Here is a 54,995-nt window from a genome sequence, read left to right as displayed (position 1 = left end):
GTCGTGCTGTTGGCGTGGTTGGGCACCCAGGCGTAGACGTCGTAGCCGCCGGCCGCGGGCAGGTCCGGCCGCCAGGTGGCCGTCGCCGTCGTGACGTTGCTGGTCCGGGTGCTGGAGCGCAGCCAGCCCGGCACGCTCGATCCGGTCCACGTCCCCTGCTCGCTGTACTGAGGGTCGGTGACGCCGACGAGGCTCATCGGGAGCGGGGTGACGGAGACGGCGGCCGGCGGCGACTCGTGGCCGGACAGGTCGACCGCGCGGATCTCCAGCCGCACCGCCTCGCCGTTGGCCAGCTCCTCGACCGGGAAGCCCAGCCGGGTGAAGCCCGGGTCGGCGATGTGCCCGACCGGTCCCTTCGGGTTCACCAGCGCGCCGTCGGCGTAGACGTTGTAGCCGAGCAGGTCGACCTCGGTGTTCTGCGACCAGTACAGGATGGCGCGTCCGTTCGCCGCCTCACCGGTCAGCCCGGTGGGCGCGGCGGGCGCCTGGGTGTCGACCGGGACGCGGACCGGTGCCGGGCGGGACGGCGCCGACTCGCGCCCGGCGCTGTCGACGGCGGTCACCGTGATCTGGTGGCGCTGGCCGGCCCGCATCTCCCGCATGCGGAACGACGGACGCACCACCGGCTGCCAGCTCACGCGCTGCCCGTCGAGGTAGACGTGGTAGCCGGCGACGTCCGTCTGGCCGGACGGGCGCCACTGCCAGGTGAGCACGGCGTCGCCCGTGGCCGGGGTCGCGTCGACGGTCCCGTGAACCCCGGTCGGTGCCTGCGGCGGCGCCGCGTCGGGCCCCGTCGGCGCTGGGACGAACTTCACCGCGTCGGCGCGCATGAAGCCGGTGACGCCGAAGTCCTTGCCCAGCTCGACGTAGCCGGCGCCGGCCTCGAAGGAGTACCGGCCCAGGTGCGTCCACCGGTCCTCGACGCCGTCCGACGGCACGACCGTGCTGCCGCCGGCGTGCGCGACGGTGAACCGGGCGCCGTCGGTGTTCAGCGCGTCGGCGGGGGTCCACGCGTAGACGTCGTACGCGCCGCCCGAGGGCAGGTCGGGGGTCCAGCGCGCGGTCGAGCTCGACCCGCTGGCGTAGCGGGTGCCGCTGCCGCCCCAGCCGGTCACCGCCGACGACCCGGCCCACGTCCCCGCCTCGGAGTAGCCGGAGCCGGCGTCGTCCACCACGATCGCCGGGGTGAACCTGGCGGCGTCGGCGCGCAGCGTGCCCGCACCGGACGGGTCGCCGGCCAGCCGCACGCCGTGGCCCGCGCCCGGCGTCAGGTCGTACGAGCCGAGGCTCACCCAGCGCTGGCCGGCGGTCTTCTGGTCGACGACGACGTCGGTGCTGCCGCCCGCATGCATGACGGTGTACCGCGCGGCCGTGTGCCCGGTGGCGAGGAAGCTGGGGTTCCAGACGTACACCTCGTACTCGCCGGCGTCGTCGAGCGCCGGCGTCCAGGTGGCCGTCGAGTCCGCGCCGGTCGAGCGGCGGGTCTCGCGGTCCTGGAACCCGAACGCCTCGCCGGTGTTCTCCCAGCCGCCCGACTCCGCGTAGCCGGCCTCGCCGTTGTCGACGACGACGCTGCCCGGCGTGGTGCCGTTCCCGTCGTCGGCAGGCGCGTAGTAGCGGAAGTAGTCCCAGGTGGTAACGCCCGGCAGGTTCGTCTCGTCGACCGGCGCGGTGTAGCCCAGCGTCGTCAGCCAGATGCTCTGCAGCCCGTGCGGGCCCGAGTACGGCTGCACCCGTGCGAGCACGCCGTCGACGTACCAGCGGATCTCGTTCGGCAGCCACTCGAAGCCGTACGTGTGGTAGCCGTCGGAGCTGTCCGGCCCGGTGTAGACGCCGCCCTGGTTGCCGATGTGCGCGGGCACGAACCAGTGCGAGTGGTGCTGGACCTTGTCCGGCGCGTGCGAGTCGATCTCGAACCCGTCGATCTCGTTGATGCGGTTGTTCGGCCCCTTGTACTCCGGGGTGTCCGGCATGGCGTCCGACAGTCCGGTCGTCCACATCGCCGAGTGGAAGCCCTGGTCGCCCCAGAGCTGCGCGCGGGTCTCGTAGTAGCCGTAGCCGAACCACTCCTTGCTGATCACGCCGCCGCAGGTGTACTCCATGCCGTTGCGGTCCTCGCGCTTCAGCGCGATGTGCAGCAGGCCGTCCGCGACCGTCACGTTGTCCGGCGAGTTGGAGCAGACCGCCTTCTCGCTCTCGCGGTAGTACCAGTCGTCGGTGGCCAGCCCGGTGCCGTCGGGCTCGGTGCCGTCGAACTCGTCGGCCCAGGCCAACTCATAGCCGGGCAACGGCGACACGGGCTCGGCGGCGGCCGGCTCCGCGACGGGCTCGGCGGCGGCGGGCTCGACCGCGGGTGCGACCGACAGCGTCGCCGCGCTCAGGCCGGCGACGACCGTCAATGCGAGCGTGGACCGGACGCGGGTACGCCGGGCGGGGACGATCACGTGATGACCTCCTGGACGAGCGGGGGCGGGGATCACTGGCGGACGAACTTGACGGCGTCGGCGCGGATGCAGCCGGCGCCGGTCCGGGCGACGCGGACGGTGTACGGGCGGTCCTCGGTCAGCGACAACGTGCCGCCGACGGGCACCCAGGCGTTCCCCGTGGTGCTGAAGTTCACCGGGGCGGTCGCGAGCGTGGTGCCGCCGTCGGCCACGGTCACAGGGGCGTCGGCCTGCCCGCCGGTGCCGCCGACCCGGTAGAAGTAGGCGCGGTACGTGCCGGTGGCGGGCGGCCGGACCGTCCAGTGCGCAGAGGTGCCCGGGTCGCAGGTGAAGCGGTTGGTCAACCGCCCGAACGCGGGCAGGGACGAGTCGGCCCAGCCGGTGCCGGACTCGGCGTACCCGCCGGTGGGCGTGTTGTTGTCGCCGTAGGCGTCGCGTTCGTAGAAGCGGACGTAGTCGAACTGCACGCGGCCGGGCAGCGCGCTGTCGTCGACGCCGGGGCTGTCGTTGAGGTCGATGGCGATCGCGGTGAGCCAGACGTTGGGGAAGTCGTGCGCATAGGTGCCCGCTGCGTACGGCGTGCTCCATTTCAGCGTGCCGTCGACGTAGAACCGGAGGGAGTCCTCGGTCCACTCGTAGCCGTAGACGTGCCAGTCCGCCGAGCTGTCGAAGCCGACGCCATAGATCTTGCTGGTGAGCGTGCCGCCGTGGTCCCAGGCGATGACGTTGTGGCGGATCTGGTCCGGGACGTGCGAGTCGATCTCGAAGCCGTCGATCTCGGTGCGCGGCCCGGTGCCGCCCTGTCGCGCCGACCAGAACGCGGTGTGCCAGCCGCTGCCCACATTGGTGCGCGCCCGGACCTCGTAGTAGCCGTAGCGAGGCCGATCCTTGCTGATCAGCCCGCCGCCGGTGTAGAGCGTCGTGGCGAAGGTCTGCGTGCAGCCCGGGCCGGACCGGCCGACGGGACACAGATGCACGGTCATCGCGCCGCCGCCGACGGTGACGTTCTCGGGCCGCTGCGTGCTCCAGGCGTTCCAGGGCGTGTTCGTGCGGAAGCTCCAGCGGGTGGTGTCGACGGAGGTCGTGTTGAACTCGTCGGCCCAGCTCAGTGCGTAGTCCGGTGGTGCCGCGAGGACCTCGGCCTCGGCCAGCGCGGGCAGGCCTCCGATGATCGGCGGCAGCGACCCGGCCAGAACCAGAGTGATGAACGCACGGACCCGCATGGCGACCTCCTCGTCACCGAGGAGCCTAAGACCATGCGGGTCCGGTGTCTACAATGTGAATCAGCCATCTACGGCTGAGCTACTGGCCGATCTGCCGGTTGCGGCGGTTGCGAAGCTTGCGCCGCTGGGACGGGTCGAGCATGAGGTAACCGGCGACCGGGACGCCGATCACGACGATCAGGAAGAGCCACCAGGGCAGCAGCCAGAGCGCGAGGATCACCGCGGCCGCTCCTCCGACGATCCAGGTGGTGTTCTTGCCCATGGCGTGTCCTTTCTCGGGGATGTTGCACTTCCATTGTCCCCGGTGAACCGTGTTTCGTCTCCATCCACGGGAGGGCTCTTCCCCTACGGGACCGACCAACACGTGGCGAGCCCCTGTCGATCACCCGTAGTCGGCGGGTAACGTCTGCGGGCGATGAAGGTCGTCGTCGTTGCCGAGACCCGTGACCACGAACGCCGGGTGGCGCTTGTCCCTGACCTTGTCGGCCGACTGACCAGTGCCGGCCTCGAGGTCGCCGTCGAATCCGGGGCCGGTCGGGGCGCGCTGCATCCCGACGAGGCGTACGAGGCGGCCGGCGCGACCATCGCAAGCGGCGACGTGCTCGCCGGCGCCGACGTCGTGCTCTCTGTGCAGCCGCTGCCGCCGGACCGGCTCGCGGCGCTGCGCGGCGGCGCCGTCACCGTCTCGCTGCTGCCCGCGACGCAGGAGCTGGACGTCGTCCGCGCCGCCCGCGACGCCGGCGTGACGGCGTTCTCGCTGGAGCTGGTGCCGCGCATCTCGCGGGCGCAGTCGATGGACGCGCTCACGTCGCAGGCGCTGGTCGGCGGGTACCGCGCGGTGCTGGTCGCGGCGGAGAAGCTGCCCCGGTTCTTCCCGCTCTCGATGACCGCCGCCGGGACGATCCCGCCGGCCGAGGTGCTGGTCCTCGGCGCCGGCGTGGCCGGGCTACAGGCCATCGCGACGGCGCGCCGGCTCGGCGCCCGGGTGCAGGCCTACGACGTCCGCGCGGCGTCGGCCGACGAGGTCCGCAGCCTCGGCGCGAAGTTCGTCGAGCTGGACCTGCCGAGCCTCGAGGGCGCCGGCGGCTATGCCCGGGAGATGACCGAGGAGCGCGCCCAGCTGCAGCGCGACCTGCTGGCGCCGCACGTGTCCGCGTCCGACGTGCTGATCACGACGGCGGCCGTGCCGGGCCGGTCCGCGCCGCTGCTGGTGGAGCGGCCCGCGGTCGAGGCGATGCGGCCCGGCAGCGTCGTCGTCGACCTCGCGGCGGAGTCCGGCGGCAACGTCGAGGGCAGCGTCGCCGGCGCGGAGATCGTCGTCGGCGGCGCCTTGCTGTGGGGCGGGCTCAACGTGCCCAGCCAGCTGCCCGTGCACGCGAGCCGGCTGCTCGCCGCCAACATCGTGAACCTCGTCCTGCTGATGACGGCCGACGGCAAGGTCACGCCAGACTTCGCCGACGAGATCGTCGACGGCGCCGCCGTCACCCACGACGGCGTCGTCCGGCACACCCCGACCCGCGAGCTGCTGGAGGCCGAGTGACCGAGGGCGTCGCGCTGCTGACGGTGTTCGTGCTGGCGGTGTTCGTGGGGTTCGAGGTCGTGTCGAAGGTCTCGTCCACGCTGCACACGCCCCTGATGTCCGGCGCCAACGCGATCCACGGCGTCATCCTCGTCGGCGCCGTCATCGTGGCCGGGACGGCGGACGAGGCCGGCGTGCTGGTGGTCGCGCTGATCGCCGTCGTGCTGGCGACCCTGAACCTGGTCGGCGGGTTCGTCGTCACCGACCGGATGCTGGAGATGTTCGGCGGGAAACCGCGTCAGGTTCCCGACGAGGAGGGCGGCGCGTGATCCCCGTCTGGGCCCAGGTCTGCTACGTCGTCGCCGCCGTCTGCTTCATCCTCGCCCTCAAGGGCCTCTCGTCGCCGAAGAACGCCCGGCGCGGCAACCTGGTCGGCGCGTTCGGCGCGCTGCTCGCCGTCGTCGTCACGTTCATCGCCTACGACATCGACAACCTCGGCTGGATCCTGCTGGCCGTCGCGGTCGGTGCGGTCGGCGGCGCGTGGGGCGCCCGGCGCGTGGCGATGACCGCGATGCCGCAGCTCGTCGCGCTGTTCAACGGCGTCGGCGGCGGCGCTGCCTCGCTGGTCGCGCTGCTGGAGCTGCGCCACTCCGATCTGCTGTCCGACGGCGCCGTCCTGGCGTCGGCGTTCACGATCCTGATCGGCGCCGTCTCGTTCTCCGGGTCCGTCATCACGTTCCTCAAGCTGCAGGAGCTGATGACCGGCCGCCCGATCACCTTCCCCGGCGGCCCGTTCGTGTTCGGCGGCGTGCTGGTGGCGTCGCTCGGCCTCGGCGTCTGGATGGCCGCGACCGGCAGCGTGACGCTGGCGATCGTCCTGGCGCTGGTCGGGCTGCTGGCCGGCGTGCTGCTGGTGCTCCCGGTCGGCGGCGCCGACGTGCCGATCGTCATCTCGCTGCTCAACGCGTTCACCGGCCTGGCCGTGGCCGCGGGCGGGTACGTGCTGGAGAACGCGCTGCTGCTGGTCGCCGGCACGCTGGTCGGCGCGAGCGGCACGATCCTCACCCGGGCGATGGCCCGGGCGATGGGCCGCTCGGTGTCGTCGATCCTGTTCGGCGCCTTCAAGGGCGGCTCGACCGCGGGCGGCGGCACGGTGTCGGACCGCCCGGTCCGCTCGGCCGGCGCCGACGACGTCGCGATCATGCTCGCGTACGCGCGGCGGGTCATCGTCGTGCCGGGGTACGGGCTGGCGGTCGCGCAGGCGCAGCACACCATCCGCGAGCTGGTCGACCTGCTGGAGAAGCGCGGCGTCGAGGTCGGCTACGCGATCCACCCGGTGGCCGGTCGCATGCCCGGGCACATGAACGTGCTGCTCGCCGAGGCGAACGTGCCGTACGAGCAGCTGCTGGAGATGGACACCGCCAACGGCCAGCTGCGCACGGCCGACGTCGCCCTGATCGTCGGCGCCAACGACGTCGTCAACCCGGCCGCGCGGACGTCGCCGGGGTCGCCGATCTACGGCATGCCGATCCTCGACGCCGACCACGCCGGTGCCATCGTCTTCCTCAAGCGTTCGATGCGGCCCGGGTTCGCCGGCATCGAGAACGAGCTGCTCTTCGACCCGAAGACGACGCTGCTGTTCGGCGACGCGAAGGCGTCACTGACGGCGCTCGTGACGGCGCTGAAGTCGCTCTAGTCGACCACGCCGTAGAGGCGGTCGCCGGCGTCGCCCAGGCCGGGCACGATGTAGCCCTTCTCGTTCAGCCGCTCGTCGACGGCTGCCGTGACGACGGTGACCGGCACGCCCAGCTCGCTGGTCTCGCGCTCGAGGTACTCGACGCCCTCGGGTGAGGCGAGCAGGCAGACGGCGGTGATGTCGTCGGCGCCGCGGTCGACCAGGAACCGGATGGCCGCGGCCAGGGTGCCGCCGGTGGCCAGCATCGGGTCGAGGACGTAGCACTGCCGACCGGTGAGGTCGTCGGGCAGCCGGGTGGCGTACGTGGTCGCCTGGAGGGTGTCCTCGTCGCGGATCATGCCGAGGAAGCCGACCTCGGCCGTCGGCACCAGCCGGGCCATGCCGTCGAGCATGCCGAGGCCGGCGCGCAGGATCGGGACGATCAGCGGCTTCGGCGAGCTGAGCTTCACGCCGGTGGTCGGCGCGACCGGGGTCTGGATCTCGACGGCGGCCACGCGGGCGTCGCGGGTGGCCTCGTAGGCCAGCAGGGTCACCAACTCGTCGGCCAGCCGCCGGAACGTGGGCGAGTCGGTCTTGACGTTGCGCAGCACGGTGAGCTTGTGCGCGACGAGAGGGTGGTCGACGGCCAGCAGACGCATGCGAGGAACTTATCTGAATCCGGTCACGCTCTCGACCAGTTGGGTCTGCTGGTGCTAGCGTCCCCGAGAGTGTGCAGGGGTTGCGTCTGAAGAACGGAGGCCAGATGCCCGAGGGCGCCATCGCCGAGCCTGTCGGCTCGGGTACAGACGATCCCCCCACCCCCGGCGGTGAGCTTGTCGCCGACGCCGCACGCCTACGTCAGCGGGCAGTCTTCCTCCGCGAACTCGCCGAGGCCCGGGCGTTGCTCGCTCGCTCCACCCCCTGGCACGGCCGCACCGTGGGCCTGAGCCGGCGGCTTCGGCAGAGCATGTAGGGCCGCTCCGTCCTCGAGAGGTGCGGTGGTGTCCGACGGTGAGGGCGTCGTCGACTTCGTGGTCGTGGCCTACCGCGAGGACGGACGCTGGCTGCTCGAGATCGCGCCACGCGAGTTAGGGCACGACCTCGGCAAGCTCGTCGACCTGCTGCGCCAGCGGCCGGGCGAGAGCGGGTCGCTGGCCTTCGTCTCCGTCGACGAGGACTTCTTCTACGCCGTCCGGCTGATCGGCGGCGACCTGCGGCTGCTGCTGTCCGACGTCACGGCCGCCACCGACTGGCCGATGGCTCGCGACGTCGTCGAACGCCTCGGGCTGCCCTTGCCGGACGATGACGACGCCGTGCAGCCGGCCGGGGACCTCACGATCTTCGCCGATCTCGGGGTCGATCCGATGGCCCTGGCCGCCATCTGCGACGACCTCGACAGCTACCCCGACGAGATGCTCATGCAGATCGCCGCGCGCGCCGGCTTCGGCCCGCAGCTCGACGACGTCTTGCCCTGACCCGCCTTAGAACCCGCCGCGCAGCTCCATGGCCCCCGCGACCCGCTCGACGGCGAGTGCGTAGGCCGCCTGGCGGTAGCTGCAGCCGTGCTCCTCGCTGAACTCCGCGACCTCGGCGAACGTCCGCTCGATGCGGCCGCGCAGCTCCGTCGCCAGGCGCTGCTCGTCCCACGGCACCCCCGCGACGCCCTGGGCCCACTCCGCGAACGCGGCGATGGCCGCCCCGCCGCCGGCCAGCAGGTCGGGGATGACCCGCACGCCGCGCGCGTCGAGAACGGCGTCGGCTTCAGGTGTGACGGGGTGCGCGGCGCCCTCGACCACGATGCTCGCGCGCACGCCGTCGACGTTGAACGCCGTCAGCACCTCGCCCGTCGCCGCCGGGATCAGCACGTCGGTCTCGAGCGTCAGCAGCTCCTCCGGCGCGATGCGCTGCGACGGTGTCCCGGAGTCGGCGACGGAGTACCCGGCGGCGGTCGCCCGCAGCAGTTCGGGGACGTCGAGGCCGCGCTCGTTCAGCACCGCGCCGCCGGCGTCGCCGACCGCGACCACCCGCACGCCGCGCACGTACAGCTCGCGCGCCACCCACGAGCCGACGTGGCCGAAGCCCTGGATCGCGACCCGCTGCCCGCCGAGGTCGATTCCCCAGCGCCGGGCCGCCGCCTCGAGCACGTACACCAGCCCGCGTCCGGCCCCCGCCTCGCCGCTGGGCACGCCGCCGAGGCTGAGCGGCTTGCCCGCGACCACGCCCGGCGCGTACCCGTGCCGGCTCGCGTAGGCGTCGAGGAACCACGCCATCACCCGCGCGTCGGTGTTGAGGTCGGGCGCGGCGATGTCGAGCCGCGGGCCCATGACATGGCTGACGGCGAGCGCGTAGCGCCGGGTGAGCGCCTCGAGCTCCGTCGTCGAGAAGTCCGACGGGTCGAGCTGCAGGCTGCCCTGGGCGCCGCCGAAGGGCAGCCCGTGCAGCGCCGAACGCCACGTCGTCAGCGACGCGAGCGCCCTGGTCTGGCGCAGGTCGGCCCGCGGATGGAAGCGGAGCCCGCCGAGGTACGGCCCGCGGGCGCCGTTGTGCTGCACGCGGTACCCCTGCACGACCGCGATGCTGCCGTCGTCGCGGCGCAGCGGCAGCTGGACGCCGAGTTCGCGGTCGTGCAGCTTGAGCAGCTCGTTCACGCCCGGACGCAGCTCGAGCAGCTCGGCCGCCCGGTCCACCGAACCGTCGACGGCGATGTCAGGGGTCAGGCCGCGGTCGATCATCGAAAGGGAGGTGAGGGTCATGGAGTCTCCCGTAAAGCGAACGCTCGTTCTTCTAAGTTTCGCATTGGCATGCTGTTCTCGTCAAAGAATTTCGTGATGTTGCTGTGGCGACGCTGAGAATCTCCGGCGCCGAGTGGTGGCGCACGTCTCATCCGCCGGACCCGTAGGGTCGAGGCATGTCCGCGGGACCCGCAGCCCGACGCTACGAGCCGTCGATGCGCCTCGCGCTGGCCGAGGCCGGGCTGGCGCCGGTGACCGGCGACGTGCCGATCGGCGCCGTCGTCCTCGACGCGGCCGGCGACGTGCTCGGCCGCGACCACAACCGCCGCGAGGCCGACGCCGACCCGACGGGGCATGCTGAGGTGCTGGCGTTGCGCGCGGCCGCCGCCGAGCTCGGCACGTGGCGCCTGGAGGGCTGCACGCTGGTCGTCACGATGGAGCCGTGCTCGATGTGCGCCGGCGCGCTGGTCCTGGCCCGCGTCGAGCGCCTCGTGTACGGCGCGGCCGACCCCAAGGCCGGCGCCGTCGGCTCGCACTGGGACCTCGTCCGCGACCGGCGGCTCAACCACCGGCCCGAGGTGCTCTCGGGCCTGCTCGCCGACGAGTGTGGCGCCCTTGTCCGCGACTTCTTCGCCGCCCAGCGGTAGGGTCACCAACATACATCGATGTATCATACCTAGATGAATGCTAACGGCGGACGGTTTCACGGCCGCCGCACGCTGCTGGCGCGGCTGGACCACGAACTGGCGCAGGTGACGGCGACGGGTCGTGGTCGCATGCTCGACGTTCGCGGTCGCCGGCAGGTCGGCAAGTCGCGGCTGCTGACGCACTTCGTCGAGACCCGGAACCGGCCGTACCTCTACACGACCGCGGTCAAGAACGCGTCCGCGCACGCGCACCTCGCCGGTCTGACGCGCGACGCGCTCGCGGCGACCACGCCGCTGCCGGAGGCGTCCGTGGTGTTCGCGTCGCCGCCGGCATCGTGGGACGAGTTCTTCGGCCGGTTGCGGCTCTCGCTGGAGCGGTCACCGGCCGTCGTGGTCGTCGACGAGTTCCCCTGGGCCGTCGAGGCCGACCCGACGCTGGAAGGCACGCTGCAGAACGCCTGGGACCGTACGCTCGAGAACCTGCCGGTCCTGCTCGTCGTCGTGGGGTCCGACGTCGCCATGATGGAGCGGCTGACCGAGCACGACCGTCCGCTGTTCGGCCGTGCCGGCATCGTCGTCGTCCGGCCGTTCGATCCGTCCGAGTGCGCCGAACTGCTCGGCCCGGGTTCCACCGCCGTCGCCGCGTTCGACGCACACCTCGTCACCGGCGGCTCTCCACGGCTGCTCGGCCGCCTGGCCGCGTCCGGCACAGCGGAGGACTTCGTCCGCGAGCAGTTGCGCGACGAGACGTCCGACCTCGCCGTGATGGCGCAGCTGACCCTCGACGCCGAGTTCCCGCCCGACTCGCAGGCCCGCCGCATCCTCTCCGCCATCGGCAGCGCGGAGGTCGGCCCGGTCTCGTTCTCGCGGGTCACCCACACCATGGACGGCGACACCACGACTGTGCAGACCGCGGTCACCAGGGGCCTGAAGGTGCTGGCGGGCGTCGGCGGCGTGGTCGCGGCCGACCTGCCGATCGGCGCGGCGCCGAACAGCCGGCTGCGCCGCTACCGGGTGGCCGACTCGTACCTGCGCTTCTGGTTCCGGTTCGTCGGACCGCAACTGGCGAACATCGCTCGTGGCCGCGGCGATCTCGCGGTCGACGCGTTCGGTCGCGGCTGGCAGGCGTGGCGCGGCAAGGCGGTCGAGCCGGTCGTCCGCGAGGCCGTGCTGCGACTGGCTCCCGACCTCGGCCCGCTGAGCGACGTCGACGCCGTCGGCGGCTGGTGGAACCGGGACAACTCGACGGAGGTCGACGTCGTCGCGGCGCACGGCCGGCAGGTCCGGGCGGTCGGGTCGGTCAAGTGGTGCACGACCACGCCGTTGAGCGCCGATGACGCCGCCGCCCTGCGCCGCGCCCAGCAGGTCGTCCCGGGCGCCGCCGACGCCGCGCTCCTCGCCGTGTGCCCGGCCGGAGCGGCCGACGACGCCGGGATGGACCTCGTCCTGCGTGCCGACGACCTGCTCGGCGCGTGGGGCGGCGGCCGGTCGTGACCCGAACCCGGCCGCTGGATTTCCTAGTGCACCCGGGGCTCCGGTACCCTCAACGGCGGTAGCGTGTCCGAGCGGCCTAAGGAGCACGCCTCGAAAGCGTGTGTGGGGGCAACTCCACCGTGGGTTCAAATCCCACCGCTACCGCCAGCGTGTCAGAGCCCGCCCCGGAGTCCGGGGCGGGCTCTGTCGCTCCGGCTGCTCGTCGCGCGACCAGGCCGACCGCGCTCTACGCTCTAGACCTGACGCGACACGGCTCGCCGACAGGGGACGGGGGTGCGGCGTGACCGTCGACTCGCTCAACGTGTTCCTGCTGGCCGGCGCCCTGGTGCTGATCGCCGCCGTCATCGCGGTCCGGGTGAGCGTGAAGCTCGGCCTGCCCAGCCTCGTGCTGTACCTGCTGATCGGGGTGGCGATCGGCGAGTCGGGTCTCGGCATCCAGTTCTCCGACCCCGAGCTCGCGCGGTCGTTCGCCTACGCGGCGCTCGTCATCATCCTGGCCGAGGGCGGCCTGACGACGCACTGGGACGAGGTCAGGCCGGTGTTCGGCATCGGCATGTCGCTGGCGACCGTCGGCGTGGTCGTGAGCACGGCGGTCGTGGCGGTTGTCGGGCACTACCTGCTCGGCTTGGACTGGCTGCCGGCGATCCTGCTGGGCGCGATCTTCGCGCCCACCGACGCGGCCGCGGTGTTCTCGACGCTGCGGCGGCTGCCGCTGAAACGACGGCTGTCCGGCGCGCTGGAGGCGGAGTCCGGCCTCAACGACGCGCCGGCCATCGTCCTGGTGACGATCCTCAGTGGCGGTCACGCTGCCGACGACGGCTTCCTGCTGATCGGCGCGACCGTCGTGTACGAGCTGGTCGGTGGCGCTGTGCTGGGCTATCTGGTGGGGCGGGTGGGTGCGGCGATCCTGCGGCGCACGGCGCTGCCGGCGTCCGGGCTGTACCCGCTGGTCGTGCTGACGCTGACGGTGCTGGCGTACGCCGTCGGCGCGTTCGCGCACATGAGCGGGTTCGCGGCGGTGTACATCGCGGCGCTCGTGCTGGGCAACTCGCACCTGCCGCACCGCGCCGCGACCCGGTCGTTCGTCGAAGGGCTGGCGTGGCTGGCGCAGATCGGCCTGTTCGTCATGCTCGGCCTGCTGTCGTCGCCGTCGGACATGCCGGGCGCGTTCGTCACGGCTGTCGTCGCTGGGGCGGCGCTGACGTTCGTCGCCCGGCCGATCTCGGTGTGGGCGGCGACGGCGCCGTTCATGATGTCGATCCGGGAGAAGGTGTTCATCTCCTGGGCGGGGCTGCGCGGTGCGGTGCCCGTCGTGTTCGCGACGATCCCGCTGGCCGAGGGCGTCGAGCGGGCGGACTGGCTGTTCGCCGTCGTCTTCATCGTCAGCGTGCTGTACACGCTGCTCCAGGCGCCGACGCTGCCGTGGCTGGCCGCGCGCCTCGGCATGGTGCCGGCCTTCCCGACCCGCGACGCCGACGTCGAGTCCGCGCCGCTGGAGCGGCTGGACGCCGACCTCATCCACGTCCGTGTGCCGGCCGGCTCGAAGCTGCACGGCGTCGAGGTCGCCGAACTGCGGGTGCCGCCCGGGGTCGGCATCGCGCTGATCGTCCGCGGCGACACGTCGATGGTCCCCGGCCCGCGGACCAAACTGCTGCAGGGCGACGAGATCCTCATCGTCGCGCCGAGGGCGCTGCGTCGCGCCACCGAGGCCCGGCTGCGCGCCGTCGGCCGCCGTGGCCGTCTCGCGGGCTGGTTCGGCGAGCGTGGCCGCCCGGAACCCGAGGACGACGACTAGATGACCTGTTCCAAGGGGTCGGGTGCGTGTCGTGAGGCAGTGGCATGGGCGAGGGTGTCCAAGATCGGTTTGTGAAGACAGACCTGGACACCCTCGCGACTGCACTGTACGTGACGGTCGATGACCTGTTGATCGAATCTCCGCACCGGTTGCCGTGGCGGCCGCGGGTGGGGATCGAACCGAAGATCAGCGACGCTGAGCTGGTCACGTTGGCGGTGATGCAGGCGCTGCTGGGCTTCACCTCCGAAGCGCGCTGGCTGCGTCATGCGCGCGCTCACCTGCGGCATTTGTTCCCGTGTTTGCCGCAGCAGCCCGGCTACAACAAGCGGCTGCGGCGGCTGGCCGACACGATCGGCTGGCTGGTCGGGGCGCTGGCCCGCGACACCAGCTTGTGGACCGATGACGTCTGGGTGGTCGATTCCACCCCGGTCGAATGCGGCCGGTCGAAGGAGACGGTGCAGCGTTCGGACCTGGCCGGGTGGGCAGAGTACGGCTACTGCGCCTCCCATTCCAGGTTCTTCTGGGGACTGCGGCTGCACCTGCTGTGCACGCTGCACGGGCTGCCGGTCGGGTTCGCCCTGACCGGCGCGAAGGCCGACGAACGCCAGACCCTGCTGGGCATGCTCGGCGCCGATCCCGACCTGAGCACCGCCCGCGTCGGGCAGGTCGTGATCGCGGACAAGAACTACTACGGCCGCCAGTTCGAAGCAGCGCTTGCCGAGGCCGGCCTGGACCTGCTGCGCCCGGCCCGCAAGGGCGAACGCCCACGCGCCGGAGTCCGCTTCTTCAAACCGTTGCGGCAGGTCATCGAGTCGATCAACGACACGTTCAAGGGCCAACTGGACCTGGAACGACACGGCGGGCACACCCCGACCGGGGTCTGGGTCCGCGTCGCGCAACGCGTCCTGGCACTGACCGCGGCGATCTGGCACAACGACCGCACCGGCCAACCGATCAAACGATCCCTTCTCGCATACGACCACTGACCCCTTGGAATAGGTCATCTAGGGGGTGTCAGGGCGCGGCCGTGCAGGGCGGCAGCTCAGCCGCCGGGGCCGCGGGCGGCGCCGCCGGGTCGGCCAGCGCCTCGAACGCGTCGCCGAGCACGAGGTCGATGGTCGCCTCCGTGCGCTCGTCCGGCACGTACACCGCGCCTGGCACGAGAGTCGCGACGAGCTCGGCGGCGGCCTGGTCGTCGGTCCGCGACCGCACCTCGGCCGTCCCGGTGACGGAGCGCTCCAGCGGGTCGTTGTCGACGTCGACCACGACGAAGCCGCGCTCGCGGACCAGCCGGGCAACGGATGAGGCCAGCCCGCTGCGATCGGTGGCGTTGTACACGTTCACCTGCACCTCGGCCGGCGCGGGCGCCGCCGTCGGCTGGCCCGGTGCACACGGCTGGCCGGTCGACCCGGCGGTCGACTCGTCGTCCTCGACGACGTTGGCCCAGCTGTACCAGGCGGCGCCGATGACCACGCCGATCAGGACCAGCAGTGTCACCGAGGTGCGGATGCGCCGCCAGTGATGCCTGCGGGCGGCCTCCTCCTCGGTCAGCTGCTCATCCTCGAACGCCATACGTGCTCCGGGGTAGGCGGCGGGGCCGCGTGGACAGGGGGTGTGATGCGTTCAGCCTAGCTGCGAATGTCCCGTTTCCGCAGGTCATGCCTCGGTGTTCGGGAGCAGGAGGACGCGGGCGTGGATCACCGGCCGCTGCTGCAGCGCCGCGCGAAGCGCACGGTGCAGACCGTCCTCGAGGTACAGCTCGCCGCGCCACTCGACCACGTGGGCGAAGAGGTCGCCGTAGAACGTGGAGTCGTCGGCGAGCAGGGCCTCGAGGTACAACGTGCGCTTGGTGGTGACCAGCTCGTCCAGGCGGATCTGGCGCGGGGGGAGCTCGGCCCACGCCCGCAGACCCGTATCGTGCTCCGGGTAGGGCTTGCCGTCTCCGACGCGCTTGAAAATCACCTAGCGCAGTCTAAACTGCGGGCGCCGTTTCGCCAGGCATTATGCCGTTCCAGGTGCCGAGCGTGGCTGATGATCTCCGTTGCCGCCGTGCGGCGGGGGCGCCGCCGTCCGGTCCAGCTCGGCCAGCCGCCGGGCGAGGTAGCGGCGCTCGCCGTCGTTGCCGGCTCCCGCGAGTGCCGCGCGGTATTGAGCCGCGGCCGCGGCGCTGTCGCCGGCGCGGCGGAGCAGGTCGGCGCGGGTGGCGGACAGCAGCGGGTAGCCGTCGAGCTCGGCCGCGACGGCGTCGACCTGCGCGAGACCCGCGGCCGGACCGTCCGCCATCGCGACCGCGACCGCCCGGTTCAGCCGCACCACCGGCGTCGGCTGGTGCTCGAGCAGCTGGTCGTAGAGCCGGACGATGCGCGGCCAGTCGGTGTCCTCCGGTTGGACGGCGACCGCGTGGCAGGCCGCGATCATCGCCTGCAGTTGGTACGGGCCGGGCCGCTCGTGCGTCAGCGCCCGCCGCAGCAACTCGACGGCGCCGGTAACGGCCGCGCGGTCCCAGCGGCGGCGGTCCTGTTCCTCCAGCGGGACCAGCTCACCGCCGTCGCCCGTGCGGGTCGCGGCGCGCGCGTCGTGCAGTCGGAGCAGCGCGAGCAGGCCGAGCGGCTCGGGCTGTTCCGGCAGCAGTTCCGTGATCAGCGTGGCCAGCCGGAGCGCCTCGCGGGTGAGCTCCGGCCGCATCAGGCCGTCACCGCTGGTGGCACCGTAGCCCTCGTTGAACAGCAGGTAGACGACCCCGAGGACCGCGTTCGTGCGCTCGGGCAGCCGGTCCGGTGGCGGCACGCGGTACGGGATGCCGGCGGCGCGGATCTTGCCCTTCGCTCGGACCAGTCGCTTGGCCATCGTCGCCTCGGGCACCAGGAACGCCCGGGCGATCTCCGTCGTCGTCAGGCCGGTCAGCGTGCGCAGCGCGAGCGCGACCTGTGCCTCGAACGCCAGCGCCGGATGGCAGCACGTGTAGAGGAGGCGCAACCGGTCGTCGTCGGGCTCGCCGCCCTGGTCGCTCGCTCCGGACGGCTCATCCGCCGTCGCGGCGACCAGCCGCAGCTTCGCGTTGCCGGCCTTCGCCCGGCGCAGGCGATCCAGCGCGCGGTGCCGCGCCGTCGTGGTCAGCCAGGCGCCGGGGCGGTCCGGGACGCCGTCGCGCGGCCAGGTCTCCAGGGCGGCGGCGAACGCGTCGGCCGTGGCCTCCTCGGCCAGATCCCAGTCGCCGGTCCGGGCGATCAGCGTCGCGACGATGCGGCCCCACTCGTCCCGGAACGCCTCGGCGACGGCGGCGCCGACGTCCGCCTCGTTCATCGGACCGGGCGGATCTCGACCTGCCCGAATCGGGCGGCGGGGTGGCCCGCGGCGATCTCGACCGCTTCGTCCAGGCCGGCGCACTCGATCAGTGCGAAGCCGCCGACCTGGTCCTTCGTCTCCATGAACGGACCGTCGGTCCGCAGCACGTCGCCGTCGCGCACCCGTACTGTCGTCGCCGTCCGGCTCGGGTGCAGGCCCTCGTGCGCCCGCAGCACCCCGCGTCGCTCGAGGTCGGCCATCCACTCGTGGAACCTGCGCAGCCCGTCGTCGTCGACAATCTCTTTCTCACGGTCCTCGTCGGCGCTGATCAGCAGAAGGTACCGAATCGGCTGGCTCATGGTGTCCATCGTGCGCCATCCCGTTCGTCGTGGGGTCGACCCGTCGATACCGACTTTCAAGGAGCACCCATGTTCACCACCACCTCCGCCGACGGCACCACGATCGCCTACGACCAGGACGGCTCCGGCTCGCCGATCGTCTTCGTGTCCGGCGCCTTCAACGACCGGCACACGCTGGCCCCGGTGGCCGCCGCGCTGGCGTCGTCGCACACCGTCGTCTGCTACGACCGGCGCGGCCGCGGCGACAGCGGCGACACCCTGCCCTATGCCGTCGATCGCGAGATCGAGGACCTCGCCGCCGTCCTGTCGGCCGTCGGCGGCTCGGCGGCCGTGTTCGGCTTCTCGTCCGGTGCGAACCTGGGCCTGGTGGCCGCCTCGTGGGGTCTGCCGGTGACGTCGCTGGTCATGTACGAGGTTCCCTTCGCCCTGGACGACGCCGACCGGCGCCCCGCCGACCTGCCGTCGCGGCTCGCCGCCCTGGTCACCGCCGGGCGCCGCGCGGACGCCGTGACGACCTTCCAGCTGGAGGGGATCGGCCTGCCGCCCGAGATGGTCGCCGGGATCAGGCAGGCGCCGTTCTTCCCCGCGCTCGAGGCCATCGCCCACACCGTCGTCTACGACGCGACGGTGACGGGCCGCCCATACGACCGCCCGACGCCGGAGATGCGGGCCGTGGAGCTGCCCGTGCTGGTCCTGGCCGGCGCCGACACCTGGCCCGTCCTGCGGCGGACGGCCGAGGCGCTCCCGTCCCTGCTCCCCAACGCCCGCTACGTCACCGTCGACGGCGGCGCGGATCACACCATCTCCGCCGCCGAGACCGCGGCGGTGGTTCGCGAGTTCCTCACCGGAGCCGCCGGAGCGTCACAGCAGCTTTGACCAACCGTCACCGGACGTTCCGGTCGATGCGTAAAGGTCGAGCGAGATTCCGGGCGTTCCGTCCGGAATCCACCCCCATCGGAAGGAGACCTCCATGTCTCGCATCTTGCGCGCGCTCGGTGTTGTCCTCGTGGCGACAGCACCGCTCCTGGCCGCGACCGTGCCCGCCACCGCCGGCACGGCCGATCCGGGTGTCGACGTGATCGCGCACCGTGGCTCATCGGGTGTCGCGCCGGAGAACACCCTGGCGGCCGTCCGGCTGTCGATCGCCCAGAAGTCGGATGTCGTCGAGAACGACATCCAGCGCACGCGCGACGGCGTGTTGGTGATCATGCATGACCTGACCCTGGCCCGGACCACCGACGTCGAGGAGGTCTTCCCGGACCGCGCACCCTGGAACGTCCGGGACTTCACTCTCGCGGAGATCAAGCAGCTCGACGCGGGTTCGTGGTTCGCCCCGGAGTTCGCCGGCGAACGGGTGCCCACGCTCGCCGAGTGGGTCAACGCCGTCGGAAGCCGGGCCGGCATGCTGCTGGAGCCGAAGTCTCCGGAGCTCTATCCGGGCATCGAGGCCGATCTCGACGAGGAACTGCGTTCGCTGCCGGCGTTCAACCGTGCCCTGCGTGCCGACCGCGTCGTCGTCCAGTCCTTCAACCACGTGTGGTTGCGTACGTACAAAGAGCTGGCGGCCGACGTGCCCGTCGGCCTGCTCTACGGCACCAAGCCGACCGAGCTCGACATCGCGGCCGCCGCGACGTGGGCACAGCAGGTCAATCCCGCCCTCGGCGTGATCGACCAGACCACGGTCGAGCAGGTCCACGCTCAGGGCATGGAGATCCACGTCTGGACCGTCAACGCCGGTCAAGACATGCGCCGGGCCATCAACTGGCAGGTCGACGGCGTCATCACCAACTATCCGCAGGTGCTGCGCGACATCCTTCGCCGCGGCTGATCCGGCCCGCTTGAGGTCAGGGGCGCTGTGGTCGACCGCAGCGCCCCCGACCCGGCCCGGGACCTTCCGGCCTGAGCAGGTCAGCGGTTGTGATTAGTGCGCGCGTTCGATACACTTGTTCTCAGCAACATGCCGTCACCGGGAGCGGCGGCAAGGGGTTCCCGGGCATCGAAGCAGGACATCACGCCAGGTGTTCTCACCTCGTCCACGGTCGCAGCCGTTCCATGTGCTTGCGGTCGTCCACCCCAGCCCGACGCGGGTCAACGGGGTGGCATGCGCTCTTCACGCGGGAGCGCCGCATCGTGGACGAGAAGGTGATGTGCGGTGTCCGATCCGATCGACCGTGTGGCCGCGTTGCCGCCTGGGCCTGAGTTGTCGGTGGCGCTGGCGGGTGTGGATCTCGCAGCGTTGTCGGCGCATGAGCTGGTCGTGGTGGCGCAGGCGCGGCAGCGTCAGCTCGCCCACGAGGAGGCGGCGCTGTTGCGGGTGTTCGCCGAGCTGGCCGCTCAGCCGCAGTACCAGCGCTGCGATGCCCCGGACGAACTGGGCGCCGGGCACACGCACCGAGCGGTCCAGGCGGCCGGCGATGAGATCTCCCTGGCGCTGCGCTGGACGCCCGGCCGCGCGACCGGGCGGGTCGCGCTGGCCGTTGAGCTGGCCGAGGACCTCCCCGACACGTTCGCCGCGCTCGAGGCGGGACGCGTCGACGCGGACAAGGCGCGGCTGATCGCCGAGCGCACCCGCTGCCTCCCCGACCCGATCCTGCGCCGCCGGGTCGAGGCGGTCGTGCTGCCCGACGCCGAAACGCGCACCCGGTGGGTGCTCGACCAGCGGCTGCGCCGCGAGGTGATCGCCGCCGACCCCGCCGCGGCGGAGGACCGCCGCCGGTTGTCGGCCGAGCACCGACACGTCGGCCGTCCCGAGCCCGCGTGCGCCGGTGGTGAGGATGGCATGGCCACCCTCACCCTGTGCGGGCCGGCCGAGGACGTCACCGCACTGTGGGTCGCCACCGACGCCGCCGCCCGGCACGCCCGCACCAGCGGCGACGACCGCACGCTGGACCAGTTGCGCTTCGACCTGCTCACCGGGCTGGCCTGGACCGCGCTGGAATCCGGCCACCTCGGCTGCTGCAACCCGACACACCAGAGCCAGCCGACACCACCCGACACACCAGGGCCAGCCGACACCGCCGGCCCGGACGAGCCTGCCGGGCCGGCCGTTCTCGGCCGCCGTCGCGGCAGACCCGCCACCGTGCACGTCACCGTCCCCATCCACACCATCACCGGCGCCGGCGACGCACCCGGCGAACTCGACGGATACGGCCCGATCACCGCCGCCGCCGTGCGCCGCATCACCGCCGACGCCACCCTGCGCCGGCTGCTCACCGACCCGGTCGAAGGCCGCCTGCTCGAGTACGGGCGCAGCACCTACAGCCCACCGGCCGACCTCGCCGCCCACGTGGTCGCCCGCGACCGGACCTGCCGCTTCGTCACGTGCCACCGACCGGCCACCGAGGCCGAGATCGACCACCAGCTCCCCTACGCGGCGGGCGGCACCACCGGCCCCGACAACACCTGGGCCCTGCACGACGGCCACCACCGCGCCAAGACCTGGCACGGCTACCAGATCGTCACCGACCCGGCCGGCACCACCTGGTGGACCACCCCGGCCGGCCACCACTACCCGGTCGAGCCCGAGGTCATCGGACCCGTCCTCACTCCGTGGGCCCCAGCACTTCAAACGGCCGCGGCCGCATGTGCTGAGACGCCGCCCTTCTGAACTTGTCAGCGGTGGCCGCCGTGATCAACCCGGCCCGCCGGAAAGGTAGCGGCGCGGTGGTGGTCTGGAGCGACGACCCGACCCAGTGGTGGCAGGCGTGTCTGGACGCGGGCCGCGCCAATATGCGCAGCCTCGGCCATCTAGCACTGTTACTGGAGAACGAACAACGGGAGCCCGGCCGCTGGCCGAACTCCCGTCCCGACCTGAACGATGTCGCGACTCAGACCTGAACGATGTCCCGACTCATCACATGGCGGAGGATAGGGGATTCGAACCCCTGAGGGATTGCTCCCAACACGCTTTCCAAGCCCGTGACCAGGCATTTGTCTGTATCCAGAACCGTCCGACCTGCAGACGATGGGTAGCACCTTCTTGTGCTATGGACGGGCCTGAACATACCCGAATGAGACCACAACTGAGACCAGAGCGGCGGGCTCGTGGTCCGCCTGGTGGCGGGATCTGCCTCATCAGTTAGTCGCCCCCGGCCGGTGCGTCAACACCGGTCCGGGGACTTGATCCCAACCTGAAGTCACCAGGGAGAGACCCATGGTCACCGTACCGAAGCCGAAGCAGCGGGAGATCATCACCCGCGCACCATTCGTGCATCACGAGGTCGGGGAGATCGTCGTCTACCACGACGAGGAAGGCCCGACGATCGACATCAAGATCGAGCTGGAGGACACCAAGCAGCGCGCACAGTTCGCCATCACGGCGATCGAGGCGTACCAGCTGGCCGACGAGATGCACCGCATCGGCGCCATCGCTCAGCGGGCCGGCTGGACCCCGAAGATCCTGTCCGATGCTCGGGCGTACCTGCCGGGTATGACCGACGAGCAGATCATCGAACGCCTGGATCGGCTGTATCGCCGGTGGGGCGGGTTCGTGATCGGCTACCGCGGGAAGCTGTCGCCTGGTGCGGGCCGGGCGCTCGCTGTCGAGGTCCACATGGAGACGCTGGAACGCTCCGTCGACCTGGTCGAGCAGAACGCGGAGAGGCTGTCCGGCATCCCGGAGTTGGCCGACCATCTGGCCGAGCTGCGCTCGTCGCTGGAAGACGTCAGGCAGCTCTTCACGGCCGAGCTGGAGCGCCGGTCGTGAGCGCGACTGCGGGGCGCAATGTCGAGTGTCCGGTGCGGTGGTGCGACGAGACCGGCACGCACGCCGTCCATCGCCGGTACGTGGCGTCGGTGAAAGGCGGGGAGCGTGGTGCTGGCCTGGTCGGCATCAACATCGCCCAACGCGTCCAGCCGCGGGCCTCGGTCGGTGTTGAGCTAACGGTCACCACCCCCTGGGCGTCGACCGCCGGCTACCTGTTCGCCGCCGCGTCCGTGCCCGAGATCGCGGCCGCGCTGACCGATGCAGCCGAACGGGCGACCGAGCTGGGCGGGACGAGTCCGTGACCGGCGTGACTGATCGCTAGCGGCTCCGTGACGGCGGCCGGCTCGTTGTTTCGGCTTCCTTGATGCCGGGACGAGTGACGAGCCGGCCGCCGTAACCGGGTCCATCGGATGGGTCGCCCGGCGATGGCCGGGCGCGACGCGATACCGCCTACCTACTAGAAGTTGTGAGGTATATTGAATGGGTGCCTGGGTGATTCACGAACACCCGGAGGTCGCCAAGTGGTTGGAGGGCCTGTCTGGAACGACCGCGGTGACCGTCACCGCAGCCATTGATCGATTGACCGAGGACGGGCCTGCACTGGGGCGACCGACGGTGGACAGCATCAAAGGCAGCCGGCACCACAACATGAAGGAGCTGCGTGCGCGCACGGTACGGATCTTGTTCGTGTTCGATCCACGGCGCGCCGCGATCCTCCTGGTGGCCGGCGACAAGCGAGGCGATTGGGAGCGCTGGTACAAGGCGTCCGTCCCGCTCGCGGACGATCGATACGACGAGTGGCTGACCATGCTCGACGAGGGAAAGGCGTAGGCGGCGAGATGACTCAGGAGATCGAGACCACGACCAGCACTGCGCGCTGGCCGACGTGGGCCGAGACCCGCGCGAAGCTGAACGTTGACGAGGCCGCGGTGGCTCAGGCACGTGCCGAGCTGGAGGCGGAGGAAGCCGCGTACCGCCTGGCCGAGATCCGGCGCGAGCAGCACCGCACCCAGACCGAGGTCGCCCGCGACATGGGCGTCAGCCAGAAGCGCGTTAGCGAGATCGAGCGGGGCGACCTCACCCGCACCGAGGTCGACACCATCAGTCGCTACGTCGCTGCCCTCGGCGGTCGCATCCGCATCGTCGCGGACTTCCCCGGCCACAGCATCACCGTCAGGTAATCAGCTGACACATGGGCGGCTGTCGTGGTGGCGGGTCCAAGGCCCCTGCACTGGCCACAGGCGGCATCGTGGGAACCCGGGAGCAGGACCACTTCCGCACGTGGCCGTGTCAGTGCATGTCAAGAGCGTGGCGAACACGCGCGGCGTGCGCCGGTGATGGCACCGTCTTCTGTGTTAGGCCGTGCGTCATCCTGGCCGGTGGGCACGATCTCTGATGTGGTTCGAAGATCAGTTAGGTCGTAGCCAACCTCGTCATGGTTGGGTACGCTCCGGTTATGGCGACGCATGACGTGTCGGGGGGCACCGAGTCGGGCGAGTCTGTCGAGTTCTCGGACCCGCCAATTCGAGACGTGACCATTACCGTCGGATTTACTACTTCTTCGAGAGTGTCATCCACTCTCTTCTTGAAGTTTGGCCAGAACCTTTTAGGTGACTATCCAATCGTTCTTGAATTTCCACCTGAACCACGCATTTATAACGCGGAGCACGACGAAGACAGTCCTTTCTGGCCCGCTCCATATCTTATGTATTCTAATGAGCGATCTGGTCGAATGGTCAGCTTTCAGGCGGACCGCCTTGAGGTTCTATGGCGTTTCGAATCCGGCAATGAAGGCACGGCCTACCCGGGCTTTCCAGCCTTGCGAGAGGAACTTCTTAAGCGGTATCAAGAGCTAGGCGCTGTGCTAAGCGAATCGGGGAATGAGATTCGTGTAATGCATGTGCAGCTCAACTATCGCAACGAGATTCCACAGATCGCGTCGGCGGACTATCTGACTGGATTGGTTTCAGGGTGGCAGATTGATGAGGCCGTTAGTCCCGCCCTGGCGGACCCGGTCTACATCGGAATTCGATACCGTCGGGACATTGAGGTGGATCGTGTGCCGATGTCGGATGACGTGGCGCTCGAACTTGATCCGCTTGCCGAGGGGGGTACTGAGCTTACGGTGATCGCAAGAAGCTTTAGGGGTGACGACAATGAGGTGACCGTTGAGCAGCTACTGGCGCGCGCACACGGTTACATCATTGAAGAGTTCCTGAAATCGAGTTCGGATAAGATGCACGAGGTCTGGGGGCGGCGGGCATGAGTGTTGCGTACGACGAGTTATGCGAGAATCAGCAAGAGTGGCTTCCTTCAAGCAAGGTTCAGCCAACAGAAGCGCCTCCCGACCGGGATCAGTTGCTAAATCGGTTCCGAAACTCATATGTACACGGGCACGCTCGGCCGGCGACCAACGAGAAGGTGCAAGAGCTGCCTAGCACGTGGGACGAACCCTTTAAGGATGACACATCCAATATCGAACAGACGCTTAGGTATATGCGGCTTGTCTCCCGAGCACTCGCTCGCGAGGATCACGAGGCGGATCGGGCGACCCATCGAGCCATTGCCGTCGCGCGCTTGGTCTTGCCGCCTCTTAGTATCTACCCATATATGAGCGTCGACGATGGTGATGTGGTCCTCTTCTGGCGGGCGAATGGCCGAACTGTTTATATCGCCGTCCCATCGTTCGGGAACATCTACGTTCGTATCGCCCAGAGCGACGGCGAGGTTACATGTGAGGGTAGCTTCGCCTCGCTCCCACGGCGCGAGCTGAAAATTGCGCTAGGGCAGGTGTATAAAGATACTGAGCGAATGAATCCCGGCTGGCGAGATTTGTTCCATGAACGAGCCTGATGAAGTCGGTTGGGTCTGGGATCACCCGAGTATTGCAGATGATGAGCTTATATATCATCGTGTTTCCCGCACTGACTCAAATCTGATCGCGCCAGATACCGCCACAAAGGAGCCCGGGCTCGCCCCAGGGGTATTCCGTTATCGAGACGGCGACGGCTGCTCCGTCTCGTTATGGTTCCTCGCTCTACGACACGGACTTGCCCTGGACGATCTGTACGACCGGGAGACTCATTTTCTGGCACAGTTCACGGCAGCATTGGCCCGGACCACGCATTCTGGTGTGATAGAAGACCCAGTGGAGGTTCAACTACCACGTGATCAGGCTCACGGGTCACTTCGGACAGAAGCACTAGTACGTAGCGAGCGAAAGCCTCAATGGCACGCGGTGACGGCAAGGTTGGTGACAGGCTCGGCTCTCGTGGGGGTATGAGTGTCTGAAGGCCCTCAGCCTGAGGCGTCGTCCTCATAGCAGCCGGTCGTTGGCTGAAGCGGAGTGGGTCAAGGGTCGCGTAGCGATCACGTAGTGACGCCGAAGGCGCCCTTGAGGCGTGGAGCGGAGGCCAGAGAATGGCCGCTATGAGGACGACGTCCCCCAACCGTGGGCTGCCGAAGCAGCTCGGCGAGCTGATGCCGGACGTGAAACGTGCCCGCCGGCTGACAGGGCCCGGAACGGCCGCCAGGCCGCACGCCCGGCCCGGAGGCCGGGCGGGCACGGCGCGCGCAGCGCGCGGCTTGATCCTCAATAGCTCAGTCCGGCAATGCACGGCGCGGACGTCGTGGCAAGGCATGGCAATGGCGTCAGTGACTCTGGTATCGGGCGATGAATGCGATGCCACGGACCGGGGACCAATGCTTGCGGCGGACCGTTGGTGGGTGACGCCGGCAGCGCCTCAGCAGGGCTGGACGATCGCGGGCGGACGCGCGCACCGACGTGGACCTGAAGCATCCGCGGGACCGTTCATTCCTAGATGAGCCGTTGGCGGTGTATTTGCGCTAGATTACGCGGTCTGAGGGGTGCAGAACTCTAGGAGCCATCTGTGACACTGCTAACCGTCTATCTGCGACGCGTACTCTCGCATTACGAGCTGGTGATTGCCTCCGACAGTCGATTGAGTGGTGGTCAGGCGTTGGATCACGCACAGAAGGTCTTTCAACTTGGCCGATCGGATGCATTGATAGCGTTCGCCGGCGACACTCAATGGGCGTACCCACTTTTGATGCAGATGCAGAGGGCTATTGAGAACTACCCGTTTAGCTCCAGTCGCCGCCTTCCGCTTTCCAAGTTAAAGGGTCACACGTTGCGTGTTTTTCAACAAACCTATGACGCCATCCACTCCTTGCCAGTGGGTCAGCGCCACCCAGATAAGCCTGACAACTACTTCTTGCTCGGGGGTTATGATTGGCAAGACGATAAATTCAAGGCGTGGAGGCTGGCGTTCGACGCGGGGAATCGACGCTTCATCTTCCGTCGACTGCTGGGCGCCAACGAATCGAAATTCTTCTTCTCCGGAGACAATAAGCAAGCGGTCGTGGACGCCATTAGGCGAACAAGGCTGCTACTTCGAGAGCGTGATCGCGATGGCAATAATATCGACATGGAGCCATTCGAGATCCTGTGCGAGATCACAGGGGATGAGCGCTATCCAGGTATCGGCGGGGTCCCTCAGATTGGGAAAGTATATAAACACTTGAATACACAGCTTTTCCAGTTGATGTGGAGTTGCAATGGCGTATCAACTCCGCACTTCGCTGGCCGACCCTTGCAGCAAGGAGAGAGGAACAGCCTACCTATATTCGATCCCGCGAAGGGATTCTACTCGGTGCGGGAGATGACCGCACTAGAGGACTAACACGTGGGGGTATCCATGGGGCTGCCAAAGCACTGGCCGAGAGTCGCCGGAGGTGCGCTGAACGAGTCTGGCCAGGCGTGGGTCTATGAGGTCTCAAGGCGTGGGGATGCCGGACGTAGCTACGCGCTGAAGCGCCTCAAGAACCCCGCCCGGCGCGAGCGCTTCAGACGTGAAGTCGAGACGATGGCTAGGCTCGCGGATCACGCCTTGCCTGTGCCGCCCATAGTCGATCAAGACCTGGCGATCGAGCGGCCGTGGTTTGTGATGCCGTGGTACATGGAGGGTTCGTTGCAGAAATTCGTCGGGCCGGAAGCCGAAGCGCTGGGTGTAAAAGATGGCATCGACCTCGTCCGCGATGTGGCCGCGGCCCTTCGTGCCTTGCACGAGCGAGGCTACGCGCATCGTGACGTAAAGCCATCGAATATTCTACTTGACGGTCGCAAGCCGCTCTTGGCGGACTTTGGGCTTTGCCTGAGCATCGAGGAGAGCGTTCGGTTAACAGCGACCGCCGAGGCGATTGGTTCACGGCTTTACATAGCACCCGAGAACGAATCGGGAATCGCTGATGGGATTGATCAGCGACCTGCTGACTTCTATGCATGGGCGAAGCTCGCCTGGGCGATTCTCGCGGCCACGAATCCACCGGCTCGTGAGGCGCAGATTGATCGGCGATATCGGATCGAGAGCGTGACTGGAGTGCCCCTGTTAGTGGGCTTAAACGAGCTATTCGCGCGGCTGTTAGATACCGATCCTCGCGCTCGGCTCGCCGATTGGGCCGTCGTTCTGCATGAGCTGGATACTATTTCCGAAATACTTTCTGGAGCCTCGGACCTGCCAGCACATCAGGATCGACAGGACCTTGCCGAAGCTTTGGCCGTGGCCTCACGCTTAGCTGAGCGCCGCAGCGCAGATGCTCGGCGTGCCGAAGCGGATCGAACGAGGAGACTGCGGGCGCGCGTCGATGATATCGGAACCATGATGCACCGCAGTCTAGATGAGCTCCTGCACGGCGATTTGATGCGCCTCAGCGAGGCAAGTGGCGGTGAGCTTGGTATCGACGTTTCTAGCGCTGGGTCCCCAATGTCGCAACTAATCGACTCGGGTGACGTCGACTTCTTGCAAGATCGGAAGATTGAGCCGTTCAGTCTGGCGGCTAATTCGCCCGCTCTTGTGGCGATAGCTTGGCGGAGTGGGCCTGGATCACACCTAGACTCGCATGTCTATCTCGGAATCTATCTTATTGTTGATGGCGATCGAGTTTCTTTCGTGAGACTGCCTGTGATCTATGGTCGTGGAGAGCAGGCGATTCGGGTCCGGGAGTTGATCCCGGGGACGATTGCTGAAGATGGGCCGTACCCCTGGGAGCTCGCTAGCGCTGAGGCCGCGGCCCTGGCCTTCACGCAAGCGACCGCCGTTGTGGGGCGCCGGTTGGTTACGCGGTTTATGGAATTTGTAGATGCGGACTCTGATCCGTTTGACCTTGATCACTGGTAGGCCGAATAAGCTCTGCGGCGCATGTAACTAGGTCACTAAGCGGGAGTCGAATCCTAGGCGAATTAGGTGCTCGTACGCGCGCTGGATCGATGCGGGTATGGGCTGCGGAAGGGCGTAGCCGCGCTCGGCATAGAGGGTGATGCGTTGGGTGTCGCCGACGAGCATGTCGATGACGCGGCTGTCGTCGGCGATGGTGTCGAGGTAGTCGCGGAAGGTCTGCGGCTTCGATGAGCAGTTGACGTCGACTTCGGGCCACTGCTTGCGGCAGGTGGCGTAGGCGCGGCGCTGTTGGTAGGGCCGGCTGATGAGAGTGACGGCCTGTGGTCTGATGCCGTGCTCGGTGAGCAGCTGTCGGGTGAAGGTGATGTTCTCGGCGGTGTTGGTGGCGCTTGGCTCGACCAGGATCGCGTCTGCCGGCACGCCGAGTTCGACGGCTCGCCGGGCATAGTGGACTGCTTCGCCGTCCGGGAAGATATCGACGGTGGTCGGTGCGTTGGCGCCGGTGAACACGATCAGCGGGAACATGCCGCGGTGGTAGAGGTCCGCGGTGTGGTCGGCGACGCCGAGGTCATGGCTGCCGAGGCCGATGCCGACGTCGGTGGTGCGCAACTCGTGGTGGAGCTGGTGGTAGTCCCACAGGATCTGCGCGTCCTCCATGACGTCGTCGGGGAGTCCCGGTCGTTCAGCGCTCATGGCTGTCAGCTGCTCACCTAGTCGGGCACCTTGAACTTGTAACTCCAGGAGAACCGCGAGGCTGAGTGCACGCCGCGGGCGAACTCGACCACCTTGCCAGACTCGGTGGTAGTGACTCGCTGAAGAATCATGACTGGCTCGCCGGCCGGCAGCTCCAGCGTCTCGCGCTCGTCGGGTGTGGGCATGCGTGCGTAGAAGGTCTCCGCGATCTCGTGCGGCTCCAGGCCCTGCATTGTGAGCACTGCGTACCCGCCTCCCCGGCCAGCGGGTCCAGGCGTCGGGTCGACGATGGGCGTTCCCTCGACGTCCTCGGGGCGGTAGTAGCTGGTGAGGGTGTGCGTCGGTGTCCCCTCGTCCTTCACGAGCCGGGCGCGCTCGTAGACGGTCGAACCGACCGGCACCGAGAGGGCGGACGCGATCTCCTGGTCGGCCGGCACCTGCTGAACGGTCTGCGTCTGGTCGGTCCACTTCCACGGCCGGCCGGAAGCCTCACGGTCGGCGGCGAAGGCGACGAGGTCACCGAACTTCCACTTGCTCTTGGCGTACCGCGCAGCGCCGAGCCGCTGCATCGGCGGCCGGATGCGAACGACGGTGCCGCGTCGCCGGACCGGAGTCACCAGCCCTTCCGCTGCCAGCAGCGAGACGGCGTTGCGTACCGTCTTCACGTTCACGTCGTGCTCGGTCGCCAGCTCGTCTTGTTTGGGCAGCGTGGAGCCCTCGGGGTAGTCCCCGCGCAAGATCGCGGCTCGGAGCACATCGGCCAGCTCGCGGTAGCCGGTGGCCATGGCGTTCACCTCCTGAGCGGATAACGGTACCTCTACTCATCGTCTGCACGACAGTCGGGCTATAGAGCCAGCTCTATTGACATGTGTCGCAACGAACTGTTCTATAGAGGTACCTCTATTAGTCAAGGGTGGTCCCGTCCGCCCAGCAAGCGAGCAAGGAGCATGGCATGGCACTACAGCGAGGCCACCGGTTCCCGGTGGAGTTCGTCGAGGCGTTTCCGCGGGGTCTGGTGCTGATCGGTGAGATCGAACCGGATCTGGAGTACGTGTCTCAGGAGGACCGGGCACGCGGCCGTGAGGCGCGGCAGCTGGTCGACGAGATCACGAAGCAGCGGCAGTGGCGCGGTACCGTGACCGATCCGGATGAGCAGAAGGCGAAGCGGGCGTCGTTCGACGTCATCTTCACCGCCGAGGTCCAGCCGGCGCCGCTGCCGGATGAGGTGTTGCCGGGGATGCGGCCGGTGGAGCTGGTCGGGTTGACGGCGTCGCCGAAGGTGATGGGTCAGGGCGAGTTCAAGTTCCTCGGGTACGAGTACCGTGCCAGCGGCGTCAAGCACCCCGGCACCGGTGACACCACTCGCCCGGTCGGACGACCCGACGGGACGGCGCAGGACGCGGCCAAGGCCAGCGAGAAGAAGGCCGGCTGACCCATGGCCGACATGACAGCGAAGGCGCCCTCGGACCTGTGGCGAGCGGCGGACTGGCTCGCGGGCCGGCATCCGTGGGTGCGGCAACTGGTCGAGCGGATCACCGGCCCGCTCATCCTGCGTGAGGACTGGCTCGACGTCGTCACCCGGGCGGTCAACGAGAGCGACGCTGACGGAGTGGCGTGGGTGGAGTACGAGCGCCGTCACCCGGCGCCATCGGATGAGGTGGCGTTCTACCGGTGGCAGGACGCCGGCCCGCAGTCGACCCCGATCGCGCACGCGTTCGGCGTCATGTCCAGCGGGGAGAAGAACCTCGTTCGCCTGGTCGCCACGCTCGGTGGCCGGGTGGCCTGGTCCCCGATGGACGTGTCGTTCGACCAGCGCGGCGCCGCGGTCCTGGCGGACTGGCTGGCGATCGTGCACGCCCAGCTACCCGCGTGGGTCTACCCGGTCGCTAGTGACGACGCGCTGGTGATCCAGCTCGCCGCAGTGAGCGACGCGATCAACGGCGAGGTTGCTGCCGTCTCGCGATGAGTCCCCACCGGGGACGGGTCAAGGCCTAGGAAACCGCCCGTCCCCGGTGGCCCCAATCAACACCCCCGAATGGAGGGGATTGGTGTGTCCCAACCTACCTCGTGGAAGCTCCCGCTCGCCGTCTACGCGCTCGTCGCGGTCCTGCTGCTGATCGTCGCCCCGTGGGTGGTCGCCTCCGTCGACGCCGAGATGGACCGCACGTTCGAGCCCGAGACGCCCGCCGTCGACCGGTGTGGTGACCGGACATGAACGGCGACGCGGTTCTGTTCGGCGTGCTCCCGTTCGACGTCACTGCGGCGGCGTACTCCTTTCCCTGCCCGGTCTGCGGACGAACCCGCGCTCACCAGCCCGAGACGCCGTGCGACGGCTGCAAGAAGGCCACCCGCCGGCCCACGCGCACAGCTCCGCGTTGGCGAACCAAGGCCACACCGTGATCACGGCTCTCGTGGACTGCTCACGCTGCCCACGCCTCGTCACGGCGGCCGAGGCCTGGTTCTACCCCGCCACCGGTGAACGGCTGTGCCCCGGCTGCCACGCCGCCGCGCACGCCCGCCACATGGCGCTCACGACATCTGCTCCCGAGGTGACCCCGATGCCACGAACCAACCCGACCACGCGTGGTCGAGGCGGCCAGACCCAGGACTGGTGGGCGCGATGACCTGGCTCCTGAAAGCCGTGACCGGCGTGTGGCTGCTCCAGCTGGCCTGGCGGTTCAAACGCGCCCTGGCCGTCTCCGCGGTGGCGGTGTTCGCGATCGCCGCGTACGGCTGGGCCGGCCTCGTGCTCCTGGTGGTCGGTCCGCCGCTGCTCGCGCTGCTGTGGCGGTGGGTACACCCGTGGTCGTACTGGCGGTTCGTCGGCTGGCTGGTCGCCCGGCACCGTCTCCGCACGACCTACGGGCTGCGCTGGGCCGAGGTCATGCAGTCCTGCGGCCTGCACCGCCCGATCCCGGGCCGCCCCGGCGAGTTCACGACACCGCGGCTCGTGCGGGTGACCGATAGCCCGGTCGGTGACGTCCTGCACGTGCGGCTGCTCACCGGTCAGGAACCAGGCGACTTCGAACGCCAGGCCGCCGAACTCGCCCACGCGCTCGGTGCTCCAGCGGTGCGGGTGACCTCGGCCGGCCCCGGCCTGGTCGAACTGACCCTGGTCGAACGCGACGTGCTCGCCGATGCGGTCGAGCTGCACGACGTCGAGGCCGTGACTGATCTACGGGCGGTGCGGTTCGCGGTCGGTGAGGACGGGTCATGGCGGACCCGTGACTACGCGAACATCGCCGCCGAGGTCGGCGGTGGCGTCCCCGGCTCGGGGAAGACCGCCGGCGAAACGAGCCTGGCGTGCGGGCTGATCCAGAACCCGGCCGTGCAGTACGTCGTCATCGACGGCAAGGGCGGCGAGGACTGGTCCTGGATCGCTCCCAGGGCCGCCGCCTACACGAACGAGGACGAAGACCTGGACGTCGTGCTCGAGCTGGTCGAGTCCGTGCACCGGCTGATGCGGGCGCGGTTGAAGACGCAGAAGACCCAGCGCGGCCGGGCGAACTTCTGGGATCTCCCGCTGGACCCGGCCCACCCGGCCGTGTTCCTAGTCGTCGACGAGGTGCAGACGTTCACCGACCAGAAGGGCATGGACAAGGACACCAAGGCGGTCGCGGCCACGATCACGGCCCGGTTGTCGGCGCTGGTGAAGAAGGGCCGCTCTGCCGGAGTCATCACCCGCCTGCTGACGCAGAAGCCGACCAGCGATGCCATCCCCACGGCGATCCGCGACAACGCGTCCGTGCGGACCGCGTGGCGGGTGCTGTCCGACGACGCCGCCGAAGCGATCCTCGGACCCGTCGTCCGCGGCTCCGCGGTGACCCCGGTCGACATCCCGGTCTCGATGCCCGGCGTCGCCGTGGTCGCCGACGCTGGCGGGCAGCTCGAACGAGTCCGCTTCCCCTACGTCGACGAGCACACCGCCGAACAGATCGCCACCCGCACCGCCGAGCTGCGCCGCGACCTGGCCGACCTCACCGGCCCCGTGCCTGCCGAGGACGCAACGGCGGATGAGTCGGCGAGTGAGCAGGAGGCCACGGCATGACGGCCCTGCCAGGCGACGCGACGATGCGTGAGCTCGCTGCCACCGAACGGGTGTGCGTGCGGCCGATCCTGCAACGCGTCACCGACACCCTCACCGGCACGGTCCGGACCGTCGTCCTGCCCTGCGGCGCCACGCGCGCGAAGGTCTGCCCGTCCTGCGCTGATGCGGCGCGCCGGCTGCGGGTTCAGCAGTGCCGCGAGGGCTGGCACCTCGCCGAGGACCCACCCAAGCCCGAACCCGATCCCGACGTCGCAGGAGACGACGGCGACGACCAGGCCGACGAGGACGCCGACGAGACAGGTCGTCGAGTCCGGTCGACACGGCGGCGGCAGGATGCCCCGGACCTTCCGCGGCTCTCGGTGTCGGACCGCACTACCGGCCGAGTGTTCACCGCGCGGGACGGGAAGACGTACCGGCCGTCGATGTTCGTCACCCTCACTCTGCCGTCCTACGGACGCGTCACCAGCGAGGGTGTCCCGGTCGACCCGCGCTCGTATGACTACCGGCGGGCGGCGCTGGATGCGATGCACTTCCCGAAGCTGGTGGACCGGTTCTGGCAGAACCTCCGACGTGCCACCGGCTACTCGGTGCAGTACTTCGCCACCGTCGAACCCCAACGACGCCTCGCACCGCACCTGCACGCCGCGATCCGGGGAGCGGTTCCGCGCAAGCTGCTCCGTCAGGTGGTGGCGGCGACGTATCACCAGGTGTGGTGGCCGCAGCTCGACGAGCCCGCCTATACCGACCCGGAGACGCTGCCGGTGTGGGACGAACTCACTGAGGCCTACGCCGACCCCGTGACCGGTGCCGTGCTGCCGTTCTGGGATGAGGCCTTGGACGGCATCGACGACGATCCGGACGCCCGGCCGGCGCACGTGATCCGCGCTGGTTCCCAGGTCGACATCCAAGGTGTCATCGCCGGGACACCGCTCGCGGATCGGGTCATCGGCTATCTGACGAAGTACCTGACCAAGTCGATCACCGACTCGCTCCACGACGACGGCGACGGCGATGGCGAGGCACCCGCGTCGGCGGCGAGGCGTGCACACATCGACCGGATCGCCGAAGAGGTCCGGTGGCTGCCGTGCTCGCCGACGTGCGCGAACTGGCTCCGCTACGGCATCCAACCCAAGGACCCTCGCGCAGGCCTGGAACCCGGTCGCTGCTCCTCGAAGGCGCACGACCGGGACCACCTCGGGCTCGGCGGCCGCCGCGTCCTCGTCAGCCGACGGTGGACCGGGAAGACCCTCGACGAGCACCGGGCCGACCGTGCCGCCGTCGTTCGTGCGGTCCTGGCCGAAGCCGGTGTCGAGATGGACGACCACGACGAGCTTTCGGCAACTGCCGCGGGGCCCGACGGACTGCCCCGCTTCGTCTGGACGACGACCAAGCCGGGCGACCTCGACGCACCGACCTATGCCCGGCTCATCGCGCACGCCATCGCCCAGAAACATCGCTGGCGAGCCCAGTACGAGGACGCCAAGACCCGCGCCGGCCCAATCGCGCTCGGTCTTTCGGCAACTGCAAGACCTGCCGCTGCCCCGGCGGCGTGACATGGAAGGAACAGCCCGCATGAACGACGACGAGACGCTGATCGAACTCCAATCGGCTGGTGACGTCCTGACCATCGAGGAAGCCGCTCGGTACCTGCGCATCGGTCGGACCACGATGTACGCACTGGTCATGGGTGGACAGATTCGGTCCATCAAGATCGGCTACCTTCGCCGCGTGCCGGTGGAGTGCCTGCGCGAATACGTCGCCGACCAGCTGCGCCAGGCCCAAGCCACGGGACAGGTGGCGTGATGGCCACCCGCAGACCCAACGGCGCATCGAGCATCTACCTTGGCAAGGACGGCGACTGGCACGGCCGCGTCACCGTCGGCATCAAGGACGACGGCTCCCCGGACCGCCGGCACGTGCGAGGCAAGACCGAAGCCGAGGTCATCGCCAAGGTCCGCAAGCTCGAACGGGACCGCGACGCCGGAGCCATGCGCAAGGCCGGCCATCGATGGACCGTCGAGACCTGGCTTACACACTGGATCGAGAACATCGCCGTCCCGCCGGCAATCAGTGAGTACACGCACGACGGGTATCGCCGGGACATCAAGGTTCACCTGGTGCCTGGCGTTGGGAAGCATCGCCTCGAACGTCTGGCGCCCGAGCACCTGGAGAAGCTGTACGCGGTGATGCAGAAGGAGAAGGGTCGTAGTGCGGGAACGGCTCACCACGTGCACCGCACGATCCGGGCCGCGCTGAACGAGGCCGTGCGACGCAAGTACCTGACGTCGAATCCAGCCACGCAGGCGAAGGCTCCGAACGTCGAGGAGATCGAGGTCGAGCCGTACGACGTCGACGAGGTGAAGCGTCTGCTGAAGGTGGCCGGTGAGCGCCGGAACAGCGCTCGATGGGCGATCGCGCTGGCTCTTGGCCTGCGTCAGGGTGAGGCGCTGGGGTTGAAGTGGTCGCACCTCGACCTGAAGACCGGAACGCTACGTGTCCGCCGTAGTCGGCTGCGGCCGAAGTTCGCTCACGGCTGCGACGGAACCTGCGGGCGGCAGAAGGCCGGCGACTGCCCGCAGCGGATCCAGGTGAACGCCGACACGAAGGACACGAAGTCCCGTGCCGGCCGCCGCGTCGTCGGACTACCGACCCAGCTCGTGGCGCTGCTCGAAACGCACCGGAAGGAGCAGGACGCCGAGCGGGCCGCCGCCGGTGACGGCTGGAAGGACGAGGGCTGGGTGTTCGCGAAGCTAAACGGGACAGCGCTGGCACCGGGGACGGACTACCACGAGTGGAAGCGGCTCTTGAAGTCTGCCGGCGTCCGTGACGGTCGGCTGCACGATGCCCGGCATACGGCGTCGACCGTGTTGCTGATCCTCGGCGTGCCTGAGCGGACGGTCATGTCCATCATGGGATGGTCGTCGACAGCGATGGCGGCTCGATATCAGCACGTCACCGACCCGATCCGACGAGCGGTCGCGGACCAGGTCGACGGGCTGCTGTGGGCCGACCAGGACGACGACCAGAAGCCTGACGACGAGGGCAAATGAGACCGGAACTGAGACCACAGACACCTCGGAGCCGTTCCTTGAGGAAGCGGCCCCGGACGTCGGTGCTGGTGAGAGTGGCGGAGGATAGGGGATTCGAACCCCTGAGGGATTGCTCCCAACACGCTTTCCAAGCGTGCGCCCTAGGCCACTAGGCGAATCCTCCGTCGGAGAGGGTATCGGACAAGGACGGTCCGCCTGAAATCGGCGGCGCGATGTGAGGTCCTGCCGCCGACCACGTACACTGGCAGCCGACCCCTCGCGTGGCGGCACCCCGCCTAACTCCCCCAGGGCCGGAAGGCAGCAAGGGTAAGTGGGCTCTACCGGGTGCGCGAGGGGTCCCTTCATGCCCCGGACAGGCGATCTGCGTCCAAGGTGGGTATCTGTCGGTAGGGGCGACTAGGGTTCGCAAGGTGTCGTCGCTCGCTCTGTATCGCACCTATCGGCCAGGCCGGTTCGCTGACGTGGTGGGGCAGGAGCATGTCACCGTCCCGCTGATGCGAGCGCTGGCCAACGACCGCGTCCACCACGCCTACCTGTTCTCCGGTCCGCGCGGCTGCGGCAAGACGTCGTCGGCGCGCATTCTGGCGCGGTCGCTGAACTGCGAGAAGGGCCCGACGGACGAACCGTGCGGGCAGTGCCAGTCGTGTCTGGACCTGGCGCCGAACGGGCCGGGCAACATCGACGTCGTCGAGCTGGACGCCGCCACGCACGGGCTGGTCGACGACGCGCGTGACCTGCGCGAGAAGGCACACTTCGCACCGGTGGCGTCGCGGTTCAAGATCTACATCATCGACGAGGCGCACCAGCTCGGGCCGGGCGCGGCGAACGCGCTGCTCAAGCTGATCGAAGAGCCGCCGGCACACCTCAAGTTCATCTTCGCCACCACCGCGCCCGACAAGATCATCGGGACCATCCGGTCACGCACGCACCACTACCCGTTCCGGCTCATCCCGACGAAGACCCTGCAGCAGAACCTCGGCTGGATCTGCGAGCAGGAGGGCGTGCCCATCGAGCCGGCCGCGCTGGCGCTGGTCGCCCGCGCCGGCGCCGGGTCGGCGCGCGACGCGCAGTCGATCCTCGGCCAGCTCATGGCCGGCGCCGGCGACGACGGCGTGACCTACGAGCTCGCGGTGGCGCTGCTGGGGTTCACCGACGCCGCCATGCTCGACCAGGTCGTCGAGGCCGTCTCCGCCGGCGACGGGCGATCCGTCTTCGCCGCGGTCGACCAGGTCATGGACGCCGGGCACGACCCTCGCCGATTCCTCACCGACCTGCTCGAGCGGTTCCGCGACCTCATCGTCCTGCGGGCAGCACCCGACGCCGTCGCCGAGGGGCTGCTGGACCTGCCGCCCGAGCAGGCCGAACGCATGGCCATCCAGGCCGCCCAGCTGGGCCCGTCCGACCTCGTCCGGCTCGCCGCGGTGGTCGACGAGGGCATCACCGCCATGAAGGGCGCCACCCCGACACGGCTGCAGCTCGAGCTGGTGTGCGCGCGGCTGCTGCTGCCCGGCGCCGACGACACCGTGTCCGGAGTGCAGGCTCGCCTCGACCGCGTCGAGCGACGGCTCACGGGCGGCGAGCCGCTCCCGCCCGCTGCCGCGCCGGCCATGGCGCCGGTCGCCGAGACGGTGGAAGGCATGTCCAAGCGGGCGGCCGCGTTCGCGCGGGCCAACCCGGCGGCCGATTCAGCGCCGACGGAGTCAGCGGCGGCTCCGCTTGCCGCAGCCCCGCCGACGGCGCCCGAGGCCGGCCCGGCGCCGGCCGAGCCACCGCAGATGGCAGCGCCGAGTGCGCCGCCGCCGGCAGAGCCGCCCGCCCACGCGCCGGCGGCCGAGGCCGTCAGCGACCCGGAACTGGCGTTCGAGCCGATCACAGAGCAGGCGCCCGCGCCGCCCGCGGCCGAACCATCCGCGCCCGCCGAGGCGGCCGCACCAGAGCCGTCCGCACCCGAGCCCGAGCCGGCCCCGTCCGCTCCGCTGCCCGTCGAGGCGCCGCCGGCGCGGCCCGCCGCCCCACCGGCTGCCACGCCGCAGCCGTTCGCGGCGGCCGGAGCGTCCGGCGGGGTCGCCGACCTGCGCCGCATGTGGCCGGAGGTGCTGGTCCGGCTCAAGGAGATCAAGCGCACGCCGTGGAGCCTGATCTCGCAGGAGTCCGTCGTCTCCGACGTGTCCGACGGCGTGCTGACGCTCGCCTTCCGGCAGCCGACGCTGCGCGACACGTTCGCCCGGCGCGCCGACTTCCAGGAATGCCTGCAGCAGGCCATCAAGGACGTCCTGCTGCTGGACCTGCGCATCGACGCCATCGTCGACCCGTCCGCCGACCCGGCCGCGCAGAACCGCGCCGCCGCCGCACCGTCGGCGCCGGCCGCGCCGCCGCGGCCCGCAGCGCCCGCCGCGCGCGCCGAACCGCAACCTAGCCCGCAGACCGACGACCCCCAAGGGCCCAGCGGCCCGGCCGACCAGGGCCCCGACGCGTCACCGCCCGGCCGAGCGGCCGCCGCCAAACAGGCCGCCCGACGGGTCAAGGAGCAGAACGGCGGCGCGGCCGCCGGCGCCGCGGGCGCCAACACCACCGGGGGCGCCGCCGGCGCCCCACCAGCGCACCGCGCCACCGACGACGACGCCGACCCCGAGGACGACGCCGACCTGGCCGACGACGGCGTGTCCGAGCGCGAGCTGCTCGAACGGACCCTCGGCGCCACAGTCATCGCGGAGATCGACCACGAGTGATCAGTTCGTCAACGCACCAGGTCAGATCGGCCCGGGTGCGTGACGTAGGCTCGCTGTGACCATGTGCCGTGACAAGACCCCGCGTGGGTGAGGAGGCAGCCGTGTTTCCGCCTGGTTCCGAAGGCTTCGACATGAGCCAGCTGCTGCAGCAGGCCCAGCGCATGCAAGAGCAGCTCCTCTCCGCCCAGCAGGACCTCTCCGAGGCCGAGGCCACGGGCAGCGCCGGCGGCGGGCTGGTCCGGGCCACCGTCACCGGGGCCGGGGAGCTCACCGACCTGCAGCTGGACCCGTCTGTCGTCGACCCCGACGACGTCGAGACGCTGGCCGACCTCATCATCGCCGCGGTCCGCGACGCGCACGCCGAGATCCAGCGGCGGGCCAACGAGCAGCTGGGCTCGATCAACGACGATGTCGCCGGCCTGCTCGGCGGTGCCGGCGGCGCGGCCAACCCGCTGGCCGGCCTCTTCGGCGGCGGCGCGCCCGGCACCCCTGGCGCACCGGACACCCCGACGGCCCCCGGCACCATCCGGGGCGAGATCGAGGGCGACGACCGCCCATCCGGCCAGGGCTAGCTGAGGTCGTCGTGTACGAAGGCGTCGTCCAGGACCTGATCGACGAGCTGGGGCGGTTACCCGGTGTCGGGCCGAAGAGCGCCCAGCGCATCGCGTTCCACCTGCTCGCCGCCGACGCCGACGACGTCCGCCGGCTGGTCTCCGCGCTCACCGAGGTCAAGGAGAAGGTGCGGTTCTGCACGGTGTGCGGCAACGTCGCGCAGCAGGAGCAGTGCCGCATCTGTCTCGACCCGCGCCGCGACCGGTCCGTGCTCTGCGTCGTCGAGGAGCCGAAGGACGTCGTCGCCATCGAGCGGACCCGCGAGTTCCGCGGCCGCTACCACGTGCTCGGCGGCGCGATCAGCCCCATCGAGGGCGTCGGGCCCGACGATCTGCGCGTGCGTGAGCTGATGACCAGGCTGGCCGACGACACCGTGCAAGAGATCATCCTGGCCACCGATCCGAACCTCGAAGGCGAGGCGACGGCGACATATCTGGCCCGGATGATCAAGCCGATGGGGTTGCGCGTCACGCGGCTGGCCAGTGGACTGCCTGTGGGCGGTGATCTCGAGTACGCCGACGAGGTCACTCTGGGCCGCGCATTCGAAGGACGGAGACTGCTGGATGTCTAGCGCTGTTGTACGACCTGCCGACGACCCTGCCACCGAGTACGGCGACTTCGCCGCGGAGATCGCCGACCAGATCGAGAGCTTCCTGCTGGCCGTCCGCGAGATCGCCCGTGGCGACGATCCCGGCAGCACTCTGTCGCTGCTGCTCCTCGAGGTCAGCCAGCTCTGCCTGGCCGGCGGCCGCCTCGGCGCCATCAGCGACGTCGTGCCGGACGAGCGGTTCGAGCCCGACGCGGGCCCCGACGCCGACGTCGACGAGCTGCGGCTGCGCATCGCCGCCCTGCTCGAGCCGGTCGACGGCTACGTCGAGGTGGTCGACCCGGTCGACCCCGAGCGCGGCGCCACCGGGTTCCGACTCTCCGACGACCTCGCCAGCATCGCCCAGGACCTGCTGCACGGGCTGTCGCACTACAAGGACGGCCGGGTCATCGAGGCGCTGTGGTGGTGGCAGTTCTCCTACCTGTCCTCATGGGGCGCGACGGCGGGCTCGGCGCTGCGCGCGCTGCACTCGTTGATCGCCCACACCCGCCTCGACCACCACGACGAACGCATCGAGGTCGCGCAGGAGACGCTGCTCCCGGTCGAGGCGGAACTCTAGGCCGAAATCTGAACAACCCGTCCCGCGATCCGGACGTCTCTGGGCAGGGCCAGCAGGTCGCCTAGACTGCCATGGGCACGTGCTGGCTGTGGGAGGAGTGTGCCGTGGGGTTGGTTGTTCAGAAGTACGGGGGTTCCTCCGTCGCTGACGCCGCGGCCATCAAGCGGGTGGCACAGCGCATCGTCGCCACCAAGAAGGAAGGCCACGAGGTCGTCGTGGTCGTCTCCGCCATGGGCGACACCACCGATGAGCTGCTCGATCTGGCCCAGCAGGTCTCGCCGCTGCCGCCGGGCCGCGAGCTCGACATGCTGCTCACGTCCGGTGAGCGCATGTCGATGGCGCTGCTGGCCATGGCCATCGGCGACCTCGGCCACGAGGCCCGGTCGTTCACCGGAAGTCAGGCCGGTGTCATCACCGACTCCGTGCACGGCCGCGCCCGCATCATCGACGTCACGCCCGGACGCATCCGCCAGGCGCTCGACGGCGGCGCCATCGCCATCGTGGCCGGCTTCCAGGGCGTCAGCCAGGACAGCAAGGACATCACGACGCTCGGCCGTGGCGGCTCGGACACCACGGCCGTCGCGCTGGCAGCGGCGCTGAACGCCGACGTGTGCGAGATCTACACCGACGTCGACGGCGTCTTCACCGCCGACCCTCGCATCGTGCCGGTCGCGCGCCGTGTTCCGCACATCTCCTATGAAGAGATGCTCGAGTTGGCCGCCTGCGGGTCGAAGATCCTGCACCTGCGCTGCGTCGAGTACGCGCGCCGCTACGGCATCCCGATTCACGTGCGATCCAGTTTCTCGACGCTCACCGGCACGTGGGTGTCCGAATCCCAGGGAAGCGAGCAGGCCGACATGGAGCAGCCGATCATCTCCGGCGTCGCGCACGACAGCAGCGAGGCGAAGATCACCGTCGTGGGCGTCCCCGACAAGGTCGGCGAGGCCGCCACGATCTTCAGCTCGGTCGCGGCCGCCGACGTCAACATCGACATGATCGTGCAGAACGTCTCTGCCGTCGACACCAACCGCACGGACATCTCGTTCACGCTGCCGGCCAGCGACGGACGCAAGGGCGTCGAGGCGCTGACGGCCATCCAGGCCACCGTCGGCTTCGAGTCGCTGCGCTACGACGACGGCATCGGCAAGGTGTCGCTGATCGGCGCCGGCATGCGCAGTCACCCGGGCGTCAGCGCGAAGTTCTTCAGCGCGCTGGCCGACGCCGGGGTCAACATCGAGATGATCTCGACGTCCGAGATCCGCATCTCGGTCGTGGTCCGCGCCGACGACATCGACGCCGCGGTCACCGCCATCCACCGGGCCTTCGACCTCGACGCCGATCAGGTCGAGGCGGTCGTCTACGGGGGGACCGGTCGATGAGCGACAAGCGTCCCACCCTCGCCGTCGTCGGGGCCACCGGCGCCGTCGGCACCGTCATGCGCGACATCCTCTCGACCCGCCAGAACGTCTGGGGCGAGATCCGCCTGGTCGCGTCGGCTCGTTCGGCCGGCCGCCGGCTCTCCGTCCGCGGCGAGGAGGTCGAGGTCCAGGAGCTGACCGCCGACGTCTTCGACGGCGTCGACGTCGCCATGTTCGACGTGCCCGACGAGGTGTCCGCCGAGTGGGCGCCGGTCGCCGCCGAGCGGGGCGCCATCGTCGTCGACAACTCCGGCACGTTCCGCATGGACCCCGACGTCCCGCTGGTGGTGCCCGAGGTCAACGCGCGGATGACCCGCAACCGGCCGCGCGGCATCATCGCGAACCCCAACTGCACGACGCTGTCGATGATCGTCGTGCTCGGCGCGCTGCACGCCCAGCTGGGGCTGACGGCGCTGCACGCCTCGTCGTACCAGGCCGCGTCCGGCGCGGGCCAGGCCGGCATCGACACCCTTCACGACCAGCTCAACAAGGTCGCCGGCAACCGCGAGCTGGGCACCCATCCGGGCGACGTCCGCCGGGTGGTCGGCTCCGACCTCGGGCCGTTCCCGGCGCCGCTCGCGCTGAACGTCGTCCCGTGGGCCGGTTCGCTGAAGAACGACGGCTGGAGCTCGGAGGAGCTGAAGATCCGCAACGAGTCGCGGAAGATCCTCGACCTCCCCGACCTCAAGGTCTCCGCCACCTGCGTCCGCGTGCCGGTCGTCACCACCCACTCGGTGACCATGCACGCGACGTTCGAGAACGAGGTCACCACCGAGCGGGCCTGGGAGATCCTGCGCGACGCCCCCGGCGTGGTGCTCTACGACGACCCGGCGCGCGGAGAGTTCCCGACCCCGGCCGACGTCGTGGGCACCGACCCCACCTGGGTCGGCCGCATCCGCCGCTCGCTCGACGACCCGCACTCGCTGGAGCTGTTCGTCTGCGGCGACAACCTCCGCAAGGGCGCGGCGCTCAACACCGCGCAGATCGCCGAGCTGCTGGCCGTGGAGCTGACCACCGCCTGACGACGGACGTGCGGGGCCGGCGTCGTCAGGGCGCCGGCCGCACCACCGCGAGCGTTGCCGGTCCGCCAGCCGACCACGTGCCGGTCAGGACGTGCTCGCCCGGCGGCTCGGTGCCGACAACGCGGACAACAACCAGCTCCAGGCCGCCCGCCCGCACGACCGTCGTCGGGCCGTCGTCGGACGGGGTCAGTGCGGGCGTGTCCTCGGGCAGCGCCGGATCGGCCGCGCCGCCGCTGCCGGTCACCCGCGCGGACGGCTCGCGTGTGACCAGCTGGCCGTCGACGTCGACCTGCTCCTCGGCCTGCGGGGCGCCGGCCAGGACGGCGCGCGCCAGCGCCGCGACCCAGACCGGGTCGGCGCAGCCGTCGTAGACCCAGCGCGGGCCCAGCACGGAGTGCTCCGTCGTGCCGACGAGCGCGTGGTCGGCGCCGGCCAGCGGCGCACCGCGGTAGGTCAGCGGTACGTGCAGCACCGTGCCGCCGGCGCCCTGGACGAGGTGCGCCTCGATGCCGACCTCGCCGGCGGGGTCGTCGTACCGGTAGGCGCCGACCTGACGGAGCTCGCCCGCGCCGGCCGCCCACGGGCGGTCCGGCAGCCACGTCGACAGCAGCTCCAGCTTGCTCGGCCGCAGGGTCGCGCGGTGGAGGAGGGCCATCGTCAGGCCAGCTTCGCCTTGACGGCGGCAGCGACCTTGCCGCCCTCGACCCGCCCGAGGACCTGCAGCTGCACCAGCTTCATGACCTTGCCCATGTCGCGCGGCGACTCCGCGCCGGTCTCGGCGATGGCGGCCGTGACGATGGTGTCCAGCTCGTCGTCGGTGAGCGGCTGCGGCAGGTAGTCGGCGATGACGGCCGCCTCGGCCTCCTCGTTCACGGCGCTGTCCTCGCGGCCGCCGGTGCGGAACGCCTCGGCCGCCTCGCGGCGCCGCTTGACCTCGCGGGTCAGCACGACGGTGACCTCGTCGTCGGTCAGCTCACGCGCGGTGGAGCCGGCCACCTCCTCGGTCCCGATGGCGGCGAGCACCATGCGGAGGGTGGCCTTGCGCACGTCGTCCTTGGCGCGCATCGCGGCGGTGAGATCGGTACGGAGTCGGTCCTTCAGGGCTGCCATGAGGCTAGTCTGCCTCAGCTGCCGTGCGACGGAGGCAGCCCCGGCGCCGAGCACGGTGCGGGCGCCGCCGACGCCGTCTGGACGGCACCGGCGGGCACCGCCGCCGGCGGTTCGGTGAGCGCGCGTGGGCGCAGCGTCATCGCCGCGACGGCGCCGGCGGCGAGCAGGGCCGCGCAGACGCCCATCGCGATCTGATACGCGTCGGTGAGCAGCTCCGGGTCCTCGTAGGCCGCACCGGACAGCCCCGCGATGGCGGGCAGGGCGGCGACGGCGAGCAGTCCGGCCGCGCGCGCGACGCCGTTGTTGACGCCGCTGGCGACGCCGGCCAGGTGCTGCGGCGCCGACGCCATGACAGTCGCCGTCAGCGTCGGGACCAGTGTCGTCAGACCGATGCCGAGCAGCGTCACGCCTGGCAGGACGTCGGCGAGATAGTCGTCGCCGGCGCCGACCATGACCAGGAGCGCCACCCCGGCCGCACCGCAGAGCGAGCCGACGACCAGCGGCGGGCGGACGCCGAACCGTCTGGCGAGATCGGCGGAGCGGCCCGAGAACAGCAGCATGAGGATCGTCGTCGGGACCGTCGCGATGCCCGCCTCGAGCGGCGACCAGCCCAGCGACACCTGGAGCTGCAGCACGATGAAGAACATGACGCCGGACAGCCCGGCGTACACGGCGAACGTCATGAGGTTGATGCCGCTGAACGTGCGGTCGGAGAACAGCGACAGCGGGACCATCGGGTGCTCGGCCGCGCGCTCGCGGTAGATGAAGCCGGCCGCCGCCGCGACTGACACCACGGCCATGCCGACGTTCAGGGCGGACGCGCCCGACTCGGGCCAGCTGATCAGGGCGTACGTGCTCGCCCCGAGCGCGACGGCGCCGAGCGCCGCGCCCGCGACGTCGAACCGCCCGCCGGCCTCGTCGTCGCGGCTCTCCGGGGCGCTGACGAGGATCAGCCACAGCGTCAGGGCGGCCAGCGGGACGTTGATGGCGAACACCCAGCGCCAGTCGTACTCCAGCAGCCAGCCGCCGAGCAGCGGGCCTATGACGCCGGAGACGCCGGTCAGGCCGGCCCACGCGCCGATGGCCCGCGGCCGGTCGTCGGGATGGATGGCGGTCTGCAGGATCGCCAGCGCGCCGGGCGTTAGCAACGCGCCGCCGACGCCCTGCAGCGCCCGCGCGGCGATCAGCACCTCGACCGTCGGAGCCAGCGCGCACAGCACCGATGCCGCCGTGAACCACACGATGCCGACGACGTAGATGCGCCGCCGGCCCAGCCGGTCGCCGAGCGAGCCGCCGAGCAGGATCAGCGCGGCCAGCGTCAGCGTGTACGCGTTGACCGTCCACTGCAGCGCCGCGAGGCTGGCGTCGAGCTCGCGCCCGATGGTCGGCAGCGCGACGTTGACCACGGTGCTGTCGAGGAAGGCCATGCCGGAGCCGAGCGCCGTCGCGGCGAGGAGTGCGCGACCGCGCGGAGTGGCCAGGCGTACACCGTCGCTCATGGTGAAGGAGCGTACTCGCGGCGACCGACTGTGGGACTCTGGAGACATGGTCGTGAAGCGGGTTGCGCTCGGGTTGGCGGCGACGGCCGCCGCCGGGCTCGTCTACTCGGCCGGCTACGAGGTGCGGTCCTACCGGCTGCGCCGCTTCGACGTCCCGGTGCTGGCGCCGGGCAGCCGGCCGCTGCGGGTACTGCACCTGTCCGACCTGCACCTCACCCCCGGTCACCGCGGCCGGGCGGCCTGGGTTCGCCGGCTCGCCGCGCTCGAGCCCGACCTCGTCGTCAACACCGGCGACAACCTCGCCCACCCGGAGGCGATCCCGGCGGTGCTCGACGCGCTCGGGCCGCTGCTGAGCCTGCCCGGGGTGTTCGTGTTCGGCTCCAACGACTACTTCGGGCCGCGTCCGAAGAACCCGGCGCGGTACCTGCTACCGCTGGACCGGATCCGCCACCAGAACGCCCGCGACCACGCCGGCGCCGTCGACCTCCCGTGGAAGGAACTGCGCGACGAGTTCCGCTCGGCCGGGTGGCTCGACCTCACCAACACCCGCGGCACCCTGACGGTCGACGGCCGGCGGCTCGCCTTCGCCGGCGTGGACGACCCGCACCTCGGGCGCGACCGGCTGGGCGATGTGGCCGGGCCGGCGCCCGCTGGGGCTGACCTCACCATCGGGGTGGCGCACGCGCCCTACCTGCGCGTCCTCGACGCCTTCCAGCGCGACGGGTACCGCCTGCTGCTCGCCGGCCACACCCACGGCGGCCAGCTCTGCCTGCCGGGAGTCGGCGCGCTCGTCACGAACTGCGACCTCGATCCGGCCCGCGCCAAGGGGGTGTCTCGGCACCCACGCGCCGGCGGCGCCGGAGCCGCCTGGATGCACGTCTCGGCCGGCCTCGGCACGTCCCCGTATGCGCGGGTCAGGTTCGCCTGCCCGCCCGAGGTGACCCTGCTGACGCTGACGGGTGAGCGCTGAGCCCGTGCCGCGCAGCACCGGGTGACCGACTGCTGAACCGGATTTCGATCCTGCGCCCGGCTCGGATATGCTGACTCAGCACTTCGGGGTGTGGCGCAGCTTGGTAGCGCGCTTCGTTCGGGACGAAGAGGTCGCAGGTTCAAATCCTGTCACCCCGACACAGGTCAGAGGGATGTTGATCACCTTTCAACGGTGATTGGATCATGGTTCAGGGGAATTCCAGGGGATGATCTTGGCCACAGGTCTGCGGCTCTACGCCTGGAGTCGCCTCATCCACCACTATTCATCCGATGAATCAACGCCTGCTGGGCGATGCGATTCTGGGTCGGTCGTGACCTGAGTCAGTCGAGAAGCGCGTTCTCAGAGTTGCGCTGCTGTCTGGCGAGCTGTGTCCGGTTTCCTCCGAGGCGCACGCCGTAGACGGGCCTTGTCGATTCTGTGGCCGCGGGTCCGTCTGCCCGTGCCGGATTGCTTGACCTTCGAGTCGGGTCGAAGGTTTACGGTGCCTGGCATGGGGACGTACAGGATTTCGGAGCTGGCGGAGCGCTCTGGCGTGCCGGCGACGACGTTGCGCTACTACGAGGCTGAGGGGCTGCTACTGGCCGGGCGGACCTCGTCGGGCTATCGGGTGTACGACGAGACCTCGGCGCAGCGGCTGGAGTTCATCCCGTCGGCGAAGATGCTCGGGCTGGCGCTGGAGGAGATCCGCGAGCTGCTTGCCGTCTGGGACTCGGGGGTGTGCGCGCACGTTCGGGACGGGATGCTTCCGCTGGTGACGCAGCGCATCGAGGACGCGGACCGGCGGCGAGCCGAGCTGGCGGCGTTCTCGGCTCGGTTGGCTCAGGTACACGCAATGTTGGCCATGCCTGCGCCCAAGGGCGCGTGCGGGCCGGCGTGCGGTTGCGTGGTCGAGGGCGGGTCCGGGCCGGTGCTGGTCGAGCTGGTGGCGGCTCATGCGGATGACCGGACGAGGCGGTGGCGGCGTCTGCTCACGCAGGCATCGGCGCGTGAGGAGCTTCCCGACGGTGTTCGGGTCGTCTTCCCGCTGACGGCGGCGCTTGTCGCAGAAGTCGCCGACTGGGCTGCGGCGCAATTGGGCGAGGACGGCTCCGGCGGCACCGGGGTGACTCTGCACCTGACCACCGATTGGATCGAGCTGACCGTGCGCATCGCCGAGTCCGGTGCAGCCATGCTCGCTGACGTGGCCGGACTGCCCGCATGAGCGACGAGCGGGGGTCGACCTGGGCCGGCCGCGGTGTCGGCATCGTCGCCGTCGCGGCGTGTGCGGCGTGTTGTGCGCCGTGGCTGGTGGCGGGCGCGGTGGCGCTCGGTGCTGTGGCCGGCTCGATCTGGGTGCCCGGGTTGGCGGTTGCCGCAGTGGCGGCGCTCGTGGTGACGGTGTGGCTTCGGCGTCGGAGAAGGGATGCTGCCTGTGCGGCGCCGGCCGGTGAGCCGATCGACGTCGGTATGCCTGGGCTGCGCTTCGGGACCGGCCCGGATCAGGAGCCGGGTTCGCGAGCTGAGGGCCGGTGACACCCGCGACCGGTACGGCTGCGGCACGGTTGGGTGCGCAGCCGCTGCTGCTGACGGTGACCGGCGCGGCCGCGCTGCTCGTGAACCTGGCGGTGTACGCGGCTGGCCGGACCGCCGGGGTCGAGTTCGACGTGGTGTCGTTCATCGGTAACCGCCCCGAGACCGTCGGGCCGCGGGCGATCGCCGTGATGACGGTCGTGCCGTGGCTGGTCGGTGGCGTCCTGCTGGAACTGAGCCGCCGCAACGCGGCGACGGTGTGGCCGTGGCTAGGTTGGTCCGGCGTCGCGCTGGCGGTCGTGATGGTGCCGTTCTTCAACGACGCCGAGCCCGTCACGAAGCTGACGCTGGCGGTCATGCATCTGGTCGTCGGGAGCATGTGGTTCGCCGCGGTGCATCACCTGGCCCGTCAGCGCCGGTTGCTCGGAGCGTGAGGGTCGGACACGGGCGCGGTGTGTGGTGCACCACAAGAGGTTGCAACCGGTACCTAGGAACAGGTTTACCGTCGAAGACGGAGGCCGGAACACCGGTCTGGCAATGACGAAGGGACGGATCACGTGAGCAGCACAGCGGTGGTGCGAGAGATAGATCAGAGCGAGTTCGACGCGGTGATCGCCGGCACCGGTCCGGTCCTCGTCGAGTTCTACGCGACCTGGTGCGGGTCGTGCCGGCGGATGGCTCCGGTCCTGGACGCCGTCGCCCGCGAGCTGGCCGGCCAGGCCGAGTTCATCATGGTGAACGTGGACGAGGCGCCCGAGTTGGTCACCCGGTTCGATGTCCGGTCGACACCGACCTTGCAGTTGTTCAGGGCCGGTGCCGCGGTCGGTGCGCCGCTGATCGGCGCTTACCCGGAGGCGACGGTACGGGCGATGGTGGACACGTCGCTCGCCGCGACCGCGCCCTCGAGTGCACAGCTCCTCGCCTGGGCACCTGATGCGTGCACACTGCCCACCGCTGAACGGCCGTTCCGGCTGGATGAGTTCGCCGACCTCTTCGCCCGATCGCTGCGTGAGGTCGAGCGGCCCGAGCCGACCCGGCTCCTGCTCGACCTCGAGGAGGCAGCTGACGACCGTGCCCGCGACCTGGCCGCGCGGGAGACCAGCTGCTGCTCCTTCTTCACCTTCACCTTCAGCCCGCCACGCGGCGGCGTGGTGCGCATGCAGGTGGACGTGCCGATGGAGCAGAGCACCGTCCTGGACGGTCTGGCTCTGCAGGCGGCGACGGCGGCTGGCCTCAGCCGGTGAACTCGGGCAGGCCCGCCGGTCAGAGCGCGATCCCGGCTGGCGGGCGCATCCGTCACGCCGTCGGGACGGCTCCGATAACTTCCACACCGTGAACACCGTCCGCTCCATCGTCCTGTTCGTCGTGGCCGCCATCGCCGAGATCGGCGGTGCCTGGCTGGTCTGGCAAGGCGTCCGGGAACACCGCGGCCTGCTCTGGATCGGGGCGGGCATCATCGGACTCGGTCTCTACGGCTTCGTCGCCACGCTCCAGCCCGACGCGCACTTCGGGCGCATCCTCGCCGCCTACGGAGGCGTCTTCGTTGCTGGCTCTCTCGCCTGGGGCATGATCTTCGACGGGTTCCGCCCCGATCGCTACGACGTCGTCGGCGCCGCGATCTGCCTCGTCGGAGTCGCCGTCATCATGTACGCCCCACGTCCCTGACCCGAGGACCAGAAGTACACGCTTCCGTGCTCACAAGGTCGGCGGATCCAAGCCCCGAGTCGCCTCGTTCGGTGAGTTCACCCGATGAATCGTTGCCCGCTGTGCGCTCTGCTTCAGGGCGGGTCGTCGAGACCTGAGCCGGTCTGGTTGGCGTTCGTTCAGCGTGATGCTGCTGTCCAATGGACTAGGCCCGGCCTGTTCCCGCAGGAGCTCGTTGAGCGCAGTGACCGGCGACGTCGGGTGCATGGCGTAGCGCGCGGCCAGCGCCGCGTGCCACTCGGTGGTCAGCAGGTCCATGAGGTCGTCGCGCATGGTGCCGGTGATGTGGGAGTAGACCCCGCCGATTCCCTCGAGCTGATGTCCGAGACGTTCGTGGGACAGGATCTCGGGCACACGGTGCTCCACCATCAGTGTCTTGTGGCTGTGGCGCAGGCCGTGCGGGGTGAGATCTGGTTCGATCGGCAGCCAGCATGCGCTGGCTCGGGCGGCGTTGCCACGGCCGCGTTCGACTGACCCCGGCCAGGTCTCGGCAGCGACCGGCACGGGTCTTCGTGGAGCACGTTGGCCGCGAGATGGAAACCAGCCGGTCGTGGCGGGGTCGAAGATCCAGTCGCTGAACGACGACCGGCGAGGATGGACGCTGCGCTGGCCCGGGAACAGGTAGCGGTTGCCATGGCAAGGGCAGGGTTGAGCGGCATTGTGCGACAGGTGGTCGTTGACGAGGCCGGTCAGCCAGCTGGGTAGATCGATGTCGCGGTAGGAGTCGTCCTTGGGCGGCAGCCGGTGGAAGTTGCCGGTGTCGTCCTCCCAGAGTTGCCATTCGACTCTGAGCGTTCCTGGCCGTACGAACCTGGCTTCCAGGCCAACGAGTTCGCCCCAGCGCAGGCCGGTCCAGTACACGAGCTGTATCGCGGCGAACTCGTCGTTGCGACCGCTGAGGATGGCGGCGCGTTCGGCGATGAGCAGGGCGCCGAGCGAGCTCGTGGTGGCCTTCTCCGGGCCGCGGTCCTGGCGGCGGCCTGCCCGTCGTCCACGGCGGCGCGACCGGACCGCCGGGTTGGCGTCGATGAGCTCTTCGTCGGCTGCATCGCCGAGGATGGTGGACAGGGTGGTGCGCCAGGTCCGCACGGAGGACTGGCTGTAGCCAGCACGGCGTTCCTTGCGCTCCCACTCACCGATCCTGCCCGTGGTGATGTCGGTGAGGAGGTCGTCCTCGAACTCGGGCAGCAGGTGCTCTTCGAGATGATGCCTGTAGTTCTGCATGGTCGACTGGGCCAGGTCGAGGTCCTTGTACCAGGCGTTCGCCCAGTCGCCGAAGGTGATCGGTCCGCGACTGAGGATCCGCCGGCCCTGCCGCCTCTTCGCCTCCTCGTCGTTGGCGGCGGTGACCGCCGCTCGTTTGGTGGGGAAGCGGATGGTCTCGCCCTCTTCGGTCTTGACCAATGGCCAGCTGCCATGTCCGGCGCTGTAGCGGCCGACGTAGTAGCCGTCGCGCTTCTCGGCGTAGCCCATGGCGATCCGCTCACTCTGAGCCGCGTCGCGCGCGGGGTGGGCGCGCCCGCAGTGGCGCATCCGCCGCTGTCGACCGTGCACGTCCTCGTCGGCCTTTTGCCTGATCCGTGGCGTCGGTCGGTAGGTGCTCGTGGTCGGCGATGATCTGGAGCAGGTGCGCCGTGCTGAACCGGTATGAGCCGCCGACGAGTGTGAATGGGATCTGCCGTTTGCGGGCCTGTTCGTTCAGCCATGACGGCTTGCAGCGCAGCAGCACGGCGGCTTCGTCCGCCGTGTACAGCTGGACATTCGCAGCGTCGGATGGAGTGCTGCGGCGTTCGCTCACGGCGGTCACCCGCCGGGCGCGGAGAAGGGGTCGTCATCATCCCTGCGGCGTTGGACGTCGACGAGAAGGAAGGCGATGAAGTCGCGGTCGCGGTGGGCGATGGGCGCGTCTTCTGGTGGGTCGATCGATTTCTCGCCGGGCCAGGTGGTGATGCGGGTTGGGCGGTCGCGGTCGAGGCGGGTGCCGGAGGCGGCGACCCAGTCGCGCAGGCGCTGGCGGGCGGCGTGGAAGTCGGCGAGCCAGCCGATGGGGGCTGAGGCGTGCTGGCCGGCGTCGTAGGCGTTGAGCCAGTGCTGGTGCAGCGCTGACAGCTCCCAGACCAGCTCGGGGTGCCGGTGCCAGGCCGGTGGGATCACCTGGGCGGGCAGGCCGAACTCCTTCCGCAACCAGTCGACCCATGCGTTCAGGGCGAGCCATTCGTGTTCGGCCTCGTCCGCCCCGAGTCGGCGCCAGTCGATAGTTCTGGCGCGGGCCGGCGGCGGGCCCTCCCAGTCGTCGTCGAGATCGTGGTCGGGGTCGTCGGTGTGGTCGGTCACGGCGGATCTCCAGCAGGCTCAGCGGGTGATCGTGTCTGGCTGCGGTGGAGGTGCCGGCGGTGCGGGAGGTGGTAACTGCGGCTGCCGCTGGATGGTGGGCGCGGCAGCCCTTGCGGCGGGCGTGTCGTGGCCGGGGGCTTGCTGAGCGGCGGCGTTCTTGCGTTGTACGGTGTAGTTGGTGAGGTTGAGGTCGTGGCCGATCCGTTTGGCGACGAACTGCTCGGCCTCCTCCTCGACACCGTCGTTGTCGCGTGTGTACGTCCGGACGGAGCCCTGGGCGATGAAGTTGTCGCCTCTGCGGAGCAGTTCGATGGAGCGTTCGGCGGACTTCCCGAACTGGACGAGGTCGTGGAACGTGGGCTCGAGATCGCGGAAACGGCCACCCTCGAGGGGCTCGTAGTGGCGGATGCCGATCCGGGCGTAGAAGCGGGCCTTGCCGTTGGTGAAGGTGAGTTGGGGATCGGATGCGATGAACCCGTTGATGGACTGCATGGTCTTGATCGCCACGAGGACCTCCAGGCTCCGGGTCACCCATCTGGACTGGGTGGCGTCGTCATTGGGGAGGTAGGCGCCTGTTCCCGCCGTTGCGCAGTGCGGCTTCGATGCCGGCCCGGTCGGCGGCCAGCTGGTGGCCGTCAGGGCGGGTGGTCCAGGGGCGCAGGTCGGTGATGATCGGCGGTGCGGCGCGCAGGATGGTGACGCCGGTGCCGAAGGGCAGGGTGCGCAGCTGATCGGGCGGGAGGATCGGGACACGGCGGATGGACTGCTGGTTGGAGCGGCCGCCGTGGGCGTCGACGGTGGTGGAGCCGGTGTATTCGTCGCGGTCGCCGATGAGCACGGCGAGGTCTTGGAGGTCGCGTGAGTTGGACGCTCCACCGAGGATGACCTTGACGATGGCGGCGTCCCAGATCGCGCCGGCGGCGTTGTCGCCCCATTTGGTGCGGGCCAGGGCCATCGATTGCAGCACCGGCAGGGTGGTGATGCCGGAGCCCCCGCCGTCGGCCATCAGGACCGGCAGCGAGGGGAGCGGGGCGAGGTTGCCGATCTCGTCCAGCGCGAGCAGCAGCGGCGGGTCGAGCCGGGCACCGGGCGAGCGCGCGGCGAGACGCCGAGCGGTCTCGACGAGGTCCTCGACGAACGCCGCGACGAGCGCGGAGGAGGCGCCGGCTCCGGCGCCGGTGGCGAGCAGGTAGACCGTACCCCGCTGGGTGAGGAAGGTCGCGGGGTCGAAGTGCTCGCCGGGACGGGGTGTGACGGCGTCCAGGACGCGGGGGTCGGCCAGCGCCCGTTGGACGGATCTCATTCGCGGACCTGGAGGCGCACGCATGCGACTGACCTACCTGGGCAAGACCTCGGATTCGGGCAAGAACGGTTGCCCAGCGCTGTACGCAACAGACCGCGGCACCTTCGTGGTGCAAGGCAAGATCGTGACCGATCCGGACGCCCTCGCAGATCTGCGTGACCTCGCACCTGACGAGACGATCGTGGAGGTCCCCGCCGACGTGCTGCAGCTGGGAGACTCGGCCCGATGACCGAACTCCTCGCCGGCGCCGCATTCCGCGACCTCTTCGACCGCTACGAGCACACAGCATTCCGGCTGGAGACGCGGGAGCAGTACGTCGAAGACGAGGAGAAGGAGCCTCTGCGCAAGTTCCTTGCGAGTGAACCCGCCGCCGACGCCTGGTTCGCCGACTGGGTGGAAGACATCCGGGCGGCTACCGCGGCCGGCAAACGGGTCGAACGGGTTCGCGTGGTCGGTGAGCCGTTCAGCGACTACACGCTCTTTGGGATGGACTTGGCAAGACTCAACGTCGGCGCCGGGGAGGACATCCGGTACCTCACCCGCGACCGTGCGAACGAGCTGTCGCTGCCGAACGAGGACTTCTGGCTCTTCGACTCCAGGACGCTGGCCATCCTCCGGTTCGCTGACGATGACCGGTTGCTCGGCGTGGAGGTCGTCGACGACCCAGCCCAAGTCGTGCTTCGCTGCCAGTGGCGCGACCTGGCCTGGCACCACGCGATTCGGTGGCAGGACTTTCGCGGAAGGTCATCCAGCAGCAGGTAATGTCCAGCTTCCAGCGCGAGCGGGAGGCACTGGGCCACCGTCTCCGAGACCTTCGCATCGCGGCCCAGCTGACGGGGCGCGCCCTCGCGCAGCGCGCAGGTGGCTGGCCTTCAAGCAAGGTCTCCAAGATCGAGTTCGGCAAGCAAACGCCGTCCGTGCGTGACCTCGAACTCTGGGCCAGCCATTGCGATGCGGCCGAACACCTGCCCGAGCTCCTCGGCGCCCTACTCTCGCTCGAGACGCACTACCAAGAACACCGTCGGCAGTTCCATGCCGGCATGGCGAGGCATCAACGTGACTTCGCCACGATGGAGGCCGAAACGCGGTTTATCCAGAACTTCGAGAGTTCGTGCGTGTCGGGGCTCCTGCAAACGCCGGACTATGCCAGGTGCCGGCTTGCCGAAGCCGTCACCTACAACGGCTCTCCAGACGACCTGGATGACGCCGTCGCGGCGCGGATGGAGCGACAGCACGTGCTATACGCGCCGGGCAAACGCTTCCACATCGTCATGACCGAGGCTGCGCTTCGGTACCGGCTCTGTCCCCCCGCCGTCATGGAGGGCCAGCTCGACCGCCTGGTGTCAGCGTCGACGATGCGAAGGGTTCGATTAGGCATCATCCCGTTCGAAGCCACCTGCCCGGTGATGCCCGTGCACGGATTCTGGCTGTTCGACGAGCAGCTGGTGCGTGCCGAGACCTTCACCGCCGAACTCCACATCACGGAGTCCTCCGAGCTGCAGGCCTACGCCAGGATCTTCAACGACCTGGCCGGCGCAGCTGTCTACGACGCCGAGGTCCGAGAGCTGATCACTGGACTGATGGCGCAACTGCCACGAGCGGTGCCGTAGTCCTCGCCGCAGTCGCGTTGTCGTCACTGGCGGATGATCGAGTACAGCAGGGAGTCGCGCCAGGCGCCGTTGGTGAAGACGTGATCGCGTAGGTGCCCTTCGTATTCCATGCCGACGCGTTT

At 69.7% G+C, this 54,995-nt stretch carries 60 protein-coding genes, 3 tRNA genes, 1 other RNA gene and 1 pseudogene (2 of these 65 cut by a window edge); 44 read left to right on the top strand and 21 right to left on the bottom strand.

Going from position 1 to position 54,995, the window contains the following annotated elements; all coding sequences use genetic code 11:
• The 3 genes from BLV05_RS04230 to BLV05_RS04220 form a co-directional block, all read right to left on the bottom strand.
• Positions 1 to 2,444, bottom strand: the 5' portion of a protein-coding gene (locus BLV05_RS04230; protein ID WP_046771960.1) for a golvesin C-terminal-like domain-containing protein. It extends 199 nt beyond the left edge of the window; only the first 2,444 of its 2,643 coding nucleotides appear in the window; it begins with the start codon at positions 2,442 to 2,444; its stop codon lies off the left edge, out of view.
• Between the two features lie 32 nt (positions 2,445 to 2,476).
• Positions 2,477 to 3,667, bottom strand: coding sequence for a glycoside hydrolase family 16 protein (locus BLV05_RS04225; protein ID WP_046771961.1), 1,191 nt, complete (start codon positions 3,665 to 3,667; stop codon positions 2,477 to 2,479).
• Between the two features lie 79 nt (positions 3,668 to 3,746).
• Positions 3,747 to 3,929, bottom strand: coding sequence for a hypothetical protein (locus tag BLV05_RS04220; protein ID WP_046771962.1), 183 nt, complete (start codon positions 3,927 to 3,929; stop codon positions 3,747 to 3,749).
• Between the two features lie 153 nt (positions 3,930 to 4,082).
• Between BLV05_RS04220 and BLV05_RS04215 the strand changes: the two genes are divergently transcribed.
• The 3 genes from BLV05_RS04215 to BLV05_RS04205 are packed head-to-tail and all read left to right on the top strand — an operon-like array spanning position 4,083 to position 6,882.
• Entirely contained in the window at positions 4,083 to 5,207 is a 1,125-nt protein-coding gene (locus tag BLV05_RS04215) for an NAD(P) transhydrogenase subunit alpha (protein ID WP_046771963.1), read from the top strand.
• Positions 5,204 to 5,515: an NAD(P) transhydrogenase subunit alpha gene (locus tag BLV05_RS04210; protein ID WP_046771964.1), complete on the top strand. Its 312-nt coding sequence runs from the start codon at positions 5,204 to 5,206 to the stop codon at positions 5,513 to 5,515. The genes BLV05_RS04215 and BLV05_RS04210 overlap by 4 nt, the downstream gene beginning before the upstream one ends.
• Entirely contained in the window at positions 5,512 to 6,882 is a 1,371-nt protein-coding gene (locus BLV05_RS04205; protein ID WP_046771965.1) for an NAD(P)(+) transhydrogenase (Re/Si-specific) subunit beta, read from the top strand. The genes BLV05_RS04210 and BLV05_RS04205 overlap by 4 nt, the downstream gene beginning before the upstream one ends.
• Here the strand turns inward: BLV05_RS04205 and upp are convergent.
• The gene (gene upp, locus BLV05_RS04200) at positions 6,879 to 7,520 is read right to left on the bottom strand and encodes a uracil phosphoribosyltransferase (protein ID WP_046771966.1); all 642 of its coding nucleotides are present in this window, start codon (positions 7,518 to 7,520) and stop codon (positions 6,879 to 6,881) included. The genes BLV05_RS04205 and upp overlap by 4 nt on opposite strands.
• 342 nt (positions 7,521 to 7,862) lie before the next feature.
• On the opposite strand from upp, the gene BLV05_RS04190 reads away from it, so the two are divergent.
• Positions 7,863 to 8,336: a tRNA adenosine deaminase-associated protein gene (locus BLV05_RS04190; RefSeq protein WP_152691032.1), complete on the top strand. Its 474-nt coding sequence runs from the start codon at positions 7,863 to 7,865 to the stop codon at positions 8,334 to 8,336.
• 6 nt (positions 8,337 to 8,342) lie between these two features.
• Here BLV05_RS04190 and BLV05_RS04185 read toward each other — a convergent pair whose 3' ends face one another.
• Positions 8,343 to 9,614 (bottom strand): Glu/Leu/Phe/Val family dehydrogenase, encoded by a 1,272-nt coding sequence (locus BLV05_RS04185; protein ID WP_082155711.1) that lies wholly within the window; start codon positions 9,612 to 9,614, stop codon positions 8,343 to 8,345.
• A gap of 155 nt (positions 9,615 to 9,769) precedes the next feature.
• Here BLV05_RS04185 and BLV05_RS04180 point away from each other — a divergent pair, with 155 nt between their 5' ends.
• The 5 genes from BLV05_RS04180 (at position 9,770) to BLV05_RS04160 (ending at position 14,515) form a co-directional block, all read left to right on the top strand.
• Entirely contained in the window at positions 9,770 to 10,240 is a 471-nt protein-coding gene (locus BLV05_RS04180; RefSeq protein ID WP_231948733.1) for a nucleoside deaminase, read from the top strand.
• 33 nt (positions 10,241 to 10,273) lie between these two features.
• On the top strand, positions 10,274 to 11,734 hold the full coding sequence (locus BLV05_RS04175) for an ATP-binding protein (protein WP_046771971.1): 1,461 nt from the start codon (positions 10,274 to 10,276) through the stop codon (positions 11,732 to 11,734).
• Positions 11,735 to 11,791: 57 nt separating this feature from the next.
• A tRNA-Ser gene (locus BLV05_RS04170) sits at positions 11,792 to 11,881 on the top strand.
• A gap of 133 nt (positions 11,882 to 12,014) precedes the next feature.
• Positions 12,015 to 13,529, top strand: a complete 1,515-nt coding sequence (locus tag BLV05_RS04165) for a potassium/proton antiporter (protein WP_046771972.1) — start codon at positions 12,015 to 12,017, stop codon at positions 13,527 to 13,529.
• A gap of 71 nt (positions 13,530 to 13,600) precedes the next feature.
• Entirely contained in the window at positions 13,601 to 14,515 is a 915-nt protein-coding gene (locus BLV05_RS04160; RefSeq protein ID WP_157524382.1) for an IS982 family transposase, read from the top strand.
• Positions 14,516 to 14,543: 28 nt separating this feature from the next.
• On the opposite strand, the gene BLV05_RS04155 is transcribed toward BLV05_RS04160, so the two are convergent.
• From BLV05_RS04155 to BLV05_RS04140, 4 genes are all read right to left on the bottom strand, one after another.
• On the bottom strand, positions 14,544 to 15,101 hold the full coding sequence (locus BLV05_RS04155; protein ID WP_052761999.1) for a LytR C-terminal domain-containing protein: 558 nt from the start codon (positions 15,099 to 15,101) through the stop codon (positions 14,544 to 14,546).
• 84 nt (positions 15,102 to 15,185) lie between these two features.
• Positions 15,186 to 15,491 carry a type II toxin-antitoxin system VapB family antitoxin gene (locus tag BLV05_RS04150; RefSeq protein ID WP_046766351.1) on the bottom strand — a complete coding sequence of 102 codons (306 nt, stop codon included), beginning with the start codon at positions 15,489 to 15,491 and terminating at the stop codon, positions 15,186 to 15,188.
• Between the two features lie 39 nt (positions 15,492 to 15,530).
• Positions 15,531 to 16,832, bottom strand: a complete 1,302-nt coding sequence (locus BLV05_RS04145; protein WP_063932476.1) for an RNA polymerase sigma factor — start codon at positions 16,830 to 16,832, stop codon at positions 15,531 to 15,533.
• On the bottom strand, positions 16,829 to 17,161 hold the full coding sequence (locus tag BLV05_RS04140; RefSeq protein WP_046766705.1) for a YciI family protein: 333 nt from the start codon (positions 17,159 to 17,161) through the stop codon (positions 16,829 to 16,831). Before BLV05_RS04140 ends, BLV05_RS04145 begins: the two co-directional genes overlap by 4 nt.
• An 81-nt stretch (positions 17,162 to 17,242) precedes the next feature.
• On the opposite strand from BLV05_RS04140, the gene BLV05_RS04135 reads away from it, so the two are divergent.
• The 11 genes from BLV05_RS04135 to BLV05_RS04095 all read left to right on the top strand — a co-directional run bounded on the left by BLV05_RS04135 (position 17,243) and on the right by BLV05_RS04095 (position 28,075).
• The gene (locus BLV05_RS04135) at positions 17,243 to 18,049 is read left to right on the top strand and encodes an alpha/beta fold hydrolase (protein ID WP_046766352.1); all 807 of its coding nucleotides are present in this window, start codon (positions 17,243 to 17,245) and stop codon (positions 18,047 to 18,049) included.
• Positions 18,050 to 18,143: 94 nt separating this feature from the next.
• On the top strand, positions 18,144 to 19,001 hold the full coding sequence (locus tag BLV05_RS04130) for a glycerophosphodiester phosphodiesterase (RefSeq protein WP_046766353.1): 858 nt from the start codon (positions 18,144 to 18,146) through the stop codon (positions 18,999 to 19,001).
• 324 nt (positions 19,002 to 19,325) lie between these two features.
• Positions 19,326 to 20,780 (top strand): HNH endonuclease, encoded by a 1,455-nt coding sequence (locus BLV05_RS04125; protein WP_083421269.1) that lies wholly within the window; start codon positions 19,326 to 19,328, stop codon positions 20,778 to 20,780.
• Between the two features lie 11 nt (positions 20,781 to 20,791).
• A complete protein-coding gene (locus tag BLV05_RS35535) occupies positions 20,792 to 21,010 on the top strand; it encodes a hypothetical protein (RefSeq protein WP_152690504.1) in 219 nt (72 codons plus the stop codon).
• 316 nt (positions 21,011 to 21,326) lie between these two features.
• Positions 21,327 to 21,878 (top strand): hypothetical protein, encoded by a 552-nt coding sequence (locus BLV05_RS04120; protein ID WP_046766355.1) that lies wholly within the window; start codon positions 21,327 to 21,329, stop codon positions 21,876 to 21,878.
• A complete protein-coding gene (locus BLV05_RS04115; RefSeq protein WP_152690505.1) occupies positions 21,875 to 22,180 on the top strand; it encodes a hypothetical protein in 306 nt (101 codons plus the stop codon). The genes BLV05_RS04120 and BLV05_RS04115 overlap by 4 nt, the downstream gene beginning before the upstream one ends.
• A gap of 178 nt (positions 22,181 to 22,358) precedes the next feature.
• Complete coding sequence (locus BLV05_RS04110; protein WP_046766357.1) at positions 22,359 to 22,709, top strand: type II toxin-antitoxin system RelE/ParE family toxin; 351 nt, start codon at positions 22,359 to 22,361, stop codon at positions 22,707 to 22,709.
• A gap of 8 nt (positions 22,710 to 22,717) precedes the next feature.
• Entirely contained in the window at positions 22,718 to 23,059 is a 342-nt protein-coding gene (locus BLV05_RS04105) for a helix-turn-helix domain-containing protein (protein WP_046766358.1), read from the top strand.
• Positions 23,060 to 23,334: 275 nt separating this feature from the next.
• Complete coding sequence (locus BLV05_RS35530; protein WP_152690506.1) at positions 23,335 to 24,144, top strand: hypothetical protein; 810 nt, start codon at positions 23,335 to 23,337, stop codon at positions 24,142 to 24,144.
• A 1,624-nt stretch (positions 24,145 to 25,768) separates the two neighbouring features.
• Positions 25,769 to 26,581, top strand: coding sequence for an Ntn hydrolase family protein (locus BLV05_RS35525; RefSeq protein ID WP_152690507.1), 813 nt, complete (start codon positions 25,769 to 25,771; stop codon positions 26,579 to 26,581).
• A 3-nt stretch (positions 26,582 to 26,584) separates the two neighbouring features.
• The gene (locus tag BLV05_RS04095; protein ID WP_082154846.1) at positions 26,585 to 28,075 is read left to right on the top strand and encodes a protein kinase domain-containing protein; all 1,491 of its coding nucleotides are present in this window, start codon (positions 26,585 to 26,587) and stop codon (positions 28,073 to 28,075) included.
• Between the two features lie 27 nt (positions 28,076 to 28,102).
• Here the strand turns inward: BLV05_RS04095 and BLV05_RS04090 are convergent, their stop codons facing one another.
• Positions 28,103 to 28,732 (bottom strand): YdcF family protein, encoded by a 630-nt coding sequence (locus tag BLV05_RS04090; protein ID WP_231948732.1) that lies wholly within the window; start codon positions 28,730 to 28,732, stop codon positions 28,103 to 28,105.
• 53 nt (positions 28,733 to 28,785) lie between these two features.
• Entirely contained in the window at positions 28,786 to 29,553 is a 768-nt protein-coding gene (locus BLV05_RS04085) for a GntR family transcriptional regulator (RefSeq protein WP_046766706.1), read from the bottom strand.
• Positions 29,554 to 29,720: 167 nt separating this feature from the next.
• Here BLV05_RS04085 and BLV05_RS04080 point away from each other — a divergent pair, with 167 nt between their 5' ends.
• From BLV05_RS04080 to BLV05_RS04055, 7 genes are all read left to right on the top strand, one after another.
• Positions 29,721 to 30,200 carry a hypothetical protein gene (locus BLV05_RS04080; protein WP_046766363.1) on the top strand — a complete coding sequence of 160 codons (480 nt, stop codon included), beginning with the start codon at positions 29,721 to 29,723 and terminating at the stop codon, positions 30,198 to 30,200.
• 3 nt (positions 30,201 to 30,203) lie between these two features.
• Positions 30,204 to 30,734, top strand: a complete 531-nt coding sequence (locus BLV05_RS04075; RefSeq protein WP_046766364.1) for a hypothetical protein — start codon at positions 30,204 to 30,206, stop codon at positions 30,732 to 30,734.
• 84 nt (positions 30,735 to 30,818) lie between these two features.
• Positions 30,819 to 30,983 (top strand): hypothetical protein, encoded by a 165-nt coding sequence (locus tag BLV05_RS35520; protein WP_157524188.1) that lies wholly within the window; start codon positions 30,819 to 30,821, stop codon positions 30,981 to 30,983.
• Between the two features lie 405 nt (positions 30,984 to 31,388).
• Entirely contained in the window at positions 31,389 to 32,816 is a 1,428-nt protein-coding gene (locus BLV05_RS04070; RefSeq protein WP_152690508.1) for a hypothetical protein, read from the top strand.
• Positions 32,813 to 34,369, top strand: a complete 1,557-nt coding sequence (locus BLV05_RS04065; RefSeq protein WP_046766366.1) for a replication initiator — start codon at positions 32,813 to 32,815, stop codon at positions 34,367 to 34,369. Before BLV05_RS04070 ends, BLV05_RS04065 begins: the two co-directional genes overlap by 4 nt.
• A 19-nt stretch (positions 34,370 to 34,388) precedes the next feature.
• Positions 34,389 to 34,619: a helix-turn-helix domain-containing protein gene (locus tag BLV05_RS04060; protein ID WP_046766367.1), complete on the top strand. Its 231-nt coding sequence runs from the start codon at positions 34,389 to 34,391 to the stop codon at positions 34,617 to 34,619.
• Positions 34,619 to 35,866 carry a tyrosine-type recombinase/integrase gene (locus tag BLV05_RS04055; protein ID WP_046766368.1) on the top strand — a complete coding sequence of 416 codons (1,248 nt, stop codon included), beginning with the start codon at positions 34,619 to 34,621 and terminating at the stop codon, positions 35,864 to 35,866. The genes BLV05_RS04060 and BLV05_RS04055 overlap by 1 nt, the downstream gene beginning before the upstream one ends.
• 75 nt (positions 35,867 to 35,941) lie before the next feature.
• On the opposite strand, the gene BLV05_RS04050 is transcribed toward BLV05_RS04055, so the two are convergent.
• Positions 35,942 to 36,029: transfer RNA gene (locus BLV05_RS04050), tRNA-Ser, on the bottom strand.
• A gap of 84 nt (positions 36,030 to 36,113) precedes the next feature.
• Between BLV05_RS04050 and ffs the strand changes: the two genes are divergently transcribed.
• The 7 genes from ffs (at position 36,114) to BLV05_RS04015 (ending at position 42,813) form a co-directional block, all read left to right on the top strand.
• Positions 36,114 to 36,210, top strand: an RNA gene (gene ffs / locus BLV05_RS04045) — signal recognition particle sRNA small type.
• Positions 36,211 to 36,276: 66 nt separating this feature from the next.
• The gene (locus BLV05_RS04040; RefSeq protein WP_046766369.1) at positions 36,277 to 38,595 is read left to right on the top strand and encodes a DNA polymerase III subunit gamma and tau; all 2,319 of its coding nucleotides are present in this window, start codon (positions 36,277 to 36,279) and stop codon (positions 38,593 to 38,595) included.
• A gap of 131 nt (positions 38,596 to 38,726) precedes the next feature.
• Positions 38,727 to 39,167: a YbaB/EbfC family nucleoid-associated protein gene (locus BLV05_RS04035; protein WP_063932477.1), complete on the top strand. Its 441-nt coding sequence runs from the start codon at positions 38,727 to 38,729 to the stop codon at positions 39,165 to 39,167.
• An 11-nt stretch (positions 39,168 to 39,178) separates the two neighbouring features.
• Positions 39,179 to 39,778: a recombination mediator RecR gene (gene recR, locus BLV05_RS04030; protein WP_046766370.1), complete on the top strand. Its 600-nt coding sequence runs from the start codon at positions 39,179 to 39,181 to the stop codon at positions 39,776 to 39,778.
• A complete protein-coding gene (locus BLV05_RS04025; RefSeq protein ID WP_046766371.1) occupies positions 39,771 to 40,373 on the top strand; it encodes a DUF5063 domain-containing protein in 603 nt (200 codons plus the stop codon). Before recR ends, BLV05_RS04025 begins: the two co-directional genes overlap by 8 nt.
• Before the next feature lie 104 nt (positions 40,374 to 40,477).
• The gene (locus tag BLV05_RS04020; protein ID WP_046766708.1) at positions 40,478 to 41,752 is read left to right on the top strand and encodes an aspartate kinase; all 1,275 of its coding nucleotides are present in this window, start codon (positions 40,478 to 40,480) and stop codon (positions 41,750 to 41,752) included.
• A complete protein-coding gene (locus BLV05_RS04015) occupies positions 41,749 to 42,813 on the top strand; it encodes an aspartate-semialdehyde dehydrogenase (protein WP_046766372.1) in 1,065 nt (354 codons plus the stop codon). The genes BLV05_RS04020 and BLV05_RS04015 overlap by 4 nt, the downstream gene beginning before the upstream one ends.
• Positions 42,814 to 42,838: 25 nt before the next feature.
• Here BLV05_RS04015 and BLV05_RS04010 read toward each other — a convergent pair whose 3' ends face one another.
• From BLV05_RS04010 to BLV05_RS04000, 3 genes are read right to left on the bottom strand one after another with little or no spacing between them, the layout of a single operon-like run.
• Entirely contained in the window at positions 42,839 to 43,468 is a 630-nt protein-coding gene (locus BLV05_RS04010) for a CG0192-related protein (protein ID WP_046766373.1), read from the bottom strand.
• Between the two features lie 2 nt (positions 43,469 to 43,470).
• A complete protein-coding gene (locus BLV05_RS04005) occupies positions 43,471 to 43,923 on the bottom strand; it encodes a GatB/YqeY domain-containing protein (RefSeq protein WP_046766374.1) in 453 nt (150 codons plus the stop codon).
• Between the two features lie 14 nt (positions 43,924 to 43,937).
• Positions 43,938 to 45,422, bottom strand: a complete 1,485-nt coding sequence (locus BLV05_RS04000) for an MFS transporter (RefSeq protein WP_052762000.1) — start codon at positions 45,420 to 45,422, stop codon at positions 43,938 to 43,940.
• 46 nt (positions 45,423 to 45,468) lie between these two features.
• Between BLV05_RS04000 and BLV05_RS03995 the strand changes: the two genes are divergently transcribed.
• From BLV05_RS03995 to BLV05_RS03965, 7 genes are all read left to right on the top strand, one after another.
• Entirely contained in the window at positions 45,469 to 46,392 is a 924-nt protein-coding gene (locus tag BLV05_RS03995) for a metallophosphoesterase (RefSeq protein ID WP_046766375.1), read from the top strand.
• Between the two features lie 84 nt (positions 46,393 to 46,476).
• A tRNA-Pro gene (locus tag BLV05_RS03990) sits at positions 46,477 to 46,550 on the top strand.
• Between the two features lie 353 nt (positions 46,551 to 46,903).
• Positions 46,904 to 47,614 (top strand): heavy metal-responsive transcriptional regulator, encoded by a 711-nt coding sequence (locus tag BLV05_RS03985; protein ID WP_046766376.1) that lies wholly within the window; start codon positions 46,904 to 46,906, stop codon positions 47,612 to 47,614.
• Positions 47,611 to 47,925, top strand: a complete 315-nt coding sequence (locus BLV05_RS03980) for a hypothetical protein (protein WP_052762001.1) — start codon at positions 47,611 to 47,613, stop codon at positions 47,923 to 47,925. The genes BLV05_RS03985 and BLV05_RS03980 overlap by 4 nt, the downstream gene beginning before the upstream one ends.
• Positions 47,922 to 48,356 carry a DUF6069 family protein gene (locus tag BLV05_RS03975; RefSeq protein ID WP_152690509.1) on the top strand — a complete coding sequence of 145 codons (435 nt, stop codon included), beginning with the start codon at positions 47,922 to 47,924 and terminating at the stop codon, positions 48,354 to 48,356. Before BLV05_RS03980 ends, BLV05_RS03975 begins: the two co-directional genes overlap by 4 nt.
• Before the next feature lie 123 nt (positions 48,357 to 48,479).
• On the top strand, positions 48,480 to 49,166 hold the full coding sequence (locus tag BLV05_RS36420; protein ID WP_082154848.1) for a thioredoxin family protein: 687 nt from the start codon (positions 48,480 to 48,482) through the stop codon (positions 49,164 to 49,166).
• Between the two features lie 88 nt (positions 49,167 to 49,254).
• The gene (locus tag BLV05_RS03965) at positions 49,255 to 49,587 is read left to right on the top strand and encodes a YnfA family protein (RefSeq protein ID WP_046766378.1); all 333 of its coding nucleotides are present in this window, start codon (positions 49,255 to 49,257) and stop codon (positions 49,585 to 49,587) included.
• Between the two features lie 30 nt (positions 49,588 to 49,617).
• Here the strand turns inward: BLV05_RS03965 and BLV05_RS03960 are convergent, their stop codons facing one another.
• The 5 genes and pseudogenes from BLV05_RS03960 to BLV05_RS03945 all read right to left on the bottom strand — a co-directional run.
• Positions 49,618 to 51,099, bottom strand: coding sequence for a tyrosine-type recombinase/integrase (locus BLV05_RS03960; RefSeq protein ID WP_052762002.1), 1,482 nt, complete (start codon positions 51,097 to 51,099; stop codon positions 49,618 to 49,620).
• 10 nt (positions 51,100 to 51,109) lie between these two features.
• Entirely contained in the window at positions 51,110 to 51,424 is a 315-nt protein-coding gene (locus BLV05_RS35510; protein WP_160312692.1) for a helix-turn-helix domain-containing protein, read from the bottom strand.
• A gap of 5 nt (positions 51,425 to 51,429) precedes the next feature.
• Entirely contained in the window at positions 51,430 to 51,960 is a 531-nt protein-coding gene (locus tag BLV05_RS03955; protein ID WP_046766379.1) for a hypothetical protein, read from the bottom strand.
• Between the two features lie 18 nt (positions 51,961 to 51,978).
• Positions 51,979 to 52,467: a single-stranded DNA-binding protein gene (locus BLV05_RS03950; protein ID WP_152690511.1), complete on the bottom strand. Its 489-nt coding sequence runs from the start codon at positions 52,465 to 52,467 to the stop codon at positions 51,979 to 51,981.
• A 46-nt stretch (positions 52,468 to 52,513) separates the two neighbouring features.
• Positions 52,514 to 53,245: pseudogene (locus BLV05_RS03945) on the bottom strand (type IV secretory system conjugative DNA transfer family protein); the annotation flags it as partial.
• 40 nt (positions 53,246 to 53,285) lie between these two features.
• Here BLV05_RS03945 and BLV05_RS03940 point away from each other — a divergent pair.
• The 3 genes from BLV05_RS03940 to BLV05_RS03930 are packed head-to-tail and all read left to right on the top strand — an operon-like array spanning position 53,286 to position 54,873.
• Positions 53,286 to 53,492, top strand: a complete 207-nt coding sequence (locus BLV05_RS03940; protein WP_046766380.1) for a hypothetical protein — start codon at positions 53,286 to 53,288, stop codon at positions 53,490 to 53,492.
• Positions 53,489 to 54,025: a DUF6879 family protein gene (locus tag BLV05_RS03935; protein WP_046766381.1), complete on the top strand. Its 537-nt coding sequence runs from the start codon at positions 53,489 to 53,491 to the stop codon at positions 54,023 to 54,025. The genes BLV05_RS03940 and BLV05_RS03935 overlap by 4 nt, the downstream gene beginning before the upstream one ends.
• On the top strand, positions 54,025 to 54,873 hold the full coding sequence (locus BLV05_RS03930) for a helix-turn-helix domain-containing protein (RefSeq protein ID WP_046766382.1): 849 nt from the start codon (positions 54,025 to 54,027) through the stop codon (positions 54,871 to 54,873). The genes BLV05_RS03935 and BLV05_RS03930 overlap by 1 nt, the downstream gene beginning before the upstream one ends.
• 23 nt (positions 54,874 to 54,896) lie before the next feature.
• Here BLV05_RS03930 and BLV05_RS03925 read toward each other — a convergent pair whose 3' ends face one another.
• Positions 54,897 to 54,995: the final stretch of a GNAT family N-acetyltransferase gene (locus BLV05_RS03925; RefSeq protein WP_046766383.1), read on the bottom strand. It continues 438 nt past the right edge of the window; only the last 99 of its 537 coding nucleotides appear in the window; its start codon lies off the right edge, out of view; it ends in the stop codon at positions 54,897 to 54,899.

This window comes from Jiangella alkaliphila (assembly GCF_900105925.1).
In the GTDB taxonomy this organism is placed as follows: Bacteria; Actinomycetota; Actinomycetes; order Jiangellales; family Jiangellaceae; genus Jiangella; species Jiangella alkaliphila.
The sequence above is the reverse complement of the archived record's forward strand: the minus strand, read 5'-3'. Positions and strand labels throughout refer to the sequence as shown.

Bases quoted from the DNA above. Each gene is read 5' to 3' on its own strand.
- BLV05_RS04225 (WP_046771961.1), bottom strand. From the start codon at position 3,667: ATGCGGGTCCGTGCGTTCATCACTCTGGTTCTGGCCGGGTCGCTGCCG.
- BLV05_RS04220 (WP_046771962.1), bottom strand. From the start codon at position 3,929: ATGGGCAAGAACACCACCTGGATCGTCGGAGGAGCGGCCGCGGTGATC.
- BLV05_RS04215 (WP_046771963.1), top strand. From the start codon at position 4,083: ATGAAGGTCGTCGTCGTTGCCGAGACCCGTGACCACGAACGCCGGGTG.
- upp (WP_046771966.1), bottom strand. From the start codon at position 7,520: ATGCGTCTGCTGGCCGTCGACCACCCTCTCGTCGCGCACAAGCTCACC.
- BLV05_RS04185 (WP_082155711.1), bottom strand. From the start codon at position 9,614: ATGACCCTCACCTCCCTTTCGATGATCGACCGCGGCCTGACCCCTGAC.
- BLV05_RS04180 (WP_231948733.1), top strand. From the start codon at position 9,770: ATGTCCGCGGGACCCGCAGCCCGACGCTACGAGCCGTCGATGCGCCTC.
- BLV05_RS04175 (WP_046771971.1), top strand. From the start codon at position 10,274: ATGAATGCTAACGGCGGACGGTTTCACGGCCGCCGCACGCTGCTGGCG.
- BLV05_RS04155 (WP_052761999.1), bottom strand. From the start codon at position 15,101: ATGGCGTTCGAGGATGAGCAGCTGACCGAGGAGGAGGCCGCCCGCAGG.
- BLV05_RS04145 (WP_063932476.1), bottom strand. From the start codon at position 16,832: ATGAACGAGGCGGACGTCGGCGCCGCCGTCGCCGAGGCGTTCCGGGAC.
- BLV05_RS04135 (WP_046766352.1), top strand. From the start codon at position 17,243: ATGTTCACCACCACCTCCGCCGACGGCACCACGATCGCCTACGACCAG.
- BLV05_RS04130 (WP_046766353.1), top strand. From the start codon at position 18,144: ATGTCTCGCATCTTGCGCGCGCTCGGTGTTGTCCTCGTGGCGACAGCA.
- BLV05_RS04120 (WP_046766355.1), top strand. From the start codon at position 21,327: ATGGTCACCGTACCGAAGCCGAAGCAGCGGGAGATCATCACCCGCGCA.
- BLV05_RS04110 (WP_046766357.1), top strand. From the start codon at position 22,359: ATGGGTGCCTGGGTGATTCACGAACACCCGGAGGTCGCCAAGTGGTTG.
- BLV05_RS04105 (WP_046766358.1), top strand. From the start codon at position 22,718: ATGACTCAGGAGATCGAGACCACGACCAGCACTGCGCGCTGGCCGACG.
- BLV05_RS35530 (WP_152690506.1), top strand. From the start codon at position 23,335: ATGGCGACGCATGACGTGTCGGGGGGCACCGAGTCGGGCGAGTCTGTC.
- BLV05_RS04090 (WP_231948732.1), bottom strand. From the start codon at position 28,732: ATGGAGGACGCGCAGATCCTGTGGGACTACCACCAGCTCCACCACGAG.
- BLV05_RS04085 (WP_046766706.1), bottom strand. From the start codon at position 29,553: ATGGCCACCGGCTACCGCGAGCTGGCCGATGTGCTCCGAGCCGCGATC.
- BLV05_RS04080 (WP_046766363.1), top strand. From the start codon at position 29,721: ATGGCACTACAGCGAGGCCACCGGTTCCCGGTGGAGTTCGTCGAGGCG.
- BLV05_RS04075 (WP_046766364.1), top strand. From the start codon at position 30,204: ATGGCCGACATGACAGCGAAGGCGCCCTCGGACCTGTGGCGAGCGGCG.
- BLV05_RS04070 (WP_152690508.1), top strand. From the start codon at position 31,389: ATGACCTGGCTCCTGAAAGCCGTGACCGGCGTGTGGCTGCTCCAGCTG.
- BLV05_RS04065 (WP_046766366.1), top strand. From the start codon at position 32,813: ATGACGGCCCTGCCAGGCGACGCGACGATGCGTGAGCTCGCTGCCACC.
- BLV05_RS04060 (WP_046766367.1), top strand. From the start codon at position 34,389: ATGAACGACGACGAGACGCTGATCGAACTCCAATCGGCTGGTGACGTC.
- BLV05_RS04055 (WP_046766368.1), top strand. From the start codon at position 34,619: ATGGCCACCCGCAGACCCAACGGCGCATCGAGCATCTACCTTGGCAAG.
- BLV05_RS04035 (WP_063932477.1), top strand. From the start codon at position 38,727: ATGAGCCAGCTGCTGCAGCAGGCCCAGCGCATGCAAGAGCAGCTCCTC.
- BLV05_RS04025 (WP_046766371.1), top strand. From the start codon at position 39,771: ATGTCTAGCGCTGTTGTACGACCTGCCGACGACCCTGCCACCGAGTAC.
- BLV05_RS04015 (WP_046766372.1), top strand. From the start codon at position 41,749: ATGAGCGACAAGCGTCCCACCCTCGCCGTCGTCGGGGCCACCGGCGCC.
- BLV05_RS04010 (WP_046766373.1), bottom strand. From the start codon at position 43,468: ATGGCCCTCCTCCACCGCGCGACCCTGCGGCCGAGCAAGCTGGAGCTG.
- BLV05_RS04005 (WP_046766374.1), bottom strand. From the start codon at position 43,923: ATGGCAGCCCTGAAGGACCGACTCCGTACCGATCTCACCGCCGCGATG.
- BLV05_RS04000 (WP_052762000.1), bottom strand. From the start codon at position 45,422: ATGAGCGACGGTGTACGCCTGGCCACTCCGCGCGGTCGCGCACTCCTC.
- BLV05_RS03995 (WP_046766375.1), top strand. From the start codon at position 45,469: ATGGTCGTGAAGCGGGTTGCGCTCGGGTTGGCGGCGACGGCCGCCGCC.
- BLV05_RS03985 (WP_046766376.1), top strand. From the start codon at position 46,904: ATGGGGACGTACAGGATTTCGGAGCTGGCGGAGCGCTCTGGCGTGCCG.
- BLV05_RS03980 (WP_052762001.1), top strand. From the start codon at position 47,611: ATGAGCGACGAGCGGGGGTCGACCTGGGCCGGCCGCGGTGTCGGCATC.
- BLV05_RS03960 (WP_052762002.1), bottom strand. From the start codon at position 51,099: ATGGGCTACGCCGAGAAGCGCGACGGCTACTACGTCGGCCGCTACAGC.
- BLV05_RS03940 (WP_046766380.1), top strand. From the start codon at position 53,286: ATGCGACTGACCTACCTGGGCAAGACCTCGGATTCGGGCAAGAACGGT.
- BLV05_RS03935 (WP_046766381.1), top strand. From the start codon at position 53,489: ATGACCGAACTCCTCGCCGGCGCCGCATTCCGCGACCTCTTCGACCGC.
- BLV05_RS03930 (WP_046766382.1), top strand. From the start codon at position 54,025: ATGTCCAGCTTCCAGCGCGAGCGGGAGGCACTGGGCCACCGTCTCCGA.